Origin of the sequence: Dactylosporangium darangshiense, assembly GCF_039537565.1 — a bacterium.
GTDB classification, from domain to species: domain Bacteria; phylum Actinomycetota; class Actinomycetes; order Mycobacteriales; family Micromonosporaceae; genus Dactylosporangium; species Dactylosporangium darangshiense.
On record NZ_BAABAT010000009.1, the window covers coordinates 113038 to 168838 of the forward strand.

The 55801-nt window shown below is 73.6% G+C and carries 53 protein-coding genes and 2 pseudogenes (2 of these 55 running past the window's edge); 29 read left to right on the top strand and 26 right to left on the bottom strand.

Annotated elements, in window-relative coordinates; genetic code table 11:
* From ABD901_RS18960 to ABD901_RS18975, 4 genes and pseudogenes are all read right to left on the bottom strand, one after another.
* Positions 1-398 carry the beginning of a tetratricopeptide repeat protein gene (locus ABD901_RS18960; protein WP_345128334.1) on the bottom strand. Its footprint begins 1360 nt before the window's first position, so only the first 398 of its 1758 coding nucleotides appear in the window; it begins with the start codon at positions 396-398; its stop codon lies beyond the left edge, outside the window.
* A 193-nt stretch (positions 399-591) separates the two neighbouring features.
* A pseudogene (locus tag ABD901_RS59045) lies at positions 592-1059 on the bottom strand (AAA family ATPase); the annotation flags it as partial.
* Positions 951-2129: a CHAT domain-containing protein gene (locus ABD901_RS18970; RefSeq protein ID WP_345128336.1), complete on the bottom strand. Its 1179-nt coding sequence runs from the start codon at positions 2127-2129 to the stop codon at positions 951-953. The pseudogene ABD901_RS59045 and the gene ABD901_RS18970, both read right to left, overlap by 109 nt.
* Entirely contained in the window at positions 2130-5576 is a 3447-nt protein-coding gene (locus ABD901_RS18975; RefSeq protein ID WP_345128337.1) for a tetratricopeptide repeat protein, read from the bottom strand.
* 108 nt (positions 5577-5684) lie between these two features.
* On the opposite strand from ABD901_RS18975, the gene ABD901_RS18980 reads away from it, so the two are divergent.
* The 6 genes from ABD901_RS18980 (at position 5685) to ABD901_RS19005 (ending at position 9942) form a co-directional block, all read left to right on the top strand.
* Positions 5685-6887: a cytochrome P450 gene (locus tag ABD901_RS18980; RefSeq protein ID WP_345128338.1), complete on the top strand. Its 1203-nt coding sequence runs from the start codon at positions 5685-5687 to the stop codon at positions 6885-6887.
* Complete coding sequence (locus tag ABD901_RS18985; RefSeq protein ID WP_425556701.1) at positions 6881-7087, top strand: ferredoxin; 207 nt, start codon at positions 6881-6883, stop codon at positions 7085-7087. Before ABD901_RS18980 ends, ABD901_RS18985 begins: the two co-directional genes overlap by 7 nt.
* 120 nt (positions 7088-7207) lie before the next feature.
* The gene (locus tag ABD901_RS18990) at positions 7208-7525 is read left to right on the top strand and encodes a helix-turn-helix domain-containing protein (protein WP_345128339.1); all 318 of its coding nucleotides are present in this window, start codon (positions 7208-7210) and stop codon (positions 7523-7525) included.
* A gap of 38 nt (positions 7526-7563) precedes the next feature.
* Positions 7564-8223, top strand: coding sequence for a hypothetical protein (locus ABD901_RS18995; protein ID WP_345128340.1), 660 nt, complete (start codon positions 7564-7566; stop codon positions 8221-8223).
* A 121-nt stretch (positions 8224-8344) separates the two neighbouring features.
* Entirely contained in the window at positions 8345-8854 is a 510-nt protein-coding gene (locus ABD901_RS19000) for a SigE family RNA polymerase sigma factor (protein ID WP_345128341.1), read from the top strand.
* The gene (locus tag ABD901_RS19005) at positions 8851-9942 is read left to right on the top strand and encodes a hypothetical protein (RefSeq protein WP_345128342.1); all 1092 of its coding nucleotides are present in this window, start codon (positions 8851-8853) and stop codon (positions 9940-9942) included. Before ABD901_RS19000 ends, ABD901_RS19005 begins: the two co-directional genes overlap by 4 nt.
* An 18-nt stretch (positions 9943-9960) precedes the next feature.
* Here the strand turns inward: ABD901_RS19005 and ABD901_RS19010 are convergent, their stop codons facing one another.
* Complete coding sequence (locus ABD901_RS19010; RefSeq protein WP_345128343.1) at positions 9961-10320, bottom strand: hypothetical protein; 360 nt, start codon at positions 10318-10320, stop codon at positions 9961-9963.
* A gap of 78 nt (positions 10321-10398) precedes the next feature.
* Between ABD901_RS19010 and ABD901_RS19015 the strand changes: the two genes are divergently transcribed.
* Positions 10399-12126: an MFS transporter gene (locus ABD901_RS19015; RefSeq protein ID WP_345128344.1), complete on the top strand. Its 1728-nt coding sequence runs from the start codon at positions 10399-10401 to the stop codon at positions 12124-12126.
* A 16-nt stretch (positions 12127-12142) separates the two neighbouring features.
* On the opposite strand, the gene ABD901_RS19020 is transcribed toward ABD901_RS19015, so the two are convergent.
* Both ABD901_RS19020 and ABD901_RS19025 read right to left on the bottom strand, forming a co-directional pair.
* A complete protein-coding gene (locus tag ABD901_RS19020) occupies positions 12143-15076 on the bottom strand; it encodes a phosphatidylglycerol lysyltransferase domain-containing protein (protein ID WP_345128345.1) in 2934 nt (977 codons plus the stop codon).
* A complete protein-coding gene (locus ABD901_RS19025) occupies positions 15073-15909 on the bottom strand; it encodes a hypothetical protein (protein ID WP_345128347.1) in 837 nt (278 codons plus the stop codon). Before ABD901_RS19025 ends, ABD901_RS19020 begins: the two co-directional genes overlap by 4 nt.
* A 147-nt stretch (positions 15910-16056) precedes the next feature.
* Between ABD901_RS19025 and ABD901_RS19030 the strand changes: the two genes are divergently transcribed.
* A complete protein-coding gene (locus ABD901_RS19030; RefSeq protein WP_345128586.1) occupies positions 16057-18282 on the top strand; it encodes a glycoside hydrolase domain-containing protein in 2226 nt (741 codons plus the stop codon).
* Entirely contained in the window at positions 18279-19592 is a 1314-nt protein-coding gene (locus tag ABD901_RS19035) for a glycosyltransferase (RefSeq protein WP_345128349.1), read from the top strand. Before ABD901_RS19030 ends, ABD901_RS19035 begins: the two co-directional genes overlap by 4 nt.
* Here the strand turns inward: ABD901_RS19035 and ABD901_RS19040 are convergent.
* Genes ABD901_RS19040 through ABD901_RS19055 form a run of 4 tightly spaced genes read right to left on the bottom strand, consistent with a single transcriptional unit; the run spans position 19582 to position 23968 of the window.
* Positions 19582-20724: an oxalate decarboxylase family bicupin gene (locus tag ABD901_RS19040; protein ID WP_345128352.1), complete on the bottom strand. Its 1143-nt coding sequence runs from the start codon at positions 20722-20724 to the stop codon at positions 19582-19584. The two genes, ABD901_RS19035 and ABD901_RS19040, sit on opposite strands and share 11 nt — an antisense overlap.
* A complete protein-coding gene (locus ABD901_RS19045) occupies positions 20721-20945 on the bottom strand; it encodes a hypothetical protein (RefSeq protein WP_345128353.1) in 225 nt (74 codons plus the stop codon). Before ABD901_RS19045 ends, ABD901_RS19040 begins: the two co-directional genes overlap by 4 nt.
* A gap of 7 nt (positions 20946-20952) precedes the next feature.
* Complete coding sequence (locus tag ABD901_RS19050) at positions 20953-22233, bottom strand: Nramp family divalent metal transporter (RefSeq protein ID WP_345128355.1); 1281 nt, start codon at positions 22231-22233, stop codon at positions 20953-20955.
* A gap of 58 nt (positions 22234-22291) precedes the next feature.
* Positions 22292-23968 (bottom strand): alpha-keto acid decarboxylase family protein, encoded by a 1677-nt coding sequence (locus ABD901_RS19055; RefSeq protein WP_345128356.1) that lies wholly within the window; start codon positions 23966-23968, stop codon positions 22292-22294.
* Between the two features lie 112 nt (positions 23969-24080).
* On the opposite strand from ABD901_RS19055, the gene ABD901_RS19060 reads away from it, so the two are divergent.
* Positions 24081-24878: an AIM24 family protein gene (locus ABD901_RS19060; RefSeq protein ID WP_345128358.1), complete on the top strand. Its 798-nt coding sequence runs from the start codon at positions 24081-24083 to the stop codon at positions 24876-24878.
* A gap of 7 nt (positions 24879-24885) precedes the next feature.
* A complete protein-coding gene (locus ABD901_RS19065; RefSeq protein WP_345128359.1) occupies positions 24886-25770 on the top strand; it encodes an AIM24 family protein in 885 nt (294 codons plus the stop codon).
* Between the two features lie 8 nt (positions 25771-25778).
* Here the strand turns inward: ABD901_RS19065 and ABD901_RS19070 are convergent, their stop codons facing one another.
* A complete protein-coding gene (locus ABD901_RS19070; RefSeq protein WP_345128360.1) occupies positions 25779-26105 on the bottom strand; it encodes a hypothetical protein in 327 nt (108 codons plus the stop codon).
* Positions 26102-27442 (bottom strand): DNA polymerase IV, encoded by a 1341-nt coding sequence (locus tag ABD901_RS19075; RefSeq protein ID WP_345128362.1) that lies wholly within the window; start codon positions 27440-27442, stop codon positions 26102-26104. The genes ABD901_RS19070 and ABD901_RS19075 overlap by 4 nt, the downstream gene beginning before the upstream one ends.
* Before the next feature lie 52 nt (positions 27443-27494).
* On the opposite strand from ABD901_RS19075, the gene ABD901_RS19080 reads away from it, so the two are divergent.
* Positions 27495-28445: a zinc-binding dehydrogenase gene (locus tag ABD901_RS19080; protein ID WP_345128363.1), complete on the top strand. Its 951-nt coding sequence runs from the start codon at positions 27495-27497 to the stop codon at positions 28443-28445.
* Between the two features lie 75 nt (positions 28446-28520).
* Here the strand turns inward: ABD901_RS19080 and ABD901_RS19085 are convergent, their stop codons facing one another.
* Positions 28521-30695: a winged helix-turn-helix domain-containing protein gene (locus ABD901_RS19085; RefSeq protein WP_345128365.1), complete on the bottom strand. Its 2175-nt coding sequence runs from the start codon at positions 30693-30695 to the stop codon at positions 28521-28523.
* Between the two features lie 429 nt (positions 30696-31124).
* Here ABD901_RS19085 and ABD901_RS19090 point away from each other — a divergent pair, with 429 nt between their 5' ends.
* From ABD901_RS19090 to ABD901_RS19115, 6 genes are all read left to right on the top strand, one after another.
* The gene (locus tag ABD901_RS19090; protein ID WP_345128366.1) at positions 31125-32621 is read left to right on the top strand and encodes a GAF domain-containing protein; all 1497 of its coding nucleotides are present in this window, start codon (positions 31125-31127) and stop codon (positions 32619-32621) included.
* A gap of 218 nt (positions 32622-32839) precedes the next feature.
* A complete protein-coding gene (locus tag ABD901_RS19095; RefSeq protein ID WP_345128367.1) occupies positions 32840-34063 on the top strand; it encodes an ABC transporter substrate-binding protein in 1224 nt (407 codons plus the stop codon).
* A gap of 27 nt (positions 34064-34090) precedes the next feature.
* Complete coding sequence (locus ABD901_RS19100) at positions 34091-34966, top strand: branched-chain amino acid ABC transporter permease (protein ID WP_345128368.1); 876 nt, start codon at positions 34091-34093, stop codon at positions 34964-34966.
* Positions 34963-35916, top strand: a complete 954-nt coding sequence (locus tag ABD901_RS19105; RefSeq protein ID WP_345128370.1) for a branched-chain amino acid ABC transporter permease — start codon at positions 34963-34965, stop codon at positions 35914-35916. Before ABD901_RS19100 ends, ABD901_RS19105 begins: the two co-directional genes overlap by 4 nt.
* Positions 35909-36715: an ABC transporter ATP-binding protein gene (locus tag ABD901_RS19110; RefSeq protein WP_345128371.1), complete on the top strand. Its 807-nt coding sequence runs from the start codon at positions 35909-35911 to the stop codon at positions 36713-36715. The genes ABD901_RS19105 and ABD901_RS19110 overlap by 8 nt, the downstream gene beginning before the upstream one ends.
* Positions 36702-37421 (top strand): ABC transporter ATP-binding protein, encoded by a 720-nt coding sequence (locus tag ABD901_RS19115; protein WP_345128373.1) that lies wholly within the window; start codon positions 36702-36704, stop codon positions 37419-37421. Before ABD901_RS19110 ends, ABD901_RS19115 begins: the two co-directional genes overlap by 14 nt.
* Before the next feature lie 181 nt (positions 37422-37602).
* Here the strand turns inward: ABD901_RS19115 and ABD901_RS19120 are convergent, their stop codons facing one another.
* On the bottom strand, positions 37603-37971 hold the full coding sequence (locus ABD901_RS19120; protein WP_345128374.1) for an integrase: 369 nt from the start codon (positions 37969-37971) through the stop codon (positions 37603-37605).
* Positions 37968-38852 carry an SDR family oxidoreductase gene (locus tag ABD901_RS19125; protein WP_345128376.1) on the bottom strand — a complete coding sequence of 295 codons (885 nt, stop codon included), beginning with the start codon at positions 38850-38852 and terminating at the stop codon, positions 37968-37970. Before ABD901_RS19125 ends, ABD901_RS19120 begins: the two co-directional genes overlap by 4 nt.
* Positions 38853-38945: 93 nt before the next feature.
* Between ABD901_RS19125 and ABD901_RS19130 the strand changes: the two genes are divergently transcribed.
* The gene (locus tag ABD901_RS19130) at positions 38946-39524 is read left to right on the top strand and encodes a TetR/AcrR family transcriptional regulator (protein WP_345128378.1); all 579 of its coding nucleotides are present in this window, start codon (positions 38946-38948) and stop codon (positions 39522-39524) included.
* Between the two features lie 6 nt (positions 39525-39530).
* Positions 39531-39938 (top strand): barstar family protein, encoded by a 408-nt coding sequence (locus tag ABD901_RS19135; protein ID WP_345128380.1) that lies wholly within the window; start codon positions 39531-39533, stop codon positions 39936-39938.
* A gap of 37 nt (positions 39939-39975) precedes the next feature.
* On the opposite strand, the gene ABD901_RS19140 is transcribed toward ABD901_RS19135, so the two are convergent.
* Positions 39976-40644, bottom strand: a complete 669-nt coding sequence (locus ABD901_RS19140; protein ID WP_345128381.1) for an HAD family hydrolase — start codon at positions 40642-40644, stop codon at positions 39976-39978.
* Here ABD901_RS19140 and ABD901_RS19145 point away from each other — a divergent pair.
* The 4 genes from ABD901_RS19145 (at position 40558) to ABD901_RS19160 (ending at position 43565) form a co-directional block, all read left to right on the top strand.
* Positions 40558-41160, top strand: a complete 603-nt coding sequence (locus ABD901_RS19145; RefSeq protein WP_345128383.1) for a VOC family protein — start codon at positions 40558-40560, stop codon at positions 41158-41160. The two genes, ABD901_RS19140 and ABD901_RS19145, sit on opposite strands and share 87 nt — an antisense overlap.
* A gap of 95 nt (positions 41161-41255) precedes the next feature.
* Entirely contained in the window at positions 41256-42053 is a 798-nt protein-coding gene (locus ABD901_RS19150; protein WP_345128385.1) for an alpha/beta hydrolase fold domain-containing protein, read from the top strand.
* Between the two features lie 74 nt (positions 42054-42127).
* Positions 42128-42691 carry a helix-turn-helix domain-containing protein gene (locus tag ABD901_RS19155; protein WP_345128386.1) on the top strand — a complete coding sequence of 188 codons (564 nt, stop codon included), beginning with the start codon at positions 42128-42130 and terminating at the stop codon, positions 42689-42691.
* The gene (locus tag ABD901_RS19160) at positions 42678-43565 is read left to right on the top strand and encodes an SRPBCC family protein (RefSeq protein ID WP_345128387.1); all 888 of its coding nucleotides are present in this window, start codon (positions 42678-42680) and stop codon (positions 43563-43565) included. Before ABD901_RS19155 ends, ABD901_RS19160 begins: the two co-directional genes overlap by 14 nt.
* A gap of 48 nt (positions 43566-43613) precedes the next feature.
* Here ABD901_RS19160 and ABD901_RS19165 read toward each other — a convergent pair whose 3' ends face one another.
* The 6 genes and pseudogenes from ABD901_RS19165 to ABD901_RS19190 form a co-directional block, all read right to left on the bottom strand.
* Entirely contained in the window at positions 43614-44378 is a 765-nt protein-coding gene (locus ABD901_RS19165; protein ID WP_345128389.1) for a hypothetical protein, read from the bottom strand.
* Entirely contained in the window at positions 44363-44911 is a 549-nt protein-coding gene (locus ABD901_RS19170; protein ID WP_345128391.1) for an RNA polymerase sigma factor, read from the bottom strand. Before ABD901_RS19170 ends, ABD901_RS19165 begins: the two co-directional genes overlap by 16 nt.
* A gap of 67 nt (positions 44912-44978) precedes the next feature.
* The gene (locus tag ABD901_RS19175) at positions 44979-45974 is read right to left on the bottom strand and encodes an acyl-CoA dehydrogenase family protein (RefSeq protein ID WP_345128587.1); all 996 of its coding nucleotides are present in this window, start codon (positions 45972-45974) and stop codon (positions 44979-44981) included.
* A pseudogene (locus ABD901_RS19180) lies at positions 45969-47081 on the bottom strand (acyl-CoA dehydrogenase family protein); the annotation flags it as partial. The gene ABD901_RS19175 and the pseudogene ABD901_RS19180, both read right to left, overlap by 6 nt.
* On the bottom strand, positions 47071-47919 hold the full coding sequence (locus ABD901_RS19185; RefSeq protein ID WP_345128393.1) for an SDR family oxidoreductase: 849 nt from the start codon (positions 47917-47919) through the stop codon (positions 47071-47073). The gene ABD901_RS19185 and the pseudogene ABD901_RS19180, both read right to left, overlap by 11 nt.
* Positions 47916-48770, bottom strand: coding sequence for an LLM class F420-dependent oxidoreductase (locus ABD901_RS19190; protein WP_345128395.1), 855 nt, complete (start codon positions 48768-48770; stop codon positions 47916-47918). Before ABD901_RS19190 ends, ABD901_RS19185 begins: the two co-directional genes overlap by 4 nt.
* Positions 48771-48812: 42 nt before the next feature.
* On the opposite strand from ABD901_RS19190, the gene ABD901_RS19195 reads away from it, so the two are divergent.
* Positions 48813-49562, top strand: a complete 750-nt coding sequence (locus tag ABD901_RS19195) for an SDR family NAD(P)-dependent oxidoreductase (RefSeq protein WP_345128397.1) — start codon at positions 48813-48815, stop codon at positions 49560-49562.
* Here ABD901_RS19195 and ABD901_RS19200 read toward each other — a convergent pair.
* Positions 49550-50317 carry an SDR family oxidoreductase gene (locus tag ABD901_RS19200; RefSeq protein WP_345128398.1) on the bottom strand — a complete coding sequence of 256 codons (768 nt, stop codon included), beginning with the start codon at positions 50315-50317 and terminating at the stop codon, positions 49550-49552. The two genes, ABD901_RS19195 and ABD901_RS19200, sit on opposite strands and share 13 nt — an antisense overlap.
* On the bottom strand, positions 50292-51443 hold the full coding sequence (locus ABD901_RS19205; RefSeq protein WP_345128399.1) for an acetyl-CoA C-acetyltransferase: 1152 nt from the start codon (positions 51441-51443) through the stop codon (positions 50292-50294). Before ABD901_RS19205 ends, ABD901_RS19200 begins: the two co-directional genes overlap by 26 nt.
* Positions 51444-51488: 45 nt before the next feature.
* Here ABD901_RS19205 and ABD901_RS19210 point away from each other — a divergent pair, with 45 nt between their 5' ends.
* Genes ABD901_RS19210 through ABD901_RS19225 form a run of 4 tightly spaced genes read left to right on the top strand, consistent with a single transcriptional unit; the run spans position 51489 to position 55729 of the window.
* A complete protein-coding gene (locus tag ABD901_RS19210; RefSeq protein ID WP_345128401.1) occupies positions 51489-52994 on the top strand; it encodes a FadD3 family acyl-CoA ligase in 1506 nt (501 codons plus the stop codon).
* Positions 52991-53671 carry an SDR family NAD(P)-dependent oxidoreductase gene (locus ABD901_RS19215; RefSeq protein ID WP_345128402.1) on the top strand — a complete coding sequence of 227 codons (681 nt, stop codon included), beginning with the start codon at positions 52991-52993 and terminating at the stop codon, positions 53669-53671. Before ABD901_RS19210 ends, ABD901_RS19215 begins: the two co-directional genes overlap by 4 nt.
* 13 nt (positions 53672-53684) lie before the next feature.
* Complete coding sequence (locus tag ABD901_RS19220; RefSeq protein WP_345128403.1) at positions 53685-54875, top strand: acetyl-CoA C-acetyltransferase; 1191 nt, start codon at positions 53685-53687, stop codon at positions 54873-54875.
* Entirely contained in the window at positions 54872-55729 is an 858-nt protein-coding gene (locus tag ABD901_RS19225) for an SDR family NAD(P)-dependent oxidoreductase (RefSeq protein WP_345128404.1), read from the top strand. The genes ABD901_RS19220 and ABD901_RS19225 overlap by 4 nt, the downstream gene beginning before the upstream one ends.
* Before the next feature lie 38 nt (positions 55730-55767).
* Here ABD901_RS19225 and ABD901_RS19230 read toward each other — a convergent pair whose 3' ends face one another.
* Positions 55768-55801: the 3' end of a hypothetical protein gene (locus ABD901_RS19230; protein ID WP_345128405.1), read on the bottom strand. Its footprint extends 1028 nt past the window's final position; 34 of the gene's 1062 nt are visible here — the last part of the coding sequence; its start codon lies off the right edge, out of view; the stop codon is at positions 55768-55770.

Genomic DNA, 55801 nt, shown 5'->3' on the forward strand with positions numbered 1-55801 from the left:
ACGGGTTCGCGGTACACGCTGATCGCGATGAGCATGTCGGTCGCGCCCGGGATAGTGGCCAGGTGCCGCAGGTGGTCGCCGAGCAGGACGTCGTCGGCGGCCAGGGTGACGGTGTGGGCCAGGGCGGCGTCGAGGGTGCGCCGCTGCGCAAGCCAGGTCGTGGCGGCGTCCGGGCCGAGGCGGGTCGTGACGGCCCTGGTGAGCCGGTCGGTGATGTCGTCGAACCGGCCGTGGCCCTGTCCGAGCAGCGCGTCGAGGTATTCCAGGGACCGAGGGTGCCCGCCGACGACGCGCCACACCCGGTCGGCCCGCGCGCCGGTGTCGGCGTGGCGGTCGACGTGCGGCAGCGACCACAGCAGCTTCGCCGTCTCCGCCGCCGACAGGGGCCCGACCGGCACGGCCAGCAGCCGCGCCGCGGCGCCGTCGGGCAGGTCCAGCGGGTGCCGGGTGGTGATCAGCAGGCGGCTGCGGGCCCCGGGTGGCGGCCCAGGCGGCGAGCAGGCCCGCCAGGCCCGGGTCCGTGATCTCGTTGGTGTCAGGGTCGAGGTTGTCCTCGAAGTTGTCCAGCACGAGCAGGACCGGCACCTCGTGGAGGACGTCGTCGTGCAGCAGGGAGAACCGGTCGGCCCACGGCACCTCGACGCGCGTCGCGACCTGCACCGCGACCGCCGCCGGACCCGTCGCCACTGCTCGTCGCAGCAACTCGCGTCGGGCTACGGCCGCCACCTCGGCCAGGACCGCGTCGGTAGTGATCGGACCGTACAGTGACGCGACCCGCCAGGTCGGGTCGGCGTCCACGGTGCGGCGCAGCACCTCGGCCGCCAGGGTGGTCTTGCCGACGCCGCCGATGCCGTGCAGGACCAGGCCCGAGTACTCGTCGGCGGCCAGCGCCTCCGGCAGTTGCCGCTGGAGGGCGCGGCGGCCGACGAACTGCCCGACCGGGCGGGCCGCTACCCGGCCCACTCGGCGGCGTGCGGCGACGGGAGCGGCACCTTCGGCCGCCGGTGGTCGATGACCGGGACGGCGGGCGCGTTGGCGAGCAGGGTGACCACGCCCCACTCGTCCATGCCCGCCAGGGCCTGCGCCGCCCGGTCCCTGCCGGCCAGGAGCGCCTGCTGCACGAATCGGCGGGCGTCGCCGACCGCGCGCACCACGTCCGGGTCCCGGCTGCCGGCCAGTTCGGCGTAGACCTTGGCGAACAGCATGGTCGCGTACCGGTCGGTGACGCTGGTCTGGGTGCCGATCACGGCGCACACCCCGCGCGCCGCCAGCTGGGCCGCGAACGAGGATCCCTGCTGCTCGCCGTCAACATCGGTGTAGCAGGCGGCCAGGGCGAGGACCGGCGGCATCTTCCCGGGCGGGATCGCCTCGGCCATCAGCTCCTCCGCGCTGACCTCGCGGGCCGCGCCGTCCTCGTCCTCGAGCACCAGCGCGCCGGGGCTGCCGTGTGCCGAGATGTGCAGGACGTGCGCCCCGCCCGGCATGTCCAGGGCGGCGCGGATCGCCTGGGTCGTGGCGAACGGCACGACCTCCACCCGGGCCTCGTACCGGCGCGCCTGCCGCACCGCCGCGAGCACCGCCCGGAGCTCGTGCTCGTAGTCCAGCAGCGGCCCGCCGCCGACGTCGGGCGAGGCGATCGCGACCACGATCCGCAGCGGGCCGGCCAGGAGCGCCGGCGCCGTAGCCCTGCTGCACCGGTACACGACCACGTGCGGATGCAGCGCCAGGGGCTGCGCGGAGACCGGGTCGCGCAGTGCCTCCCACGGCAGCGCCGCCAGCCCGGGCGCGTCGACGCCGATGCGCAGGGCGAGGAAGTCCCGCGTCGCGCGCTGCAGCAGCCTGCGCAACGCCTCGGCAACCGGCGCGGGCAGGAACGACTCGGCGAGCAGCTCGCCCGCGCGCCGCAACGACACCAGCCCCGGCGCGCCGCCCGCCTCCGGTTCGACGTCCCGCACCACCGCGACGCCGCCGCGCCGGATGCGCTCCAGCCGCACGTCCTGCAGCGCGTTGCTCAGCCCGGGCCGCACCCCGCCGTGCGGCGCCGACACGTCGACGTCCGCGCCCGTGAGCCGGACCGTCGCGTCCGAGACGGTCAGGGTCACGTCGAGCGGGGTTCCTCGCGGCGTCACCTAAGCCTCCTCCTTGACCAGGCTGTCCAGCACCTCGATGAGATTGTCGCGGCCGTCCTGCCCGAGGAGCCGGGCGGCGATCCCGGCGAACGTATCCTCGCCGACGACGGGGCGGAGGCGGACGAGTCGCTGGAACGATCTGGCGGCGTCGGATTTGCCGATGGCGACGCGAATGACGGCCGCCTGGATGTGGAACTCTACGGCCTCGTAGGGCCGATCGGTCTCGGCGTACATGTTGCCGAGCTGACTTAGGCTGGTGGCGATGCCGGCCCGGTTGCCGAGCTGCTGCTCGATGGCGAGGGACTGCCGGTAGCGGCGTTCCGCCTCTGTGTGGTCGCCTCGCGCGCGTGCCAGCAACCCGAGCTGGTGGTAGGTGGCGACCACACCGGCCAGGTGGCCGAGCCGTTCGAGCAGGGTGACTGCGTGGAGGTAGCGGCGTTCGGCCTCGTCGAGGTCGCCTTGGTCGTGCGCCAGCATGCCGAGCTGGTGCGTGGTGATGGCGACACCGGCCAGGTCGCCGAGAGGCTCCGTCAGGTCGAGTGCCTGCCGGTACCGGCGTTCGGCCTCGTCGAAGTCGCCGTGATGGTGAGCCAGACTGCCGAGTTGGCCGTAGGTGTCGGCCAGCCGGGCCTGTTTGCTGAGGCGTTCGAAGATGTCGAGGGCCTGGTAATACTGGCGCCCGGCCTCGTCGAGGTCGCCCTTGGCCTCGGCCAGCACACCGAGTTGATGGTGGACGCTGCCGACACGCTCCAGGTCGTTGGCCTGTTCGAAGACGGTGAGTGCCAGGCGATAGCGGCGTTCCGCTTCGGTGTAGTCGCCGCGGTGGTATGCCAGGATGGCGATCTGGTAGTAGCTGACGGCGGCGCCGACCTGATCGCCGCGCGGCTCTCGTACGGCGACGGACTGCCGGTAGCGGCGTTCGGCCTCCGTGTAGTCGCCGCGATGGTGGGCCAGCGTGCCGAGTTGGTGGAGGTAGCCCGGGTAGTTGCCCGCTTCGGGGGGCAGCCAGCGCAGGGTGTCGTGGATGAGCGCGGTCGCCCGGTCCCAGGCCCCGGTGTTCTCCAGCTGGGTGCAGAGCGTTGCCGTGACCTTGTCGGCGGCGTCGAGGTCGCCGGCGGCGAGCAGGTGGAATCGGGCCTCGGTCAGGTCGTGCAGATCTTCGCCGAGGTCCAGCCAGTGCCTGGCGGCGGCGCGGTGGGCGCGCAGGAGCGAGTCCGTAGCGGTGCCCGAGTAGCGGTGGAGTTCGGTGGCCGTCCACCGGTGCATGAACACAAGGTCGCCCACCGGGTCTTGGTGGACGAGGCTGCTGCGCACGAGGGTGACCAACACGTCGGCGTCGAGGTGCAGCGCGCCGACCGGCACGGGTTCGCGGTACACGCTGATCGCCATCAGCAGCTCGACCGCCCCGGGAACGGTCGCGAGGTGCCGCAGGTGGTCGGCAAGGAGCACGTCGTCGGCGGCGAGGGTGACGGTGTCGGCGAGGGCGGCGTCGAGCGTGCGCTCCTGGGCCAGCCACGCCGCCGAGTCCTCCGGCCCGAGGCGCGTGGCGACGGCCTTGGTCAGGCGGTCGGTGATGTCGTCGAACCGGGCCTGCCCCTGCCCGAGCAGCGCGTCGAGGTACTCGAGGGATCGTGGATGCCCGCCGACGGCCCGCCACACGCGCTCCGTGACGGCGGCGGACGTGGCGTGGCGGTCGACGTGCGGCAGTGACCACAGCAGCTTCCCGGTCTCGGCCGCGGACAACGGCCCTACCGGGACGGCCAGCAGTTGAGCGGAGTCGGGCTGCGCGAACGGATGGCGCGAGGTGACCAGCACCCGGCTGCGGGCGGGCGCCGAGACCCATGCGGCGAGCAGCCCGGCCAGGCCGGGATCGGTGAGCACGTGGGTGTCCGGCGCGAGGTTGTCCTCGAAGTTGTCGAGGACGAGCAGGATCGGGATCTCGTGCAGGACGTGGTCGTGCAGCAGGGCCAGCCGGTCGGCCCACGGCACGTCGATGCGGGCCGCCGTCTGCGCCGCGACGGTTGCCGGGCCGGCGACGGTCTGGCGCAGCAGCAGCTCGCGCCGGGCGACGGCGGCCACCTCCGCCAGGACCGCGTCCGCGGTGAGCGGGCCGTACAGCGACGCCACCCGCCACGAAGGATCGGCCTCGACGGTGCGCCGCAGCACCTCGGCGGCGAGCGTGGTCTTGCCCACGCCGCCGATGCCATGGAGCACGAGACCGGCCTGTTCGTCGCCGGCGAGGAGGGCGGGCAGGCGGCGCTGCAGGGTTCGCCGGCCGACGAACTGACCGACCGGCCGGGCGGCGACCCGTCCCCATTCGGCGGCGCGCGGCGCGGGCACCGGCTGCAGCGGCAGCCGCAGGTCGATGACCGGGATCGAGGGCGCGTTGGCGAGCAGTGTGACCACGCCCCACTCGTCCATCGCGGCCAGCACCCGGTCGCCGCCGGCCAGCAGCGTCTGCTGCACGAGCCGGCGGGCCTCGCTGACCGCGCGGACCACGTCGGGGTCGCCGCTGCAGGCGAGCTCGGCGTAGACCTGCGCGAGCAGCATGGTGGCGTAGCGGTCGGTGACGCTGGTCTGGGTACCGATGACGGCACATACGCCGCGCGCGGCCAGTTGCGCGGCGAAGGACGTGCCCTGCTGCTCGCCGTCGACGTCGGTGTAGCAGGCGGCGAGAGCCAGGACCGGGGGCATCTTGCCGGGCGGGATCGCCTCGGCGATCAGCTCCTCGGCGGTGACCTCGCGTGCGGTGCCGTCCTCGTTCTCGAGCAGCAGCGCGCCGGGCTTGCCGTGTGCGGAGATGTGCAGCACGTGGGCGCCGCCCGGCAGGTCCAGGGCGGCCCGGATCGCGCGGGTCGTGGCGAACGGCACCACCTCGACGCGCGCGTCGTACCGCCGCGCCTGGCGCACGGCGGCCAGCACCGCCCGCAGCTCGTGTTCGTAGTCCAGCAGCGGCCCGCCGCCGGTGTCGGGCGAGGCGATCGCCACCACGATCCGCAGCGGCCCCGCCAGCCGCGCCGGGGTCGTGAGAGCGCTTCGGCGGTACACGATGACGTGCGGATGCAGCGCCAGCGGCAGTCCATCCACGGGATCGGGCAGCGCCTCCCACGGCAGCGCCGCCAGGCCGGGCGCGTCGACGCCGATGCGCAGGGCGACGAAGTCTCGCGTCGCGCGCTCCAGCAGGCCGCGCAGCGCCTCGGCAACCGGCGCGGGCAGGAACGACTCGGCGAGCAGCTCACCCGCCCGGCGCAGCGACACCAGGCCGGGTGCGCCGCCCGGCTCGGCCTCGACCTCGCGTACCACCGCCACGCCGCCGCGGCGGGTGCGTTCGAGCCGCACGTCCTGCAGGGCGCTGCGCAGGCCGTGGCGCACGCCGCCGTGCGGGGCCGACACGTCAACGTCCGCGCCCGTCAGGCGGACGACCGAGTCCGAGACGGTTAGAGCCACGTCGAGCGGGGTACCTCGCGGCGTCATGTCCTGTTCTGACGGACACGTGCGGTTGGTGTTAGCCTGAGGCATCGATAGCAACGGATGGAACGACGGGGAGTGCTCATCATGACTCGGCCGCAGTTGCCCTTCGACCGGCCCAATGTGCTCGACATCGCGCCGCTCTACGACGTGCTGCGGCGCGAGGCGCCCCTCACCAAGGTCACCACGCCCGCGGGGGATCCGGCCTGGCTGGTGACCGCCTATGCGGAGGCGAAGCAGGTCTTCGGCGACCGACGGTTCGGGCGGTCGCACCCGGCGCCGCAGGAGGCGGCGCGGGTCTCGCACGCGGCGCTGCTCGACGGGCCGTCCGGCAACTACGAGACCGAGGAGCGCGAGCACACCCGGATGCGGCGGCTGCTCGCGCCGGCGTTCTCGGCGCCCCGGATGCGGCGGCTCGCCGGGCGGATCGAGGAGCTCACCGAGCGGTGCCTCGACGACATGCAGGCCGCCCGCGACGCGCGGCCCGGCGAGGCCGTCAACCTGCACGAGCTGCTCGCCTTTCCGCTGCCGGTGCTGGTGATCTGCGAGCTGCTCGGGGTGCCGTACGAGGATCGTGCGCACTTCCGGCAGCTGTCGGGGCGGATCGGGATGATCGACGGGGGTGAGGACGCGCGGGCGGCGATGGCCGAGTTCCGGGCGTATACCGGCGGGCTCGCCGAGGCCAAGCGGCGCGAACCCGGGCCGGACGTCATCTCCGACCTCGTCGCCGCGCAGGCCGAGGACCCGACGTTCACCGAGGACGAGGTCGCGCGGCTCGCCGCGGGGCTGATCTTCGCCGGGCACGAGACCACCTCGACCCGCATCGACCTGGGCGTGTTGCTGCTGCTCGCCGACCCGGGCCGGCGGGACCGGTTCGCCGCGGACCCCGAGGGGGAGGTCGGGCCGACCGTCGAGGAGATCCTGCGCATCACCGCGCCCGGCGGATTGGGGCTGCTGCGGTACGCCCACGACGACGTCGAAGTCGGCGGCGTCACGATCGCCCGCGGCGACGCGGTCATCATCTCCAGCAACGCCGCCAACCGGGACGCGTCCGTGTTCGCGGAGCCGGGCGAGTTCGACCCGGACCGGCGGCCCAACGCCCACATCGCCTTCGGGCACGGCGCCCACGTCTGCATCGGCGCCAACCTCGCCCGCACCGAGCTGCGCACCGTCTTCCCGGCCCTGCTGCGCCGGTTCCCGGGGCTGCGGCTGGCGATCGGCGTCGACGACATCGAGGTGCGCAACAACCGGCTCACGGGCAGCGTCGACGAGGTACCGGTGACATGGTGACGATGAAGGTCCGCGCCGACACCGCCGTCTGCCTCGCCGCGGGCCAGTGCGCGCTGATGCTGCCCGCGGTGTTCGACCAGCGTGACGACGACGGCATCGTCGTGGTGCTCGACGAGGAACCCCCGGCCGAGCTGCACGACGCGGTGCGCGCGGCCGTCCTCGGATGCCCGTCGGGGGCGCTACGCGTCGACGAGGGCTGAGGCGCACCGCTCGCGGAGGCCGAGCACCATCGCCGGGTCGCGCGGGCCGCCGTCCTTCTCGGTCCGGTCGGCGAAGTACCTGCCCGTGCGGCCCCGCAGCGACGGGTCGGTGGCGAGACGTTGACCACGCGGGCGGCCGGCGCGGCGCGCAGCGGGTCGAGCAGCAGCTCGGTCAGCAGGTACGGGCCGATCACGTTGGTGGCGAAGGTCAGCTCGACGCCGCCGGGGCCGGTGCGGCGGTCGGTGAACCACGCGCCGGCGTTGTTGGGGCGCATGCAGAAGGCGGCGACCCTGCTGCGGACCGAGCGGCGCAGCATCGAGTCGATCGCCCGGTACGTCGGCTACGAGTCGCCGGTCGCGTTCGCGAAGACGTTCAAGCGCGTGACCGGGCGCCCGCCGGGCGCCTATCGCCGGCGCGCGGAGGCGGCCGCGGGCTGACCCGCCGCGCCTCGGGACGTCGGCGGGTCGGTGCCGACGTGCGACCGCTCATGGGGTACAAGGTCGGTGTGGCATTGAACCATGGCGAGGCGCTCGTCGAGCGAGTGATCGAGTCGGTCCAGGCGCGGCCGGGGCGGCTCGTGCTGGACTACAACAAGTGGGCCGGCCCCTGGGTCGAGGGCGAGCCCGCGCCGGTCACCGGCGTGGATGTGTTCCCGAGCGGCCGCCCCGTGCCGGCCAGCCTGCGGCGATGGCTCGCCTACGACGGCTCCCTGCTGCGCCGCCACGGATGGCTCGACGACGACGACCGGCTCACGCCGCGCCCCCTCGCGCAGATCGCGCGGGAGGAGTTCGGCGAGCTCGGCGGCATGTACGACGTGGCCGCGCTCGCCGAGCGCTTCGCCGAGTGCTTCCTGCTGCCGGGCGGCAGCGACTCCCGCCGCGTGCTGGCCACCGGCACTCCGGACGCCGAGGGGGAGTACGCGGTCTTCGCCCTCGACGTGGACGACCTGCCGTGCATCGAGCTCATGTACCCCGGCTTCGACGTGTACCTCGCCGACACCGCCGAGGTGCTCGGCGTCGAGCGCGGGCCGGGCTACTCGTCGCTGGCCGCCGACCGCGTCTACGGTCCCCGGATGCGCGAGCACGCCCGTCACGTCTTCGGCGGCGGGTACTCCGAGGACATCGCCCAGTGGTGATCCGAGCAAGACCAGTGTTGATCCGAACGAGACCAGTGTTGATCCGAACGAGACCAGTGGTGATCCGAACAAAATCGGGAATCGTGTAACCCGATCCGGTGGGCGCGGCGTTTAGGCAGGCATGTCCACAGACGGACACGACTTCGAGTCGTTCTACCGGGCCCGGACGCCGGCGCTGCTGCGCACCGCGTACCTGCTCACCGGTGACCGGCACCTGGCCGAGGACCTGGTGCAGGACGCGCTGGCCCGCACCCATCGGGCCTGGCGGCGGCTTGCCGACGGCGGGAACCCGGAGGCGTACGCGCGGCGGGTGATGTACCACCTGCAGGTCAGCCGCTGGCGTCGCCGCCGGGTCGCCGAGTCCCTGCCGGGCGAGCTGCCCGAGCGGCGCGACGGGCGCGACCCGGCCGGCGAGGCCGCCGAGCGGCTGGCGCTGCGCCAGGCGCTGCTAACGCTGCCGGCGCGGCAGCGGGCGGCCCTGGTGCTGCGCTATTTCGAGGACCACAGCGAGGCGGAGGCCGCCGACCTGCTCGGCTGCCGGGTCGGCACCCTCAAGAGCCACCTCGCCCGCGGGCTCGCGGCGTTGCGCCGTGCTCTGCCCGATCCGGCCACGGAGGGGATGCCGCGATGAGCCACGACCTGCACCGGCGGCTGGGCCGCCTCGCCGCCGACATGGACGGCACCGACCTGATGGGGCTGCGCGCCCGGGTCGAGCGGCGCTCCCGCCAGCTGCGCAACCGCCGCGCGATCGCCGCGGCCGCCGCCGCCCTCGCCGGCCTGGCGGTGCTGCTGGCCGGCGGCGCGGTCCTGCTGCCGCGGCCCGACCGCGCCGCGCCGCCGCTGCCCGCCACGTCGGCCACGACCACGGCGCCGTCCACCGCCGCGCCGCCCTCGGCCGCGCCGTCGGGCACACCGTCGGCGACCGGCCACGCCCAGGCGCCCGGCACGCTCTACTACCTCACGCTGAGCCCGGGCCAGCCGATCCGGCTGGTCGCGTACACCGGCGGCACATCGCAGACGACCGGCTTCGGCACCGCCACGAGCAAGGACGTGTACGCCAGGCCGTCGCCCGACGGCACCCGACTGGTCGTCAACACCTCGCCCGACCACGACCGCATCGCGCCCGGCGACCTCGTCGTCGTCTCGCCCGGCGGCGCGCGGCACACCATCGCGCACGACGTGCGGTGGGACGGCGGGCTGACCGCGGTCTGGACGCCCGACGGCAAGGCCGTCATCGCCGACGGCGTGCGCTACGACGCGGCGACCGGCGCGCACGCACCGGCGTCGGGCTCGCTGCCTTACGTCGTATATTCGCCGGACGGCTCGGTGCGCGCCTACACGTCGGACACGCCGAGCGCGGTGCGCGTGGAGCAGGCCGGCAACGGGCCGCGGACGGTCTCGGTCACCGGCCTCGCCGAGTGCGAGCACGCCGGCTGCCCGACGTCGGTGCAGTCCGTCTCCGACGACGGGCGGTACCTGGCCCTGGGCGACGTCAACAGCGACCCGTCGCACGTGTTCCGCACGGCCGTCGTCTTCGACACCCTCGCCGGCCGGCGCGTCGAGCTCGGCCACCTCGAGCACGTGTGGTTCCGCGCGGGCGGCGCGCTGGTCGACTCCGGGGCGCAACTTACGCTGTATGACAACGACTGGAAGGTGCTGCGCACCTACCCGCGCCCGGCGGGCGAGGACGAGAAGACGCGGCTGTTCTATGCGCCGTAGACACCGGGATCGACGACGTCAGGCGGCGAGGCCGGTCGCCTTGTCCAGGCGCTGCAGCAGGTCGTGCGCGGCCAGCTCGACCGCCTTGTGGCGCCACTCGGACGCGCGGTACACGCAGGCGATCAGGCCGCTGCGGTGCAGGCGGCGCAGGTCGCCGTAGACGAAGGCGTAGCGGGCCTTGGTCTCGTCCGTGGCGCCGTCGGTAAGTGCCAGGTGCCACTGCGCGTACTCGTCCCAGGAGTGGCGCTGCAGGAACGCGTTCTCGGCGTCGGCCCGGGGCTGGACCTCGCCCCAGTCGCTGTCCAGCACGTACTGCCGGGCGTCGATGAGGCGGCGGGCCCGTTCCACCGCGGCGGGGTTGACCGTGTAGCTGGACATGGCCGATGGTTACCCAGCACGCGGCCGGACGAAGCGCGCCTTGGGTGAAACGCGGCAGCGCGGGTAGCCACCGTGGTCATGTCCGGTCGCAGCGGTCTTCCGAACCGGTGGTCGGTCCTGTCGAACACCACGCTCGGCATGCTCCTGGCCACGGTCAACGCGTCCATCCTCATCATCTCGCTACCCGCGGTGTTCACCGGCATCCGGCTCAACCCGCTCGCCCCGGGCAACGTGAGCTACCTGTTGTGGCTGCTCATGGGGTACCTGCTGGTCACGGCGGTGCTTGTGGTCAGCCTCGGGCGGCTCGGTGACATGTACGGGCGGGTGCGCATCTTCCGCGCCGGCTTCGTCGTGTTCGCGGTCACCTCGGTCGCGCTCGCGCTCGCACCGGGCGAGGGGAAGACCGCCGCGCTGTGGCTGATCGGCTGGCGGCTGGCGCAGGGCGTCGGCGGTGCGATGCTCATGGCCAACTCCACCGCGATCATCACCGACGCCTTCCCGCCCCGCCAGCGCGGCACCGCGCTCGGCGTCAACCAGGTCGCGGGCCTGGCCGGCACCTTCATCGGGCTCGTCCTCGGCGGGGTGCTCTCGGCGTGGCACTGGCAGGCGATCTTCTGGGTCAGCGTCGTGGTCGCCGTGATCGGCGCGGTGTGGGCGTATCGCAACCTGCGCTCCACCGCTCCGCCCCGCGGCGACGTGCGCATCGACTGGCTGGGCAACGTGACCCTGGCGCTCGGGCTGACGCTGGTGCTGGCCTCGCTCACGTACGGCATCCAGCCCTACGGCGGGCACACCGAGGGCTGGACCAATCCGATGGTGTTCCTGGGCCTGGCCGCCGGCGTCGCGCTGCTGGTCGCGTTCTGCTTCGTCGAGGCCCGGGTCGCGCAGCCGATGTTCCACCTCGGGCTGTTCCGCATCCAGGCGTTCTGGGCCGGCAACGCAGCGGCGCTGCTCAACGCGATCGCCCGCGGCGGGCTGCAGTTCATGCTCATCATCTGGCTGCAGGGCATCTGGCTGCCGCTGCACGGCTACGACTTCGCGCAGACCCCGCTGTGGGCCGGCATCTACCTGCTGCCGCTGACCGTCGGGTTCATCGCCGCCGGCCCGGTGTCGGGCCACCTGTCCGACCGGTACGGCGCCAAGCTCCTCGCCACCGGCGGCCTGCTGCTCATGGCCGCCTCGTTCATCGGCCTGCTGCTCATCCCGGTCGACTTCGGCTACCCGCAGTTCGCGCTCCTGCTGCTGCTCAACGGCATCGGCTCGGGCCTGTTCTCGGCGCCGAACACCACCGCGGTGATGAACGCCGTCCCGGCCGCGCAGCGCGGGGTCGCCTCCGGCATCCGGGCCACGTTCCAGAACGCCGGCATGGTGCTGTCCATCGGCATCTTCTTCTCGCTGCTCATCGCCGGGCTGTCCGACTCGCTGCCGGGCGCGCTGCACGCCGGGCTGGCCGCGCAGGGCGTGCCGGAGCCGGCGATAGCGGATGTCACCTCGGTACCCCCGGTCGGCCTCGTCTTCGCCGCGTTCCTCGGCTACAACCCGATCGGCGCGCTGCTGGCCGCGGCCGGCGTGCTCGGCACGCTGCCGGCGGCCACCGTCACGACCCTGACCGCCCGCACCTACCTGCCGCGGCTGCTCGCCGACCCGTTCCACGAGGGCCTCGTCGTCGTCTTCGTCCTGGCCGCCGCCCTGTCGGTGGCCGGCGCGGTGGTGTCACTGTTCCGCGGCGGCAGCTACATCCACGAGGAGGTCGTCGACGCGCACGTCCACGACGAGGACATGCGCGTCGACTCCGACTGCTGTTAGCCGGATGCCTGCGCGCTCAGCCGTGCCGCGCGGTGAGGCGGCCCACGACCGGGATCTCGGTGACGCCCTCCGCGCAGGCGATGGCCAGGGTCTGCTGAGGGGCGCTGGCCAGGTCGCCGAGCACGACGAAACGGGGGCGCCACAGCGGCTGGTACTTGTCGTTGTACCGCCACAGCGTCTCCATCTGCGTGCCGTCGCCGAGGCGGTGCAGCACCCGCCGCTGCAGGTCGCTGAGCCCGCCCCGCCCGCGCTCGCCGGCCAGCACCGCCCGCATGACGGCGAAGTTCAGCCCCAGGCCCCACTCGCCGCGCGCCTTGAGGTGCAGGATCGTCTCCACCACGACGAAGTCGGTCAGCCCGTTGGGCAGCTCCCGGTCGGTGGCCCGGCGCATGAGGTCCAGCGACCACCCGGCGATGTCGGCCGCCGGTATCCAGTGGCAGAAGCCGGCCGGGCGGCCGTCCGGGTCGTAGGCGACGGCGAGCAGCAGCCCGGCGTCGGCCGGGTCGAACAGCCGCGACAGGGTCATGGAGAAGCCGCGCTCGACGCCGCCCTGGCGGCTCTGCGCCGACAGCTCCCGCAGCTGCGCGGCCAGCGTCGGGTCCAGGCGGGCGGGGTCGTGGAAGCGGACCGTGTACCCGGACTTGCGGACCCGGTTGTAGGAGCCGCGCAGCGACTTCATCGACCGCCCGTCGAGGCTGAACGCGGCGCAGTCGACGATGGCCTCGTCGCCGAGGTACGCCGGGTGCATCCCGGCGGCCCGGTAGATCGGCAGCCACGCCTCGCTCGCACCGACCACGGTGACCGGCCACCCGTTGCGGTCCGCGAACGCCCCGAACTGCGCCCAGGCGTCGGCGTGCTGCTCCGGCGGCCCGATCGGGTCCGGCGAGACGAGGCAGACGCCCTCCCGGATGTCGTACGCCACCACGCAGTCGCCGGTGAAGAACCACGACTTGTCCTCGCGCAGTGCGAAGTACCCCAGCGTGTCGCCGCCGTGCTCGGCCACGATCCGCCGCGCCCGCTCCAGGTCCGCCCGGTGCTCGGCCGGGCTCGACGGCGCCCGCCGCCGCGGCCGCAGCAGCAGCCCGGCCACGACGCACAGCAGGCACAGCCCGGCGGCCAGCAGCGCGGGCGCCATGAGCCGCGACGCGTCCGGCAGCGGCGGCCGGTCCTCGCCGGCCAGCATCTCGGCGACCGCCTCGGCGGTGCTTTCGTCGGTCCCGCGCACCCCGGCCGTCGCGACCAGCACGGCGGAGACCACGATGACGAACACGGCCCCGGCCGCGAGCACGATCGCGGCCCTGCGGGCCTGGTGGCGGTCCGGGTGGGTCGGGAACGCGGCGCGCTGCGAGGCGAGCCAGCCCGCCACGACGAGCGCCAGCAGGGCCTCCTCGACGTCGAGGCCCTTGAGCAGGTGCAGCAGCGCCGACCCGGCCAGCAGCACGACCGCCACCGCCCACGCCAGTCGCCGCCCCCGTCGCAGACCCCAGGCCACGAGCAGCAGCGCCGTGCTCACGAACACGACGTTGGTCGCCGCCGCCTGCGCCGCGGCGACCGGCAGGACGTCCAGCAGCGCCCCGAACCGCCGGGGCAGCGGTGGGGTCACCGCGGACAGCACGCCGACGACGGCGACCCCGGCGACGAGCAGCGCGGCCAGGTTGCGCACCCGAGCCGCCCGGGAGCGGGCCGCGAGGGCCTCCTCGCCGATCGGCCACCCGGCCGCGCCGGGCAGCTGGGCGACCACCGTGGGCTCGGGCGGCAGGGTGACGGCGCGGCGCATGACGAGCCGCTCGAGCCACGTGGCCTCGCCGGCCGTTGACTCGGCGACGACGAGCCGGACCCGCAGGTCGTGCTCGACGTCGACCTCGACCCAGCAGCGGCGCAGGGTGGCGAGGAAGACGGGCGGCAGGAACCACCGGCCCGCGCGCATCTCGACCTGGCGGGTCCCGCTGCCGCTGTTGGCGTAGAAGCCGCCGCCGACCGCGGCGAGCTCCGGCTGGTGCGTGTGCCCGGTGATGAGCCCGGCGATGGTGTCGGGGCCGTCGCCGCACAGCGCCGCGGCGGCCGCCTTGGGCGTGGCGTTGAGCTTCGCGCCGCGTGGCCCGAAGCGGCTGCCGGCCATGGTGCGGTACAGCATCCGCGCCGCCAGCCCGGCCAGCGCCAGCAGCAGGACCGCCTGCGCGACGACGCCGACGGCGGTCAGCGCCGCCCACCGCTCGAGGCGGACCGCGGCGACGGAGCGCGACATGAGCCGGACCGAGGCCGGCGCGTGCAGCAGGACCGTCAGGGCGATCGGCACCGCCAGCCACCACAGCCGGCGGCCGAGCTCGCGGTACACCAGCCGCGACGCGAAGAACCGCCCGATCGCGTTGGGGTCGGCGAGCGACCCGATGTCGGCCAGCAGCGGCGTGCGCCGCACCTCGGGCAGCACCTCCTGCACGATGTGCTGCCCGAGCGGCGAGTCCAGTGGGTTGCGCGGGTCGGCGAAGCGGTTGGCCGGGTCGAAGTCGTGCCCGTGCTCGCACCGCACCGTCCGCCGGCCGGCCGGGGCGTCGAAGACCAGGTCGGCGGAGAGCGCGCACCGGGCGCCGAGCCGCTCGGCGAGCGCCGTCGCGGAGTCGTCGTCCCAGGCGATCGGCGCGTCGTGGTTGCCGACCACTACCACGACGTGCCGGCCGGGCCCGTCGGCGAACTCCCGGACGGCGCCCGCGAGGGCGGGGTGGGCGTCGAGGGCGTCGCGGACGCTCTCCTCGGGTTCGCCCCACAGCTCGAACGTGTCGCCGTTGAACACCAGCGCGCCGGGCCCGTCCCAGGCACGCAGCCGCGCGACGAGGTCATACTCCATGAGCCGGGTCGCGGGCGTCGGTTTGCCGGCCAGGTGCAGGTCGCTGCAGACGAGCAGGGCCGCGTCGGGTCCCAGCTGCTGGGTCAGCCGGTCGGGAACCTCGGTCATGGCGTGGCCTCCGCCCGTTGGGCCGGCGCGGACGCGAGGACCACGGCGGCGGCGAGAGCGGCGACCAGGGCGAGGACCGCCGGGAAGGCCCAGCCCGGGCGCACGGCGTCGCCGAACAGCACGACCCCGGCGGCGCCGGGCGCGAGCACCTCGACGATCCACAGCAGGGCGGTGCCGCGGGCGACGTCGCCGTGCGCGAGGGCCTGGGCGTAGAGGAGCATGCCCGCGATGCCGGAGACGGCAAGGGCCCACCACAGCGGGTCGGCGGCGATGGTCCCCAGGGCGTCCAGGGGCTGGCGCAGCGGCCGTTGCGGCAGGTGCAGGCCGCGGGCCGCGAGGGCCGTGCCGCCGAACGCGAGCCCGGCCAGCACGGCGCAGAGCGAGGCCTGCCGGGCCCGGCCGGCGAACCAGCCGGCGGCGGCGACGGCCAGGACGGCGCCGAGGATGCCGAGGCGGACGGGCATGGCGACCGGCTCGGCGGGCTGCGGTCCGGCGCTCATGGCCAGCGCGGCCAGGGCGGCGACCGTCACGACCACCGCCACGGCGTCGGCGCGGCGCAGCCGGACGCCCTGGACCAGCCGCGCCGCGACGGCGGTGACGGCGAGCGACCCGGCGAGGACGGCCTGCACCTGGAAGACGGGCAGTGCCCGCAGGGCCGCGAGCGAGAGCAGCCAGGCGAGCAGGTCGAGGGCGACGCCCGCGAGGTAGGCGGGGCGGCCCAGGATGCCCAGCACGCGCTCGCCGCCCGCGGCTCCCTCGGACTGCAGCAGCGAGCTGATGCCGTAGCCGAGCGCGGCGGCGACGGCCAGCCCGAGCGCGATGAGATGGCCCACGGCGGCGCCTCCGACCTAGCGATCATCGACCGGCGATACCCGCAGCGTGGCGCCCGACACGCCGGACCTGGATTTCATCTGGCGGAAACCACGAAACCGGCGGGAAACGGGTAGAGTCCCGCCATCTTTGACAACGTTGATCCCTTCATCGGCACCGGCGCCACCGACCTGCCCCGGCCGCGTGGACTGGCCGCGACCTGGTGGTGGCCCAAGCCCCAGGTCGGCAACACGCACCCCGGTGCGGCCTCGCCCTTCGGCATGGTCTCGGCGTGCGCGTACTCGGGGGCTTACCCGACCGGCTACGGGCGGTACAGCAAGAACACCGAGGGCCGGCCGCTGAAGATGTTCGACCGGCTGCAGGCCTCGGGCTTTACCCACTTCCAGCAGTCCGGCACCGGCGCGATCCGCAAGTACTACAACTACATCCGGGTCACGCCGATGGTCCAGCAGCTCGACGCCCTCGGGCAGGCCTGGCCGCTGCGCGACGAGGTCGCCGAGCCCGGCTACTACGCGGCGACCCTGGACACCGGGGTGCGCTGCGAGATCACGGTCGGCGAGAAGGTCGCCGTGCACCGGTACACCTTCCCGGAGCACACCAACGCCCGCGTCGTGATCGACCTGTCCTGCGGCGGCCTCGGCATCGAGCTGGGCCGCACGGTGCCGCTGCGCGCACACGCCGAGAGTCTCGGCAACGGGCACTGCCAGGGCACGGTGGTCATGGAGGGCGTGCCGCTGTCGGTGCACGCCGACCTGGACAGCCCCGGTTGGCGGCAGATGCTGTGGTACGACCGGCGCCTGATCGACGGCGGCACGAGGCTGGACTTCGACAGCATCCGGCACACCACCCTGCGGCCGTTCGGGATGCTGTACATGGGCCCGACCGCCGCCGGGCAGACCGTCGAGATCCGCCTCGGCTTCTCCCTGCGCGGCTGCGAGCAGGCCCGGCGCAACCTGGAGCGGGAGTGCACCCCCGCCGGGCACGACGGGCCGGCGTTCGACCTGGTGCGCGAGGCGACCCGCAAGCGCTGGGTCGACCATCTCGGCCGGGTGCAGGTCGAGGGCGGCTCGCCGGCCCGGCGCACGGTCTTCGCCACCGCGCTGTACCACTCCATGATCAAGCCCTGCTTCGCCGACGACGAGAGCCCGTTCTGGCCCAACTCCGGGCCGTTCGCGTTCGACGTGTGCACGATGTGGGACATCTACAAGACCCAGCTGCCGCTGCTCACCGCGATCGCGCCGCGCCGGGCCCGGGACCTGCTGGAGTCGCTCATCCGGGTCTGCGAGGAGGAGGGCAACTTCCCGATCGGCTACCGGATGGCCCGCGGCGCCGACCGGTTCTTCCGCCAGGCCAGCGCCCTGGCGCACACCGTGATCGCCGACGCGCACGCCCTGGGCCTGCCGGACCTGGACTGGAACTGGGCGCTGGTGCACATGGTCGACGACCTGCGCCGGATGTACGGCGAGGACTTCTTCGAGCACGGCGTGGTCCACCCGATCAGCCACACCCTCGACCTCGCCTATGCGCACTACTGCACCGCGCAGGTCGCCCGGGCGCTCAACGACGTCCACCTCGCCGACGACCTCGAGCGGCGCAGCGCCGGCTGGCGCAACGCGTTCGACCCGCAGACCGGGCTGCTGCGCGACTCGGAGTTCTACGAGGGCGGCAAGTGGAACTACTCGTTCCGGCTGCTGCACGACATGGCCGCACGCATCGCGCTCGGCGGCGGCGACGAGGCGTTCGTGGCCAACCTCGACAAGTTCTTCGGCTTCGACGCGCCGCCGGTGTTCCAGCCGGGCCGGCGCCCGCAGGGCCCGGAGATGCGCGCCGGCTACGCCCTGAACCGCTTCGAGGGCCTCAACAACGAGCCCGACATGGAGGCGCCCTGGGCCTACCACTACGCGGGGCGGCCCGACCGCACCGCCGAGGTGGTCAGCTCGGCGCTGACCTGGATGTTCGGCACCGGCGCGGGAGGGCTGCCGGGCAACGACGACTCGGGCGGGCTGAGCTCCTGGTACATCTGGGCGTCGCTCGGCCTGTTCCCGGTCGCCGGCCAGAACCTGTTCCTGGTCAACGCGCCCGCCTTCGCCCGCGGTGCGGTGAAGATCAACGACCGGGAGTTCGTGGTGGAGACCAGTGGGCACATCGAGACGCCGATCGGCGCCGATGGCCTGGACCACGACCCGCCGCCGCAGTACGTGCAGTCGGTGACGCTCAACGGCCGGGAGCTCGACGCGACCCACATCGGCGGCGGCGACATCCACCGCGGCGGCCACCTGCACGTGAAGCTGGGCCCGCAGCCGTCGAGCTGGGGCCGTAGAATCCGACCTCCGTCCGCCTCCGCACCGCCGGTGACCTCGATGGAGCCGCAATGACGCACCCCAGCCGCCGCCTCGTCATCGTGGTCCGCGCGGACCCGGTGATCTGCGGGCACTCCGGCGAGGCGCGCAACCTCGCCGAGGTGGCGCTGACCCGGGGCTTCGACGACGTGCGGCTGCTGACCTGGCCGATACCGGCGCTGCAGGCGGCCGGGCTGCCGCTCAAGCCGCTGGACCGGCTGCTGCCGTACTCACCGGGCATCACGGTGGAGCGCCCGGAGCCGGTCGGCGACTACCGGGTGCCCGACGGGCGGCACCTTGCCGGGCTGACCGGGCGCCTCGTCGAGCTGCTCATGGAGCCGGTGCCGACGGTGTGCCTGTCGATGTACCTCGTGCCGCACGCCACCGTCGTGGCCGACGCCGTCGCCGCCGTGCGCGCGGCCGGGTTCACGCCCGACGTGCTCACCGTGGCCAAGGCGGTCGGCTCCGACGTCACCAACGTGATCCGCTCCTGCCTGCGGGAGGGCCGCCACGGCGCGGCGGTCGCGCTGTTCACCACGTTCCTGTCCAACGACCGGCTGGTGGCGGTGTCGGAGTACACCCGCGACGAGATCATCGCCTCGGCCGCCGAGGTCGACGCGGCCTGCGGCACCCGCTTCGCCGAGCAGTGCCGGCGGCGGGTGACGATCTCCTACCCGCCGATCGACGTGTCCGCATACCTCGACCTCGACCCGGCGGCCGTTGACGCCGAGCTGACCCGGCGCGGGCTGCGCCGCGACGAGTACGTGCTGTACCTGTCGCGGGTCTCGCGGGCCAAGGGCATCTACGACCTCATCGAGGCCTACGGCCGGATGCGCTGCCGCGAGCGGGTCAAGCTCGTCATCGCCGGCACCGGCCCGGCGCTGGACCAGGCCCGCGCGATGGCGGCCGGCGACGACCGGATCGTGTTCCTCACCGACGTCGACGACGCCGAGAAGCCGCTGCTCATGCACGGCTGCGCGGCCTACGCGCTGCCGACCCGGCCCGAGCCCGACTTCGTCGAGACGTTCGGCATCGCCCTGACGGAGAAGATGCTGGCCGGCGGCGGCCCGGTCATCACCACCCTGACCGGCGGCACCGGCGAGGCGGTCGACTCCGCCGCCGTCATCGTCGAGCCCGGCGACGTGGCCGGCATCGCCGCCGCGGTCGACCGGGCGGTGCTCGAGATGCCCACCGCCGAGCGGCAGGACCTCGAGCGCCGCGCTCGCGCGCACGCGATGGCCTTCGAGCGCACCGCGGTCTTCGACGCGCTGTTCCCGGCCGCGCACGTCGGCGAGCCGCCGCACGGTGGGCGCGGCGGCCCGTCCATCGACGACCTCAGATGGTGATGCGCTCCTTCGTCTTCGGGATGGCCTCCACCACGCCGCGCGGCAGGTTCAGCGTGTCCGCGGCGACCTGCGGCGGCGTGTTGGCCATCCACTGGCTCAGCGAGATGTCCTCGAACTTCGGGTTGCGGAACATCTCCAGGAACACCAGCGGCTCGGTGCCGGTGTTCTCGATGTAGTGGCCGTAGGCGAACGGCACGTAGCCGACGTCGCCGGCCTGGTAGTTGAAGGTGCGGTTGAGCCCGGAGCTGGCGAAGACGCCCATCCGGCCGCTGCCCTTGAGGTAGTACTGCCACTCGTCGTCGGTCGTGTGCCAGTGCAGCTCCCGCAGGCCGCCGGGGTCGATCTCGACCAGGGCGGCGCTGATCGTGTCCGATGCGGCGAAGTTCGTCGAGTCGGCCACCCGCGCCCGGCCGCCCTCGAACTCCTCGGGCTTCTGGGCGTGCAGCTTGTGCTTGAAGGTGCGCGGCACGTCGCCGGTCGGGCTCGTCACGTGGTCGCGGTCCAGCGGCGGGGGGACCTGGCCGGAGAAGATGTACTTCTCCCGCTCCGGCAGCCGGTCGAGCTGCTCGGCGTTCCAGCCGAAGTTCTTCGCGATGACGCTGCGGGGCGTGTGCGCGAAGAAGTCGCTGATCATGAACGTGGAGTTCTCCGAGAACTGGCCGTCGTCGAACACGAGCAGGAACTCGACGCCTTCGTCGAGGGCCTGGATGTGGTGCGGCACGCCCTTGGGGAAGAACCACAGGTCGCCCTGCTCGACGTCCTCGAGGAAGTTGCGGCCCTCCTGGTCGACGGCGCCGATGCGGCAGCTGCCCTGCAGCACATACGCCCACTCCGACTGCTTGTGCCAGTGCAGCTCCCGGTAGGCGCCCGGGTTGAGCTTCATGTCCACGCCGGCGAGCTCGGTGGCGATCGGCAGCTCCCGTTGCGTCACCTCGCGCGTCCAGCCGCCGTCCTCGATGCGCGTGTGCGCCATCGACATCGAGAACTTCAGGTTGGGCAGGGTGCCGCTGTCGGTCGCCGGCGGCGTGAGCACGTCCGGGTTCTGCCGATCCAGCTCGACGTTGCGCGGGCCGGTGTCGGTGCCGCCCTTGTGCCCGCGCACGGGCTCCGGCAGCCGTTCGGGGTTGGTCATGTCCACTCCATCCGGTTGGGGTCCTTTGTGGATGCGGTGCGTACCTGTGCGAGCCGCCGCAGCAGGTGCGCGCCGCCGAAGAGGGCCACGGCGGCCGGTATCGCGGCGGTGGTGAACGCCAGCGCCAGCACCGTGACGGGCGCGGCGCCCAGGGCGAACGCCAGCAGGCAGGCGGCGGCGCAGGCGAGCAGCTTCACGCGGATCCGCGCGACGGAAGGCATCTTGGGCTCACCACATCAGCAGCACGGGCAGGAACAGCCCGACGGCGGCGACGACGAGCCCGGCGCCGGCCGCGACCCGCGTGGTGGCCGCGGCGTTGACCAGGCCGCCCATCACCGCCCGGTCGCGGCAGAAGTACACCAGCAGGAACAGCGCCACCGGCACGCCCAGCGACAGCACCACCTGGCTCACCACCAGCAGCGTGGTCAGCGGCGCGCCGGCCAGCAGCGCGACCAGCGCCGGCAGCATGGTGACCAGCCGCCGCACCCGGGTCGGGATCTGCCGGTTGAGGAAGCCCTGCATGATGAAGTCGCCGGCGAGGGTGCCGATGCCGGAGGAGGAGACGCCGGAGGCGAGCAGCGCGACGGCGAACGCGAGCGCCGCGGCCCCGCCGACCCGCTCGGCGATCTGCCCGTGCGCGTCGATGATGTCGCCGGTCCAGCCGCCGGCGGTGAGTGCGCCGAGGCCGGCGCCGAGGGCGATCATCGACAGGTTCACCACGGCGGCGCCGCCCAGCGCGATGCCGCAGTCCAGCCGCAGCGCGCGGCGCACCAGCCGGGCCGGCAGCCGCCGGGAGCGCTCGCCGGTCTCCGGGCGGGTCAGCGCGGAGTGCAGGTAGATGGCGTGCGGCATGACGGTCGCGCCGACGATGCCCATGGCCAGCAGCGCGCTCTGCGCGCCGTCCAGGCGCGGCACGAGGCCGCCGGCCAGGCCCGCCGCCGACTGGTGCCCGACCGCGACGACGTCGTAGATGATGCCGGCGCCGACGAGGAGCAGCGCCGCGACGGTCAGCAGCTCGAAGCGGCGCCGGCCGCGGCGGCGAAGCTCCAGCAGTACCATCGAGACGACCGCCGTCAGCAGGGCCGCCGCGGCGACGGGCATGCCGAACAGCAGCTTCAACCCGATCGCCGCGCCGACGAACTCGGCCAGGTCGGTGGCCAGCACCACCAGCTCGGCCTGCGCCCACAGCAGCCGGCTCGCCCACCGGGGCAGCCGCTCCCGGCACAGCTCCGGCAGGCTCCGCCCGGTCGCCACACCCAGCTTCGCCGCCTGGAACTGCACCAGCATGGCGACGAGGCTGGCCGCGACGACCACCCAGACCAGCAGGTAGCCGCTGGTGGCGCCGGCGGTGAGGTTGGTGGCGACGTTGCCGGGGTCGACGTAGGCGATGGCTGCAACGGCGGCGGGCCCGAGCATCGGCGTCAGCCGAGCCGCCCGGGCCCTCGACCGCGGTGCCGGGTCGCCGGCGGGCTCGCCCCGCTCGATCGCCACCCGGTTCGTGGACGTCATGTGCTCAACGGTGGGCCGCGAAGCCCGCTACGGCCTCACCTGCGAGCGCGAAACAGCCCTACACCGGCGCGTGGTGGTAGTCGGCCGCGGCGAACGCCTTGCCGATGCGCACGACGGACTCGGGCGCGTCGAGGCGGTCCATGACGGCCTCGACGAAGACGAGCCGGTCGCGGTTGGCCGCGGCGGCGTCGAGCGCGGCGGCGAGCTCGCCCTCGGTGCGCACCTTCACCGAGATCGCCCGGTCGGCCGGGTCGAACGCCTCGACCAGCTTGTCGTAGCGCCACGGCGCGATGCCGTTGTAGGCGGCCTCGGGGCCGAGGATGCACCGCTCCACCGTGTACCCGTCGTTGTTGATCAGCACGATGACCGGGTTGAGCCCGAGCCGCAGCACGGTGGCGAGTTCCTGCGCGGTGAGCTGGAACGAGCCGTCGCCGATGAGCAGCACGTGGCGGCGGTCCGGCGCGGCGAGCATGCTGCCCAGCAGCGCCGGCAGCGTGTAGCCGATCGAGCCCCACAGCGGCTGGCCGATGAACGAGCAGTCGCGCGGCAGCGGTATGGCGGCGCCGCCGAAGTACGACGTGCCCTGCTCGGCGATGACCACGTCGCCGGGCTCCAGGAACGTGCCGAGCAGCGGCCAGAACCGCTCCTGCACCAGGCGTTCGGCCGGGTCGGCCCGGACGCCGTACCCGCTGTCGTGGCCCATCAGCGACTGCGTGACGGCCGCCGTGGGCCGGATCGCGCCGGCGAGGGCCTCGAGCGCGTCGCGCATCGCGACGTGGCTGTGGCAGGTGCCGGCGACGGTGGCCGCCGCCGGGTGCAGCTCGATCACCCGTTGCGGGTCGATGTGCTGGGTGAACCCGCCGGTGGTCGAGTCGGTGAACTCGCAGCCGACCGTGATGAGGCACTCGGCGTCCTCGATCGCGGTGCGCGCGTACGGGTCGCTCAGCGCGCCCGCGTAGCCGCCGACGAACAGCTCGTGCGACTCCGGGAACACGCCCTTGGCGCTGCTGAGGCAGGCCACCGGGGCGCCGAGCGCCTCGGCCAGGCCGATCACCGGCGAGCTGAGCCGGTAGCGGTCCACCTCGTGGCCGACCAGCACCGCCACCGAGCCGGACGCGCCCAGCAGGTCGCGGGCCTGGTGCACGAACTTGGCGAGCTTAACCGGGTCGCTGGTCGGCTCGGGCAGTTCGAGGGGCTGCGCCGGCGCATCGATCGGCTGGCCGGCGACGTCGGCGGGCAGCATGATGTACACCGGCCGCTTGAGCAGCCAGCACAGGCTCAGCGCGCGGTCGATCTCGGGCGCCGCGTTGTCCCGGGACAGCAGCGCCTGCGCGACCGTGTACTCCGATGCGCACTTCGCGGCGTGGCTGAAGTCCCCGTCGCCCGTGCTGTGGTGCACGGTCTGCCGGTCGCGGACCACGAACGTGGCCGGGGTGCCGACGATCGACACCAGCGGCACCGACTCGGCGTACGCGCCGCCGATGCCGTTGAGGGCGCTGAGCTCGCCGACGCTGAACGTGGTCACCAGGGCGCCGATGCCGTTGAGGCGCGCGTAGCCGTCCGCGGCGTACGCGGCGTTGAGCTCGTTGCAGTTGCCGACCCACTCGATGCCGTCCGTGGCCTCGATCTGGTCGAGGAACTCCAGCTGGTAGTCGCCGGGCACGCCGAAGACGTGCCGGACCCCGATCTCCCGCAGGCGCTGCAGGAGGTAGTCACCGACGGTGCACTCGGCCATCTCGCTGTTCCTTCCGGTGGCTGACACACGACCGGGTGGCGCTACCCGGTCGCGCTGTCCGGTCGGCTACAGCGCGGGTGACCTTTGAGGTTGATCTGTTACGTTCCGCCGCGTGGAGCGGATCGAGTGTCAGTGGTGCCGGGTGCAGAACGCGCCCGGCGCGACCTCCTGCATGACGTGCGGAGCGCCGCTGGACGTCAGGAACCTGGTCAGCGACTCCGGCTGGCGGGAGGCACCGCGGCTTCGGGACATGACCGAGTTCCGGTTCTCCAACTCCGTCGCGCAGGTCGAGGGCGAGCTGGTGCCGGTCATCGACATGGCCCTGGCGCCCGGCGACGCCGTCTACTTCGAGCACCACGTGCTGCTGTGGAAGGACGAGGCGACGCCGGTCACCGCGATGCCGACGCAGGGCGGGATGCGGCGGGTCTTCGGCGGGATGCCGTTCGTGCTGACCCTTGCGCACGGCCCGGGCCGGGTGGCGTTCTCCCGCGACTCGCCGGGCGAGCTCGTCGTGCTGCCGCTGCACCCGGGCATGGAGCTCGACGTGCGCGGGCACGCGTTCCTGCTGGCGACGCACACGATCGGCTACGACTTCATCCGCATCCAGGGTCTGGCCAACGTGCTGCACGGCGGCAACGGGATGTACCTCGACCGGTTCGTGACGCAGTCCGCGCCGGGCCTGCTCGTGCTGCACGGCTACGGCAACGTCTTCGAGCGCTACCTGCGCCCGGGCGAGAAGATCATGGTCGAGCCGGGCGGGTTCCTCTACAAGGACGCGTCGGTGAACATGCAGGCCGTGCAGATGCCGGTCAAGACCGGGCTGATGCGCCGGGGCATGTACCTGGCCGAGATGACCGGGCCCGGGCGGGTCGGCATCCAGTCGATGTACGTCCACCACCACTCGGAATGAGGCTGCGATGAGCGAGGGTCTTGTCGTCTGCCGCTACTGCCGCATGCCGCACCCGCCGGACGGCCCGTCCTGCCCCAGCTGCGGCGCCGCGCTGGACGTGCGGCAGGTCGTCACCCGGTCCGGCTGGATCGAGCAGCCGCCGATCCAGGACATGGCGCGCATCCAGTTCGGCCAGTCGCGGGTGCAGATCGAGGGCAAGTACGTCCCCGTCGCCGACTTCAGCCTCGCCGGGCAGGAGTGGATCTACTTCGCCCACCACGCGCTGCTGTGGACGGACCCGTCGGTGCGGCTGAGCAACACGTCGCTGTCCGGCGGCTGGAACCGGATGCTCGCCGGCCTGCCGCTGATCATGCTGGAGGCGCGCGGCCCCGGCCACGTCGCGCTGTCCGGCGACCGGGCCGGCGAGCTGATCGCGCTGCCGCTGATGCCGGGCCGGCACGTGTGGACCCGCGAGCACCGCTTCCTGACCGCCACCGGCAACGTCACCTACACGTGGGAGCAGAGCGGGATCTGGTACACCACGGGCTCCGGCGACGACCGCGAGACGCACTACCCGCTGGGCCAGTTCGGCGACCTGTTCACCGCGCAGCAGGGCCCCGGGCTGCTGTTGCTGCACTCGCCGGGCAACACGTTCCTGCGCGACCTGGCGCCGGGGGAGACCATCCTCGTGCAGCCCGGTGCGCTGCTCTACCGCGACGTGTCGGTCCAGATGCACCTGCACATCGAGTACCCGCGCGGCGGCCAGCGCTTCTCGTGGAGCGGCTCGTTCAGCCAGCGCAACGTCTGGCTGCGCCTCATCGGACCGGGCCGGGTCGCGGTCTCCTCGGTGTTCCACCACACCAGCTCGCAGGCCATCACCCGCCACTCCGGCGCCACCGAGCGGCGCTGGTAGGCGCCGCCTCAGCGCACCGCGACGACGAGCGCCACCCCTGCGAACCACACGGCCCAGCCCGCGATCAGGCCGATGCCGACGCCGAGGTCGGCACGGGCGACCTGCCACACCCCGGTGGCCATGCTCACCAGGCACGAAACCCCGACCAGCGCGAACATGACGGCGAGCTCGCCCAGCTCGATCACCGTGATGTCCAGGTCGTCCATCGTGAGGTAGACCAGCGCCCACCAGGCGAAGGCCGGCACGTAGCTGAGCAGCGCGATCGCCGCACCGCCCACGAGCCGCCAGGGCCGCACGCCCCGCGGTCGTTCGGGGGCGAACAGGTCGACGCTCATCCGGTCCCCCAGTCGGGTGGGTCGGCCGGGTGGAGGCACGGGTCGTCGGCGGCGAAGGTGCGCACCGGGCCCGGTCCGGTGTCGGGGCCTTCGAAGCGTATCGTCACCCGGCCGAGGCCGCTGCCCCAGACCCAGCCGGCGCCGTGCTCGTCGTGGCGCACGTCCGCGCCGGTGCGCCAGCCCGGGCGTTCCTCGACCGGCTCGGGCTCGGGTGTGTCCGGTTCCTCGGGCGCCTCCGCGGCCGGCGCCACCGCGGGTTCGAGCAGGGACAGCAGGTCGTCCTGCGCGAACTCGCTCAGGCCGGAGACGCCGACGCCGAGCAGGCGCAGGCCGCCGGTGACGTCGACCTCGGCCAGCAGCCGGCGGGCGGCCTGGGTGATGACCCGCGCGTCGTCCGTGGGCTGTGTGCGGGTCGTGGAGCGGGTGATGGTGGTGAAGTCGGGGTACCGCAGCTTCACGGTGACGGTCCGCCCGGACAGCCCGGCGGCGCGCAGCCGCCCGCCGACCTGGGTGGCCAGCAGGTCCAGCTCGGCGCCGAGGCGGGCCCGGTCGGCGATGTCGGCGGCGAAGGTCTCCTCCGCCGACACGGACTTGGTCTCCCGCTCGCCCACGACGGGCCGGTCGTCGTCGGCGCGGGCCAGGCGGTACAGCGCCGCGCCGTGCGCCTGCCCGAAGCGCTCCAGCAGGTCGGCAAGGGCGACGCCGGCGAGGTCGCCGATGGTGTGCACCCCGGCGCGGCGCAGCCGTTCCGCGGTCGCCGGCCCGACGCCGGACAGCCGCGTCACCGGCAGCGGGCCGAGCATCTCGCGCTCGGCGCCCGGCGCCACCACCGTGAGCCCGTCGGGCTTGTGCAGGTCGGAGCCGATCTTCGCGATGAGCTTCGACGTGCCGGCGCCGACCGAGCCGGTCACGCCACCGGTCGCGGCGGCGATGCGGGCCTTGAGCGCGGTCGCGATCGCGGTGACGGCGTCGACGCCGAGGTCGGCGTGCCCGGCCGCGGCGAGGTCCACGTAGGCCTCGTCGATCGACACCGCCTCCACGAGCGGCGAGACGTCGGCGAGGAGGTCCATGACGACCCGGCTCGTGCGCTTGTACGCCGCGAAGCGCGGCGCCAGGAACGCGGTGCCGGGCGGGCAGCGGCGGCGGGCCTCGGCGACCGGCATCGCGGAGCGCGCGCCGAACGCCCGGGCCTCGTAGGAGGCGGTGGCCACCACCCCGCGCCCGCCGATGCCGCCGACGACGACCGGCCGGCCGCGCAGCGACGGCTTGTCGCGCTGCTCGACGCTGGCGAACATCGCGTCGAGGTCCACGTGCAGGATGCTCGCGGTGTCCCGCACGCCACACCTCCCTTGACCCTCTCATAGATGGTAAGGATCTAGCTTCCACGGCATGCGAGCCCTGCGACAGCATTCGTGGAACGGCCCCGAGGACCTTCGCCTGGTCGACGTCGACCCGCCGACCCCCGGCCCGGATGAGATCCTCGTCCGGGTCGCCGCGGCGGGCGTCAACTTCGCCGACGTCATGCAGACCTACGGCACCTACGGCGGCGGGCCGTGCCCGCCGTACCTGGCCGGCTTCGAGGCCGCCGGCGAGGTCGTCGACGGCCCCGCGGCGGGCACAACCGTGGTCGGCACCGGGTGCGGCGCGTTCGCGGAGTACATGACGATGCAGGCGGACGCGGCCGCGCCGGTGCCCGCCGGCTGGACCGGCGAGCAGGCCCTCGGCCTGGTGCTCAACTGGGCGACCGCGCTCGCGGCGCTGCGCACCCTGGGCCGGCTCGCGCCCGCCGAGACCGTGCTGGTCCACGCCGCCGCCGGCGGGGTCGGCCAGGCCGCCGTGCGCCTCGCCCGCCACTACGGCGCGACCGTGCTCGGGATCGCCTCGCCCGCCAAGCACGCGGCCGTCCGCGCGGCCGGCGCCGACGACGTCCTCGACCCGTCCGCCGACCTCGCCGCCGAGGTGCGGCGGCGCACCGCAGGGCGCGGCGCCGACCTGGTCCTCGAGTCCGTCGGCGGGCCGGCGTTCGCGGCGAGCCTGGCCGCGGCGCGGCGCATCACCGGGCGGGTCGTGGTGCTCGGGGAGGCCGCCGGCGAGGCGGCGGTGACGAACCGGCGCCTCGTCTTCGACGACCAGGTCCAGGTGATGGGGCTGCACATCGGGGTGCTGGCCCGGGCCGAGCCGGAGCTGTACGCCGGGCTGCTGGACGAGCTGCGCGCGCTCGTCGACGCCGGGGTCTACCCGCCCGGGCGCCCGACGGTCTACGACCTCGCCGACGGCCCGCGCGCGCTGGCCGACCTGCGGGACCGGCTCACCGTCGGCAAGCTGGCCCTGCGCCCGTAGCGTTCACGCGAGGCCTCACGCCAGGCCTCACGCGAGACCTCACGCCAGGCCTCACGCCAGGCCTCACGCGAGGCCTCATACGAGGCCGAGCTCGCGGGCGCGGCGGATCGCGTCGCGGCGGCGGTGGACGCCGAGCTTGCGATAGATCGCGGCCACGTGCGTCTTGACGGTGTTCGGTGACAGGTGCATCGCGGCGGCGATCTCGGTCAGGGTGAGGAACCCGACGAGCATGTGCAGCACACCGGCCTCGGCCTCGGTCAGCTCGACGGGCCCCTCGACCGTCGTCGCCGGCGCGGGCGGGTCGGCCAGTGCGGCGGAGCGCCGCCGCGCCGTCGTCTCGGTGCCTTCGTCCTGCATGCGCAGCACGATGAACGGGTGGCGCAGGTGCTCCTCGGCGGCCATGGCGCTGGCGCGGTGCACGAGCCGGTCGGCCTCCTCGGCGCGGCCGGCGCGGCGGGCGGCGCGGGCCAGCAGCAGCCGCGCCTCGACGGCGTGTGTCAGGCAGCCCTGGCCCTCCAGGAACGGTGCCAGCAGCCGCTCGACGGCGGACGCGGCGCGCCGGTCGGCGGGATCGGACAGCGCCAGGCTCGCCTCGGCGAGCGCGGCGACCACGGGCGGGAACTCGCCGCAGTCGGCCTCGAGGTGCCGGGTGGCGTCGTGCACGAGGCCGCGGGCCAGCAGCAGCTCGATGCGGGTGGCCCGGGGTGCCCAGACGGGTACCACCAGGCGCTCCGTCTCGTCCGCGATGATCTGCTCCACCGAGGCCAGCGCGACGCTGGACCGGCCCGCCTGCTGGATGGCCCGCAGCCGCTGGTAGGCCTCGCCGGCCTGCAGCTGCGGGTCCGGCGGCCAGTTCTGGATGAGCAGCTCGTCGAGGTGGTCGTGCGCCAGGTCCGGCTCGCCGCGGTCCACGGCGACGGCGGCGAGGGTGAGCAACGCCCAGCCCTCCTCGGGCGAGTCAGCCACGCCCCGGCCGTGCAGGGCGGCGCGCAGGCCGGCGGCGGCGCGGGCCGCCGCGCGCAGCCGTCCCTGCAGGTAGTCGGCGACGGCTTCCATTCGCGCCGCGGCCATGGCCACCGGGCCGCCGGGGCGCGTGTCGGGCACGGTGTCGAGGTGGCGGCGGGCCCGGACCGGGTCGCCGGCCCGCAGCGCCGGCCAGGCGCGGTCCAGGCCGGTGCCCTCGAGCACCGCGTCGGGTTCCCGGCGGCGGCGGCGCCGGCCGACGGGCATCGGATCGGACAGGCCCGGCCCGAGCGCCGCGGCGGCGTGGCGGCGGCCCTCCTCCCACTCGCTGTGCTCGGCGTACCACCAGGCGGCGCTGCGGTGCAGGGCGCGCAGCCGCTGCGGGTTGGTGGTGCCGAGCCGGTGGCGCAGGGCCGCGCCCCACAGCCGCGGGTAGCGGTACCACCCGGAGGCGTCGTCCAGGGCGACCAGGAACCGGTCGTGCTCGGCGAGGCCGCTGAGCATCTCGTCGCTGGCCGGGCGCCCGGTCATGGCGGCGAGCAGCTCGGCGTTGACGGACGTGAGGATGCTCGCGGCCAGGATCGCGTCGCGCACCTCCCGCGGGAAGGCGGCGAGGACCTCCTGCTCGAGGTACGCGGCGAGGTCCGCCCCGGTGCGCAGGATCTCGTCGAGCTGCTGCTGGGTGTCGTACGAGCCGTACTGCAGCATCTCGACGGCGATTGCCGCGCCGGCCGCCCACCCGTCGGTGACGGCGTAGAGCCGTCGCGCCGTCGCCGGGCCCATCTCCACGCCTCGCAGCGCACACAGTTGCGCGGTCTCGGCGCTGGTCAGCCGCAGGTCGTGCGCGGCGACGGCCGGCACGGCCCGCTCCGGCCCGTGCCGGCCCGCGAGGACCACGTACAGCTGCGGGCCGGCCGGCAACAGCCGCCGCAGTGCCGCCGGGTCGGCGAATGCGTCGATGCCGTCGACCACCACGATGCCCGGCCGGGCGCCGCGCAGGTCCTCGACCAGGTCCGGCATCTCGTCGAGGCCGACCGTCTCGGTCACGCCCCGCCGGCGGCTCACGCGGGCGCCGGCGCCGAGCGGCTCGACGAGCACGGCCGCGGCCCGGGCCGGCAGCTGCCCCAGCCAGTCCAGCAGCAGTGTGCTCTTGCCCGCCCCGGCCGGCCCGTAGACCGACAGCAGCGGCGCCTCGGCGCGGACGGCGGCGTTGAGTGCGGCGACGAGCCGGGGCCGGTGGAGCACTGCCCGGGTCGTGTCCGCCCGCGGGCCTGTCCCGCCGGTCATGACGGCACGGTTGCGCAGTCGTCTTCCGTTTGAGCGTCTTCCGATTGAGCGCAGTGCGGCATGGTTCGGCGGTCCATCGCCTCGCTCCCATCCTGGCCCAGGCCCGACCCGTCGGAGTCTGCCCAACGCGACGGTGTAGCTACACGGGGTCATGCCGACGATGCAACAACGCGTGGAGATGTGTCTACCGATTGCGATGATTGCTGGAATTCTTGCCGGATCGGCAGCTGGCGCTCACCTGTCCGGTCATCGATGTTCACCGGATCAATGGATGCATACCGGATCGGCACCGGCGGTGGCGGCCCGCCCGGCACCATTGCGGCCGTGTCGTGGCCGCTTTCCCGCCGAACGCAGCCACGTGGCCGATACCAGGGCAAACGACCGGCGGGATACACCAGGGGAGGGGGAGCGGATCGATCTGGAGGATTCGTGATCGACGTGCTGGGTGCCGCCACGGCGGTGCACGACGCCGCCCGGCTGCACGCCGTGGCGGCCACCGGGCTCGGCGCGGCCCCTCATCCGTGGTTCGATCACGTGGTCGGCCAGGCCCGGCGCGTGCTGGGCGTGCCGATCGTCCTGCTCGTGCTCGTGGAGCGGTCCCGGCAGATCGTGCCCGGCTCGGTCGGGCTGCCGGAGCCGTGGCAGCAGCGGAGGGAGATCCCGCTGACGCACTCCATCTGCCAGTACGTCGTCGGTGCCCGCGCGCCGCTGGCCATCGCCGACACCAGCCGCGACCCGGTCCTGCACACCAGCGACGCGATCCGCGACCTCGGCGTCGCCGCGTACGCCGGCGCGCCCGTCTACGGCCGCGGCGGCCACGTGCTCGGCGCTCTGTGCGCCATCGACGCCCGGCCGCGCGCCTGGACCACCGGCGAGCTCGCCGGCCTGCACCGCATCGCCGACCGCTGCGCCCGCAAGCTGCGCGCCCTGAGCGTCGCCGCGCCCGCCACGCCGGCCGGCGCCGACGGCTCGCGCGACCCCGGCACCATGCCGCGCCGGTTCGAGGCGGGCCTGGCGAGCCGGTTCCGCCCGGTCGGCCCGGTTCGCCGGCTCGCGCTGCCCGCGGCGCAGGCGGCCGGGCCCGTGCTGTGGACACCGCGTGAGCTGCCGGCCGACCTGACGCTGGACCGCCGCCCGCCGCTGCGTAACGCCGCGGCGGAGGTCGTGCTGGCCGGCCGCTGGAGCGGCGAGCCGGTGGCCGTGCTCATCCGCACCGTCGAAGACCCGCCGGCGGTGGAGCGCTTCCGGCACCGCATCGCGGTCGCGCGGGCCTTCCGGCGCACGCCGCCGCTGGTCCCCGCCGACGAGTACCGCTGGCACGACGACCGGGTCCTCGTCGTGAGCCGCGCGATCGGCGAGCCGCTACAGCGTGACCGCGACGACGCCCCGCCGCCGGGCGTGTGGGCCGAGGTCATGCGCACCGCCGCGCTGCTGTCCTCGTGGCTCCCGTCCCCGGCCGACGCCCGGGCCTGGTCGGTCGACTACGAGGCCTGGATCGCCCGGCACGAGCGGCGTGGCCGGCTGACGGCGCTGGACGCGCGGCAGCTGCGCGCGGCGCTGCGCCATTGCGGTGACGACCGCACGTTCGCGCACGGCAACCTCACCCCGCAGGACGTCGTGCGCCTGCCCTCGGACCGCCTCGCGCTGACCGACTTCGCCGACGCCGGCGTGTACCTGGCCGGCTTCGACCTCGCATCGCTGGCGCTCGCCACGCCGGACACGCAGGTGCGCTTCGACATGACCGGCCGGGTCCGCGACGCGGACATCGTCGAGCCGTTCGCCGTCAACCTGCTGCTGCGCGTCGCCGACGAGTCCGACCGGCCGCCGGCCGTGATCACGTCCCAGGGACTGGCCCGCCGCCACGCCGCGCTGGTCGGCGCCCGGCGCCACGCACGCACGCTGTTGGGCCATCTCTCGGCCCACTGACCCGGCCGAACCAGCGATGCCGAGCCCTCAGGTGTTACTGGAGGCGCTGCTCAACGTGCCGCGTGGTTGACGGTTCTGTTACGTCCGCGTATCGCCGGCATCCTTGACACCTTCCGCGGGCCTCGCCAAGATGTATAAACCAAGCGCTTGTTAGGTTTTGAATCGAGTGATCAATCCGCCCGAGGCTGACGATTCGTATAATTCCGACAGGGGTACACATGGGCGTTTTAGCGACGAGGTCTCGTCGTATCGTCGGCTGCCTGGCGCTCACGGCGCTCGCGGTGGCCGGGTGCAGCAACAAAGCGGGTGACGACAAGCCCAACAACGGCACCGCCACCGGCGCTCCGATCATCATCGGCATGGACGAGGACAGCACCGGGCCCGGCGCGTCCTACAGCACGATCGCCGGCAAGACGATCCGGCTCGCCGTCCAGGACATCAACAACAAGGGCGGCGTGCTCGGCCGGCCGTTGCAGCTCGTCGTCGAGAACGACGAGTCCGACCCGACCAAGGTGCCGGCCGTGCTGCAGAAGCTTGCCGGCCAGGGCGCGAAGGTGCTGCTCCTGCAGAGCGGCAGCGCCGCCGTCGCTCAGGCCAAGCCCACGCTCACGCAGCTCGGCCTGCCCGCCATCGCCCCCACCGGCGTCACCGCCACGCTCGTGGCGCCGCCGGACAACGAGCTCATCTACATGCTGGCCAACACCACGACGGACTGGGCCCAGGTGTACTGCGGCGCCTTCAAGGCCGCCGGCATCACCAAGCTCGGCGTGCTCACCGACGACACCACGACCATTGCCGGGCTCGACAAAGCCCTGTTCGCCGGCATGAGCTGCGTGCAGTTCGTGGCGACGGAGAAGGGCGCGTCCAACGCCAGTGACCTGTCCGCCCAGGTGGCGAGGCTCAAGAACGCCAAGCCGGATGCCGTACTCGTGACCAGCGTCGGCGGCGCGTTCGAGGTGCTCGCCCAGAACACCCTCGCCAGCCAGATGGCCGGCACCAAGCGGTTCTCGCTCGCCTCCATCGGCAACCAGCCCGCGTCGTGGAAGCTCGCCGCGCCCAACGCGCTCAACGGGCTCATCTTCATGGGCTCGATCAACACGGACAACCCGCGCACCCAGGCGCTGGTGAAGCTGTTGCAGGACAAGAACGGCAAGGACTACGACATCACCGCGTACGACGCGCAGGCGTGGGACTCGGTGCAACTGCTCAAGCAGGCCATCGAGAAGGCCGGCGGGGTCGACGACTCGAAGAAGCTCAACGAGGCCATCCAGAGCATCAAGGCCTACCCGGCCACCTTCGGTCAGTCGAACTTCACGCTGAGCTTCGGCGCCGACAAGCACCTGGGAGCTGACGGTGCGTGCGGCCTGTCCCTCGTCGAATTCGGCTCGGACAACAAGCCGAAAGGTCCCTGGGCGACCTACCAGCCCCCGTGTAACAAGTAATAACCCACCAGGCAAGGAGGCGGTGTCGTGGGCCAGTTGCAGCTCTGGTTGTCCGCGCTGGAGATGGGATGCTTCTTCGGCCTGCTCGCGCTGGCCTACTATCTGGTGCTCGTCGGCGCCGGGTTCTTCAACTTCGCGATCGGCACGTACGCCATGGTCGGCGGCCTGTGCACCTCATACCTCGTGCTCTACGAGGACATGAACGTGTGGGCCGCCGCCGCGGTGGCCGTGCTCGCCTCGGCGGCACTGGCCGCGGTGACGGAGCTGGCGGTGGTCCGGCAGGTCCAGCGCCGCTCCGGCCGCGGCGAGCTACCGGCGCTGGTGGCCGTGGCCGCAGTGCTCTTCGCCATCCAGCAGCTCGGCGGGTACCTCTTCGGCTACACCACCCTGCCGGGCCAGAATCTGGTGACGTTCGACCCCGTGTCGATCGGCGACACGGTGGCGCAGCCCAGCACGGTGCTGCTCCTGGGCTTCACCGTGGTGGCGTTCGCGGCGGCGGCGGTCTGGATCCGGTACACCCGCACCGGCCGCCTGCTGCGCGCCGTCGGCGACAGCACGCACGCCGCGGGCCTGCTCGGCCTGCCGGTCAACCGGGTCCGGCTGATCGCCTTCCTGCTCTCGGGCCTGCTGGCCGGCATCACCGGCCTGCTGTTCGCGCCGAAGGCCGGCGTCAGCTCGCTGTCCGGGCTGAGCTGGGCCCTGTCGGGGTTCCTGGCGATGGTCGTCGGCGGTACCGGTTCGGTGTGGGCGCCGCTGGCCGGCGGCGTCCTGCTGGGCCTGGTCGAGGTCTTCGTGCCGTACTACTTCGGCGGCCAGTCACACGTCTACGGCCTGCTGCTGGTCGCCCTGCTGTTCTTCGCGTTCAAACCGAGCGGCCTCTTCGTTCGAAGGATCCGAGCATGAAACAACGCGTCCCCGGCTCCCTCGGCCTCATCGGCGGCGTCGTCGTCGCGGCCCTGATCCTGCTGTGGGTCGGCGCCGACGGCTACCGCCAGACGCTGGTCACCACGACGGCGACCTACGCACTGGTGGCGCTCGGCATGTACGTGCCGTACCTCATGGCCGGCTCGCTGTCGATGGCCTACGGCGCCTACGCGGGCATCGGCGGGTACGCCGTCGGGCTGCTCTCGACCCGCACCGGCCTCCCGCTGGTGCTGGCGTGGATCGCCGGCCCGGTCGTCGCGGCCGCCGTCGCGGTGCTGCTGGGCCTGGCCACCCGGCGGTTGTCCGGGTTCTTCCTCGCCGCCGTCACCCTGTTGTTCGGCATGGCCTTCACCGCGCTGCTCGTCGACGCCGAGGGCCTCTCCGGCGGCTCCGGCGGCCTCGGCTCGCTGCGCAAGCTCAACTTCCTCGGCTGGGAGCCGTCGCACTACCAGGTCGTCATCGGCTCGGTCGTGGTCGTCTGCGCCATCGCCTTCCTGCTCGACCGGCTGCGGATGTCGCCGTGGGGCGTGGTCGTGCGCACCATGCGCGACGCGCCCCGCGCCGTGGAGGCCGCCGGCGTGCGGGTGCCGGTCATGAACCTCGTGGCACTGGCCATCGGCGCCGCGATCGCGGCCGTCGGCGGCGGGCTGTTCACCTACTCGGCCGGCAGCGTCACGCCCGACACGTTCACGCTCAACCTGGTGTTCCTGGCCATCTTCATGCCCCTCATCGGCGGCTCGGCCACCCCGTGGGGCGCGGTGCTCGGCGCGGTCATCGCCGTCGAGCTGACCCTCAACTTCCCGGTCATCGAGACCAGCGGCACGCTGATCCTTGCCCTCGGGGTGCTCGTCATCCTGCTGCTCGCGCCGCAGGGCGTGATCGGATACGCCGCCCGCCTGGCCCGCCTCGTGGGAGGACGACGTGGCTGAGACTCTTCTGGTCGGCGAGGGCCTGACCAAGCGCTACGGCGGCGTGACCGCCCTGCAGGACGTGTCGTTCACGCTCGCGGCCGGCGAGATCCTCGGCCTCGTCGGGCCGAACGGCGCCGGCAAGACGACCCTGGTCGACCTCATCTCCGGCGCGCAGCCGGCCACCGAGGGAGCGCTGACCCTGCGCGGCCAGCGCCTCGCCGGCCCGGCCGCGCGGCGCGCCAAGGCCGGCCTGGCCCGCACGTTCCAGTACCCGCAGCTGGCGCTGGAGCTCAGCGTCGCCGACAACCTGCTGCTCGGCCGGGCCGCCCGCCGGCACGGCACCGTGTGGCAGATGATCGCCGGCGCCTTCGCCGGCGCATTGCGGCCGCACTCGAGCGCCGACGCCGAGGCGGTGCAGGCCCTCGCCGACGAGCTCGGCATCGACGGCCTCGACCGCCCGGCCGGCGACCTGTCCCTGGGCGAGCAGCGCCTCGTCGAGGTCGGCCGCGCGCTCGGCCAGGACCCGCTGGTGCTGCTGCTCGACGAGCCGTTCGCCGGCTCCGACGCGGGCGGCGTGCACGGGATCGTCGAGGTGGTCCGCACGGTACAGCGCCGGGGCCACGCCGTCATCCTGGTCGACCACAACGTCGACCTCGTCGCCGGGCTCGTCGACCGGATCATGCTCCTGGACCGCGGCCGCGCCGTGTTCGACGGCGAGCCGCGGGCGTGCCTGGACAGCCCGCAGATGCAGCAGGTGTACTTCGGGGTCGCCGACCCCGCCGAGGCGGAGGAGGACGTGCCGCATGTCGTCTCATGAGCTGCGGCTGGAGGGCCTGACCGTCCGCTACGGCCACGCGGGCGCCGTCACCGGCCTCGACCTGACCGCACCCGGCGGCGTCGTCACCGCGCTCGTCGGCCCCAACGGCGCCGGCAAGAGCAGCGCCCTGCTGGCCGCCTACGGCTCCGTCACCTCGACCGGCCGCGTGTTCCTCGACGGCGAGGACGTCAGCCGCCTCAAGCCGGCCGCGCGGGCCAGGGCGGGCATCGCCGTGGTACCGCAGGGCCGCCAGCTCTTCCCCAAGCTCAACGTCGCCGACAACCTGCAGGTCATGGCGGAGCTGCTGCGCCTGCCGAAGTCCGCCGTGGACACCGCGATCGACCGCTTCCCGATCCTGCGCACCCGCCTGCGCAGCCTCGTCGGCGTGCTCTCCGGCGGCGAGCAGCAGATGCTCGTCGTCTCGCGCGCGCTCATGGGCTCGCCGCGGGTGCTCCTGCTCGACGAGATGATGACCGGCCTGGCCCCGCTCGTCGTGCAGGAGCTGCTGCGCACCGTGACCCAGCTGGCCCGCGACGGCGTCGCGGTCCTCATGGCCGAGCCCGCACTCGGCGCGGTGCGCAGCGGCGTGGACCGCGGCTACGTCCTGGTCCGCGGCGAGGTCGTGGCCACGTGCGAGGACGGCGGCAAGGCCCTGGACGCGGCGTACCAGTCGAAGATGGGCGTCCTGAAGACGGCTGTTTCATAGCTCGCTGTTTCATTGCTCGCTGCGCTCGCCCGGGGGAGCTTCGCTCCACCCGAACCCCCTCAAAATCACAACGGCGCTCCCGACGACGAGGAGCCGCCCCGGCTTCGGCGGGCGCTCGGCTGGCTGTGGCGCGAAGGTGGCGTTGCGCGATCGTGTCGTGTCCTTGAGCGGTCGGCGCTCCCTAGGTCCGGCGCTGCTCGCTGATCCAGAGCAGGTCGGTGATCGCGAAGCCGGGCAGTGTCACGCCGGCCCCCGACGTGACCTGGAACGTGCCGCCGCGGGCCGCCGGCACCCAGCCGGTTTGCAGGCCGTGCTCGATGAGTGCGCGGACGTCCGCAGCGGCCGGATACGGATACGGTTCCCCGGCCGGGTCCGGCTGCGGCCGCTCGACCACGTCCGCCTGCAGGGCCCGGCCGGTCTTGCCGCCGCACCAGACCCGGATGCGGATGCAGCGATGCCGGTAGCCGTCCGGACCGGGCGCCGCCCGCACGTCGGCCTTCCAGGTGTACTCCCGGTCGTCGACGTGGAGCGTCCGCAGCCTCGACTTCACCGTTCCATGATGTTCTCCAGGTCCTCGAGCAGGCTCGGGTGGGTCGGCTTCCAGCCGAGCCCCTCCTGCGTGCGGGCGCTGGACGAGGGCTGGTCGGTCGCGAAGATCGGGCCGAGCGGCCCGTAGGTCTCCTGCGGCACCGCCTCGACGGGCAGCCCGAGCCGCCGCCCGATGACCGCCGCGATGTCGCGCACCGCGTCGCCTTCGTCGGCCACGGCGTGCCAGACGCTCCCGGCCGGCGCGCCCTGCAGGGCCAGCCGGAACAGCACCGCCGCGTCGAGCGCGTGCACGGCCGGCCAGCGCTGGGTGCCGTCGCCCGGGTAGCCGGACACCCCGGTCCGGCGCGCGATCCCGGTCAGCAACCCGGCGAACCCGCCCTTGCCTTCGTTGTGGACCGTGCGCGGCAGCCGCACCGCCGTGCTCCGGACCCCACGCGCGGCCAGCCCGAGGACGCCCATGACCGTGCGGCCGCGCCCGCCGACCGGCCCGTCGGTCGGCACCGGGTCCGCCTCAGTGGAGACCCGCCCCGGGACCCAGGGCGTCCCGGAGACCGTGACGAGGGGCCGGTCGCTGCCGACGAGCGCTTCGCCCAGGGTCGCGACCGCGGCACTCTCCTCGGCGACCGCCCGCGCGAGGGCATCGGCGCTGCTGAAGTCGTTGGCGAAGGCCAGGTGGATCACCCCGTCGGCCCGGGCGGCCCCCTCTTTGAGGACGTCCAGATCGCCGAGCCCTCCCCGAAGCGCTTCGGCGCCGGCCGCTTCGAGCGCCAGCACCGACGCTTCGGAGCGCGCCAGCCCAAGGACGGTGTGCCCGTTGCCGAGCAGCTCGGCGACGACGGCGGACCCGATCAGCCCGGTTCCACCGGTGACGAAGACGTGCATGCTTCTCTCGCTTTACTTCCAGGGTGATGGGACTCTTGTCCCGTCACCCTACCAGGGTGATGAGACAAAAGTCCCGTCACCTATGATCGCTGTATGGCTCGATGGGAACCGGGGGCGCGCGAACGACTCGTCGTTGCCGCCGTCGACCTGTTCACCGAGCAGGGCTACGACGCCACGACGGTCGCCCAGATCGCCGAGCGCGCCGGCGTCACGAAAAGCACCTTCTTCCGCCACTTCCACGACAAGCGCGAGCTCCTGGTCGCCGGCCAGGACGCGTTGAGCCGCCTGCTGTCCGAGGGCATCGCCGATGCACCCCCGGAAGCCACCCCACTCGAGGCCGTCGCCGCCGGCCTGGAGCGCGCCTCGTCCGCGATGGGCCCCATGAACCGCCAGCTCGGCCCACGCCTGAAGGCGGCCGTGGCCGCGAGCACCGAACTCCAGGAGCGCGACGCCCTGAAGAGCGTCAGCCTCGCGGCCGCCATGGCAACCGCCCTGGTGTCCCGAGGCGTCCCCGCCCCGACGGCGGACCTGGCGGCCGAGATCGGCCTACTCGCCTTCAAGCGCGGCTACGCCGAGTGGTCCGAGACCGATGCGACCGCCGAGCTCGATCTCGCGCATTACGCGCTGGCGGCCCTGAACCGGCTACGCGCGGCAAGCGCGTCACTGGGCTGACGCATCATGCCGCCCCGCCCCGTGCTGGTGATCGACGGCGCCGCATTCTCCGACTTCGAGGGCTTCACCCGCGAGTTCTCGAAGCTCCTCACCGACTACACCTGGCACGGAAACCTGGACGCCTTCAACGACATTCTCCGAGGAGGCTTCGGCACGCCCGAGGGCGGCTGGACGCTGCGGTGGATCAACTCCGACCTGTCCCGCGACGCGCTCGGCTACACCGCGACGCTGGTGCGGCTCGAGAAGATGCTGCTGACCTCCCATCCGTCCAACCACCCGCACGTCCAGGCCCGGATCAGCAGCGCGCGGCAGAAAACAGGCCCGACACTCTTCGACGAGATCGTCGCCATCATCCACGACCACGGTGCGGGCGGCCGGGAGCCCGAGGACGGCATCGTCCTCGAGCTGGCCTGAGCCCGAGCGAGCACGACACCGCGCCGCAGCCCGAATGTCACGACGGCGAGTGCCGACGCCGTGCCTCGATGACGGGGAGGAGATCGTCCAACGAGGTGATGACGTCGCTTGCGGGGCTGCGCTGCGCGTCGCGGTCGAGGGTGACGCCCTGATATCCGAGGTCCTTGGCGGCGGCGACGAGTTGCGGGTCGTCGTCGATGAACAGGCATTCGCGCGGTTCGAGCCCGAGTGGGCGGCTGCCTTCGGCGTACATCCGCGGGTCCGGTTTGCGGCATCCGAGGATCTCGGAGATCGCGAACCCTCGGAAGTAGTGCCGGATGTCCAGCCCGGCGAACGTGGCCTCCAGGCCGGCCCAGTTGTCGGAGACGACTGACATGCGGACGCCCCACTGCTGCAGCCGGTCGAGGACGCGGCGAACGTCGGGGTACGGCTCGATGACCGGCTCGGCGGCCGGCGCCTCCAGTTGCCGCAGCAGCCTCTGCGACGGGTGGTCGATGCCGAGCACGCGGAGCATCGTCCGGTGGTACTCGGTGCGATTGGCCGTGACCGTCGATGCGTCCAGGAAGCGCTGCCCCGCCTCGATGGCCTCGGGGAACAGGTCTTGTGGCACGTGAGGGTGATGGGTGACGACGATGCCCTCGAAGTCGTACCGGGGATTCCACCGCCCACCGATCGGCCGCGTCAACACGCCTCCGGCGTCGAACATGACTCCCCGGATACCGTGTCCATCCGTCACCGAAAGCAGGCTACTCGTTTCGCCTGCGGTCTGGACCACCGAATGACGACCGGTTCCGCCGACACTAACTTACTGAGCATGCGCATGTTGCACCTCGGGCTTCGGGTGAGCGACCTGGAACGCTCGCTCGCCTTCTACACCGCGATCGGGTATGCCACTGTCGGCACTGTCCCCGATACGGCGTTCGGCAGTCTGACCATGCTGCAGCTGCCCGGCGATCCGTTCGTCAGTCTCGAGCTCGTGCACGATCCCGCGCGGCCGGTCCAGGACATCGGTGCCGTCAACCATCTCGTCGTGCAGGTCGACGACCTCGCCGGCACGATTGACGAGCTTGCAAGCAGGGGGATCGTCGCTGAGCCGCCGGCGGAGCTGGGGGCGGGGATGCGGACGTCGTGGCTCACCGATCCCGACGGCTACCGGATCGAGTTGGTGCAGTGGCCGCCCGGGCATCCGGCCGGCATGACCGCGGCCGACTTCGTCCAGTGAGCATGCGCGACCTCAACGCCACGTCGGCGCCGGACCTGCGGCGGTAGGCGGCGGAGCGGCACCCGCGGGGCGGGCGGCAACGGCATGATGTGACGGTGGCCGACTTTCATCCCGTTCCGGAACCGCGCTCGACGCTCACTCACGCCAACTGTGTGGTCTCGACCCCGCTCGGGTACCGGCCGCTGCACCTCGACCTGCACGTGCCGCCCGGCGACGGCCCGTTCCCGGTCCTGCTGTGGGTGCACGGCGGGGGCTGGATGACCGGCAGTCGCGTGTGGACGGTGGACCAGCGGTTCCACGAGCGCATGGTCGCCCGGGGGTACGCTGTCGCCGACGTCGACTACCGGCTGGCGCTGGAGGCCACGTACCCCGCGCAGCAGGCCGACGTCGACGCGGCCGTGCGCTGGTTGCGTCACCACGCCGAGGCGTTGCGGATCGACCCGGGGCGCTTCGCGGTGCTGGGGGAGTCGGCCGGCGGCCAGATCGCGGCGGTCGCCGCGCTCACCGGCACCGGCGACACCGCGATTCAGGCCGTCGTCCTGTGGTACGGCCCGGCGGACCTGTCCACGCTGGAGAACCAGGACGACCCGTTCATGTTCCCGGCGATCCTGCTCGGCGGGCCGCTGGCCGAGCGCACGGCCTTCGCGCGGCTCGCCAGTCCCATGCACAACATCCACCCGGACGCGCCGCCGTTCCTGCTCGTGCACGGGACCGAGGACGAGACCGTGCCGTTCGCGGAGGCGGTCGCCTTTGCCGAGGCGCTGCGGGCGCAGGGTGTGCGGTGCGACGTGCTGCCCGTCGAAGGCGCCGGTCACGTCTTCACCGGCGCCTCCGTCGAGGTCGGGACGCTCACCGAGGCGAGCGCGGACTTCCTCGACGACGTCCTCAAATAGCTACGGCAGCCCCGCCGCTCGGCAACAACGCCCCATTGACAAAAAAATGTTTTACGTAAAGACTGATTTTCGTCATGAGAGACGTCGTCTACCTCGACCAGATCGAGCAGGCTGAGGCCCTGCTCAAGCCGCAGCGGATCGAAGTGCTGCGGCAGCTCGCCGAGCCCCGGTCGTGCACCGAGGTCGCGGTCGAGCTCGACCAGACCCCGCAGCGGGTCTACTACCACGTGAAGCGCCTGCTGGAGGCCGGCCTGGTCCGTCAGGTGGCCGAGCGCCGGGTGCGCGGAATCCACGAGGGGATCTACCAAGCGGCCGGCCGGTCCTACTGGCTGTCACCCGCTCTGGTGGGCCGGATCGGCCTGCGCCAGGCCCGCGACCAACTCAGCCTGGGCTACCTGGTCGACCTGATGGAGGACGTGCAGGCGGACGTCGCCGCGCTCGACCTCACCCGGCCCGACCTGCCCTCGATCGCCATGTCCGGGGACATCCGGGTGCGCCCGGAGCATCGCAAGGCGTTCCTCGACGAGTTGCAGCAGATGCTGCAGGACCTGTTCACCCGCTACGGCGGTGCCGAGGGCGACGCGTTCCGCCTCGCCGTCGCCTGCTATCCGAAGGGAGATCCCGATGATCGAGCCTGACCTGCGCCTGCGCGCGGTCGTTCCGGCCCCGCTGAAGGTCACGTACGAGGCGCTGACCGATCCGGCCGCGTTACGTGTGTGGCTGGCCGAGCACGCCGAGGTCGACCTGCCCGGCAGGTACGAGTTCTGGGGCCGCTTCACGCCGGACGGCGCCGAGCCGCACCAGCGCGTGCTGCACGTGGACGAGCGCACCATCCGGTTCGCCTGGACCGTCGACGGCGTGGAGACCACGTCGCAGTTCGAGGTGGCCGAGGACGAGGACGGCACGCTGGTCACGCTGAGCCAGACCGACCTGCCCAGCTTCGAGGAGATCCTGGCCGACACCGCCGGTCCCCGCGGAGCGCTGCAGACGTTCTGGACGCTGGCGATCGCCAACCTGGCCGACTATCTGGCCGGTCGTGAGCCGACGCCCAAGTGTGACTTCACGTCGGCCGAGCTGCGCGCCTCGGTGGTGATCGACGCGACGCCGGACGAGGTGTTCGACTCGATGACCCAGGCGGAGCAGTACCGCAAGTGGTCCGGCGCCAACGTCGACATCGAGCCCTATGTGGGCGGCCGTTTCGCGATGGGCGGCTTCGACCTGGATCCCGGGGGAATCAAGTTCGTCGAGTTCGAGCCGGGTCGCAAGGCGACACTGCGGTTCGCCGACGGCGTCACCTCCAGTTGGGAGCTCGAGGGGTCGGACGGCAAGACCCGGCTCACCTCGACGCAGAGCGGGTTCGACCCCACCAACCCGCCATACCCGGGCTGGGCAGGCTGGCTGAGCGGCCTCGCCGCGCTGCGGCGCTACCACGAACTGCCGCAGTGGCGCCCGATCTGGCGCGAGATCGAGATCGCCGGCGTCCCCGCCGGCATGTTCGCGGCCGACGAATGAGATGAGCGCCCCGGAACGCGTTCCGGGGCGCTCATCAACAGAATCCGGCTACGGGAGCTCGGAGGGGCGGCGGCTCGTGGTCGTGGTGGCGGTGTGGACGATCACCGTGAGGTGGTCGAAATCGCCGCCCTCGGGGCCGGGCCACCAGGCCGCCCACCAGCCGGCCTTGACGCTGGCCTGCACGACGCGGCCGTTGTCCAGGCGCACCTCGACCCCGGTGACGCCGGGGCCGACGAGGCCGATGATGTTGGACCACTCGTGGCCGCGGTTGCCCATCGAGCTCATCGTCTCCAGGCTGACCTGGCCGGGCGGCGGCGCCGGGAGCGGGCCGTCGTCGATGAGGCCCATCGAGGCGAGGTTGTGGCCGCCCGCGCTCAGGCACTCCACGATCTTGCCGGACTTGCGCATGATGAGCAGGGTTGCGATGCCGCGCTGCTCGGCGAGGACGACGTCGTCGGGGCGCACCGTCGCGGAACGGCCGCCGACCTCGTTGTCCGCGCACTCGCGGGCCTGTGGGAGGACCTGGTCGCCGGTGCGGGCCGTCGGCACCGCGGTCCAGGCGGCCATGGCCTTCTGTGCGGTGCCGGGCAGCACCGCGGGCACGATCACGGCCGCCGCGGCCCCCGTGGCCACGGTGGCGGCGCCGACCACGAGCCAGCGCGCGGCCCGGTGCCGGGCCGGCCGCCCCTCCGACGTGGCCATGGTGCGCTCGATGAAGGCCCGCGAGCGGGTCCACTCGGCGTCGGTGGGTTCGCGGCCGCGCGACGGGTCGAGAACGGCCAGCGATTCGAGGTCCTTCATGCCTGCGTCCATGACCGCTCCTTCAGGGCTTCCGTTCGAGTGATGGCGGGGGTCGGTGCCGCGGGGCCGTCCAGGGCGGCTCGCAGGCGTTGGCGGGCACGGGTCAGGCGCATGGCGTACGTGGTGCGGCGGCAGCCGAGTACCGTCGCCGCCTGTTCCGTCGTCAGGCCGTCGAAGGCGACCAGGGCGAGGACCTCGCGGTCGGCCGCGGTCAGGGAACGCCAGGCGCGGTCCAGGTCGATGCGGGTCGCCGCCGCGGCCGTGTTGTCCTCGGTGTCGAGCGGCTCGCGGGCCGCCAGGCGGACGTCCAGGGCGCGGCGGCGCAACCAGCCGCGCGCGCCGTTCGCCATGGTGTTCCGTGCCACGGCGAACAGCCATGGGCGGGCGTCCGACGGCATGTCGGCGAAGCGGCGCCAGGCCGTCAGGTACACCGTGGAGACGATGTCCTCGGCCTCACCCTCCGGGACCCGGCGCTCCACGAAGCGTAAGAGGTCGGCGTAGGTGTCGCGGTGCAAGGCGCGAAAGCGCTCCTCGCGCCCGCTCATGTACGAACTTCCTTGGGTTCCATACCCCCTACCTGTCCGGCACGGCAGGGGGTGTCACACCCGAACCCTACGCGAAGGCCCTGGCCAGCAGGAGGCGGCGCAGGGACGCCGGGTCGCCGGCCAGCAGGTGGTTGGCGGCGGCGCGTTTGAGGTACCGATGGGCGGAATGTTCCCAGGTGAACCCGATGCCGCCGAGCAGCTGGATCGCCTCGCGGGTCAGCGTGAACGCCGCCTCCGTGGCCGACAGCTTCGCCAGGGGTGCCGCCAGCGCGAACTCCTCGGTGCCGGCCACCCGCAGGGCGTGACGGGCCGTGGACGTGGCCTGTTCGAGGAGCACGTACAGGTCGGCGACGCGGTGACGGAGGGCCTGGAAGGTGGACAACGGGACGCCGAACTGGTGGCGGGTCTGGAGGTGCTCGACCGCGATGCGCAGCGCAGCGCGGGCCACGCCGACGGACTCGGCGGCCAGAGCCGCGTGCAGCACGTCCAGGGCGTGCTGGGCGCCGGCCGGGGCGACCAGGCGGGCGGGTGCCGCGGTGAAAACGACGGTGGCCTGGCCGCGGGTCGAGTCCAGGGTCGGGACGGGGTGGGCCACCGCGGCGTCGGTGGCGTAGAGGGAGCCGGCGGCCTCGACGATGAAGACGCCGGCGGCATCGCCGTCCAGGACGTGCTCGACGCGGCCGTCCAGCACACCGGTGCGCTCGTCGAAGGTGACGCCGCCGCCCAGCGCGAGGGCCGCGATCGTCGTGCCCTCCGCCAGCGACGGCAGCAGGGCCGCGGCGGCGGGCAGTGCGGGGTCCAGGGACAGGGCGGCGGCGGTGGTGGACAGCAGCGGGGCGGCCAGCAGGGCGGCGCCGGCCTCCTCCAGGGCGATGCCGGCCTCGACGAACGTCGCGCCGAAGCCGCCGTGCTCCTCGGCGATGGGCAGGGCGGTCAGGCCGAGCTCGCCGGTCAGGCGCTCCCAGCTGTACCCGGGCGAGGCCAGGAAGGCCCGCACCGAGTCGCGCAGCGCCGCCTGCTCCGGGGTGAACTCTCCCGCGAAGTCCACTGTGGACGCTCCCATCCGGCGCGAGGCGATGATGTTGCGCTGGATCTCGTTCGAGCCGCCGTAGATGGTGTCGGCGCGGGTGAACAGGAACAGGTGCTGGGCGTCGGTGAGCTCGTACGGCGCGCCGCGCAGCACCGTTGCCGACGGGCCGTCGACGGCCAGGGCCAGCTCGCCCAGCGACTGGTGCCAGGTTGCCCACAGCAGCTTCGCCACCGAGGCGGCGGTCGGGTCGGGTTCCGTGGCCGACAGGGTGCGCAGCGCGTGGTGGCGCAGGCCCTGCAGGCCCGCCCAGGCGGCGACGACGCGGTCGGCGACCAGCGGATCGCAGAGTGCGGCCCGTGCGACCACCGCGTCGAGCTCGCGGGCAAAGCCGACCTGCTGGCCGAGCGTCGCCACGCCGCGCTCGAAGGCGAGGGTGCTGGTGGCGACCCGCCAGCCGTCGCCGGGGGAGCCGACGACGTTGGCCTCGTCGGTGACCGCGGCGTCGAAGAAGACCTCGTTGAACTCCGACGTGCCGGTCAGCTGCACGATCGGGCGGACCCGCACGCCGTCCTGGCGCATGGGGACCAGCAGGTAGGACAGGTCGGCCTTGCGCTCGCCGGGGCCGGTGCGGGCCAGCACGAAGCACCAGTCGGCGATGTGTGCCAGGGACGTCCACACCTTCTGGCCGGTGACGCGCCACTCGCCGTCGGTCAGTTCGGCCCGGGTGCGCACGCCGGCGAGGTCGGAGCCGGCCTCCGGCTCGGAGTACCCCTGACACCACAGCTCCTCGCCCCGCGCGATCGGCGGCAGGAACCGCGCCTGCTGCTCCTCGGTGCCGTGCGCAATGAGCGTGGGTGCGAGCAGGTACTCGCCGATGTGGCTCAGCCGGCCCGGGCCGCCAGCCCGCGCGTACTCCTCGAAGAACACGACCTGCTCGGCGATGCTGGCGCCGCGGCCGTACGGCTCGGGCCAGCCCAGGCCGATCCAGCCGGCCGCGCCGAGCTCGCGCTCCCAGCGGGCGCGCAGGTCCAGGTGCTCGTGCTCGCGGCCGGGCCCGCCGGTGCCGACGAGCGGTGCGAAGTCGCCGGTGAGGTGCTCGGCCAGCCAGGCGCGCACCTCGGCGCGAAAGTCACGCCCCATACACGGCCGCCGGCTGTGGCGCGCGGGCGAGCAGGTCGCGCACGACGGGGCCGAGCTCGGCGGGGTCCCACCGGCGGCCGGCGTCGGCGGCGGGGCCGGGCTGCCAGCCGTCGGCGACGCTGATGCTGCCGCCGGAGACCTCGAACACGCGGCCGGTGACGAAGCCGGCCTCGGCGGAGGCGAGCCAGACGACGAGCGGCGAGACGTTCTCGGGGGCCATGGTGTCGAAGCCTCGCTCGGGGGCGCGCATGGCGTCGGCGAAGACCTCCTCGGTCATCGCGGTGCGCGCGCTGGGCGCGATCGCGTTGACGGTGACGCCGTAGCGGAGGAGCTCGGCGGCGGCGACCTGGGTGAGCGCGGCGACGCCGGCCTTGGCCGCGCTGTAGTTGGCCTGCCCGACGCTGCCGAGCAGGCCGGCGCCGGAGGTGGTGTTCACGACCCGGGCGTCGACCGGCGCGCCGGCCTTGGCCTGCGCCCGCCAGTGCGCGGCGGCGTGCCGCAGCGGTGCCGCGCAGCCCTTGAGGTTCACCCGGATGACCGCGTCCCACTCGGCCTCGGTGAGGTTGGTGAGCATCCGGTCGCGGGCCAGGCCGGCGTTGTTGACGAGCGCGTCGAGGCGGCCGGTCGACGAGACCGCGCGCTCGATCAGCGCGGCGGCGAAGTCCCAGTCGGCGATGTCGCCGGCCATGACGTCCGCCGCGGGGCACTGCGCGGCGACGGCCTCGAGGCGCTCGGCCGACAAGTCGTTGAGGAGCACGTGGTGCCCCGTCGCGGCGAACGCGAGGGCGTGCGCGCGGCCGAGCCCCTGCCCGGCACCGGTGACGATGACCGTTCTCATACCCCGAGGACCTCCCGCTGGTAGCGCCGCACCTTGTCCCGCACCCCGACCGGGTCGTCCGGGTCGGCGCGGATGACGACCCGCGCGACGCCGAGCGAGCGCAGGATCTCCAGTTCGCCGCGCCCGCCGGGGGCGCGCATCGTGATCTCCACCTCGGCCGGGTCGCGGCCGATCGCGCGGCACTCGGCGTGCAACCGATCGCGCAGGGCGGCGAAGTCGGCGCCGCGCACGCCGAGGGGATACCAGCCGTCGCCGTAGCGAGCGGCGCGGCGCACGGAGGCCGCGCTGTGCCCGCCGACGACGATGGGGACCGTGCCCCGCACCGGGCGCGGGCGGCTGTGGACCGGGCCGAAGGACACGAAGCGGCCCTGGTACCGCGCCGGCGCAGCCGTCCACAGGGCGCGCATCGCCTCGAGGTACTCGTCGGCGCGCGCGCCCCGCTCGGCGAACGGCACGCCGAGCGCGTCGTACTCCTCCTTGAGCCAGCCGACCCCGATCCCGGCCATGAGCCGCCCGCCGCTGAGCGCGTCGAGGGTGGCGAGGCGCTTGGCGAGGTCGACCGGGTTGTGCTCGGGCAGGATGAGCATCGCCGTGCCGAGCCGCAGCGTGCTGGTGTGCGCCGCGGCGAACGTCAGCCAGTGCAGCGGGTCCGGGATGTCGTCGTCCGGGCCGAGGCTCATGCGGCCGCTGCGGTCGTACGGGTAGGCACTGGCGTAGTCGTCCGGCACGATCACGTGCTCGACGGCCCAGACCGACTCGCAGCCGAGGTCCTCCAGCAGCCGCACGAACCGGGCGACGGTGGCGGGATCGGCGCGGCCGGCGCTCGGCATGACCCCGAGTTTCAGTTCCACGGGCGGTACTCTACCAAACGCTTGCTTGGTAATGTGCGGGTCATGCAGCGAGATTTCGCCTACCGCCGCGGGGTCGCGGTCGTCACCGGTGCCACGGGCGGGATCGGCGCCGCCGTCGCGCGCATGCTCACCGCCCGCGGCAGCGCCGTCGTGCTCGCCTACCGCTCCGCCGGCGCGGTGGCCGATGCCCTGGCCGCCGAGCTGCCCCGCGCGAGCGCGGTGCGAGCGGACCTGACCGATCCCGCCGCGTGCGCCGCGCTCATCGAGGCGGCCGGCGAGGTGCACACGCTCGTGCACGCCGCCGGACCCCACGTGCCGATGATGCACCTGAGCCGGGTCGAGCCGGACCGCTTCGCCGAGCAGGTCGCCCAGGACGTGCTCGCCTGCTTCAACGTGGTCCGCGCGGCCCTGCCGGCGCTGCGGGCCGCCCGCGGGAGCCTGGTAGCGGTGACGACCGCGGCGACGCGGCGGTTCCCGGTCCGGGACGGTTTGTCGGCGGTACCCAAGGGCGCGGTCGAGGCGCTCGTGCGGGGCGTCGCCGCGGAGGAGGGCCGCTACGGCGTCCGCGCCAACTGCGTCGGCCCGGGCATGCTCACCGACGGCATGGCCACCCGGCTCATGGCCTCCGGCGACCTCGACGAGCGTGCCCTGGAGGCGGCCCGGGCCAACATCCCGCTGCGCTCGTTCGGGTCCGCACAGGACGTGGCCGAGGCGGTGTGCTTCCTGGCCAGCGACCGCGCCCGGTTCATCTCCGGGCAGAAGCTCGACGTCGACGGCGGCTACGGCGTCTGAGGCCGGGCCGTGTCGGAGTACCGCGGCACCTGGCCGCCGCCGTCGACGACCAGCGACGCGCCGGTCACGTAGCCGGCCAGGGGAGAGGCGAGCAGCAGCACGGCGTCGGCGATGTCCTGCGGCGTGGCCATGCGTCCCAGCGGTACCGTCGCGGCCACCGCGGCCAATGCGGACTCGTCGCCGTAGTGTGCCGCGTTGTCCTCCGTGCGCACCGCGCCCGCGGTGACGGTGTTGACCCGCACCTTCGGCGCCCACTCCAGTGCCAGGGCGCGGGTGAGGACCTCGAGGCCGCCCTTCGCCGCCGCGTACGCCGCGGTGCCGGGCGCCGGGCGCAGCGCCGACACGCTGCCGATGTTCACGATGAGCCCGCCGCCGTCCTGGCCCTGCATGACGGCGTTGGCGGCCTGGGCGACGAAGAACGGCGCGAGCAGGTTGAGCCGCACGATCGCGGTGACGAGGCCGGGTGAGGCGGTCGCGGCCGGTGTGGGCGGGCCGCCGCCGGCGTTGTTCACCACCAGGTCGAGCCGGCCGTAGGCGTCGACGGCGGCGGCGACCAGCGCGGCCGCCTCCTGCGGCTCGCGCACGTCGGCCCGCAGGAACGCGACGCCGTCCGGCAGCGCATCGGGCTCGCGGCGGCCGCAGGTCAGCACGCGGTAGCCCGCGCCGGCCAGACGCTCGGCGACCGCGCGCCCGATGCCGCGCGTGCCGCCGGTGACGATCGCCGCCGGCTCAGAGCCGCTCGATGACGGTGACATTGGCCGTACCACCGCCCTCGCACATCGTCTGCAGCCCGTACCGCCCGCCGCGCGCCTCCAGCTCGTGCAGCAGCGTCGTCATCAGCCGGGCGCCGGTCGCGCCGAGCGGGTGGCCGAGCGCGACCGCGCCGCCGTTGACGTTCACCCGCGCCGGGTCGGCGCCGGTCTCGTGCAGCCAGGAGAGCACCACGGGTACGAACGCCTCATTGATCTCGACGAGGTCGATGTCGCCGATCGTCAGCCCGGCCCGGCGCAACGCGTGCGCGGTCGCCGGGATCGGCCCGGTGAGCATGTACACCGGGTCGTCGGCGAGCACCGAGAGGTGGTGGACGCGGGCGCGGGGCCGCAGCCCGTGCTCGCGCACCGCCCGCTCGGAGGCGACCAGCAGCGCGGCCGCCCCGTCGGAGATCTGGCTCGCGAGGGCGGCGGTGACCACCCCGTCCGGGGTGAGCGTCGGCAGGGTCGCCATCTTCTCCAGGCTGGTGTCGCGGCGGGGGCCCTCGTCGCGCTCGACGCCGGCGATCGGCTCGATCTCGCGCGCGAACCGCCCGCCGTCGATCGCGGCGAGCGCGCGGCGGTGGCTGTCCAGGGCGTACCGCTCCATCTCCTCGCGGGTCAGCGACCACTTGCGCGCGATGAGCTCGGCCGAGCGGAACTGGCTGATCTCCTGCTCGCCGTAGCGCTCCCGCCAGCCGGCCGAGCCGCGGAACGGGTCGTCGAAGCCGTACTGCCGCCCGGCCAGCATCGCCGCCGAGATCGGGATCGCGCTCATGTTCTGCACGCCGCCGGCCACGACGAGGTCGGCCGTGCCCGACATGACCGCCTGCGCCGCGAAATGCACCGCCTGCTGCGAGGAGCCGCACTGCCGGTCGACGGTCACGCCCGGCACGTGCTCGGGCAGGCCCGCGGCGAGCCAACTGGTGCGGGCGATGTTGCCGGCCTGCGGGCCGAGCGCGTCGACGCAGCCGAAGATCACGTCGTCGACCGCGGCCGGGTCGATCCCGCTGCGGCCGACCAGCGTGCGCAGCACGTGCGCGCCGAGATCGGCCGGGTGGACGCCGGACAGGCCGCCACCGCGGCGCCCCACCGGCGTGCGGACCGCTTCCACCAGGTATGCCTCCGTCATGCTCAGACCTTACCAAACGAGCGCTTGGTTGGTAAGGTGCCTGTCATGGAACCGTTGGACGCCCGCACCCTGCCAGACCTGGTCCGGGCCGGCGCCGCGCACCACCGCGACCGCGAGGCGATCGTCGACGGCGCCGTCCGGCTGACCTACGCCCAGCTCGGCGCGGAGGTCGACCGCTTCGCCGAGGCCCTCGCCGCCCGGGGCATCGCCAAGGGCGACCGGGTCGCCCTGTGGGCACCCAACGGCTGGCGCTGGATCGTCGCCGCCCTCGGCATCGTCTCAGCCGGCGGGGTGCTCGTGCCGCTGAACACGCGCTTCAAGGGGCCCGAGGCGGCGTACATCCTCGCCCGCAGCGGCGCCCGCCTGCTCCTGGTCGACGACGGCTTCCTCGGCAACCGCTACATCGACTCGCTCGCCGCCGCCGCGGCCGAGACCCCACTGCCGGACCTGGCCGAGACCGTCGACCTCGCCGGCTGGGACGCGTTCGTCGCCGTTGGCCGGCCCGTCGACGCCGTCGTGCACCCCGACGACCTCTCCGACCTGTTCTTCACCAGCGGCACGACCGGCCACCCCAAAGGCGCGATGCTCACCCATCGGCAGAGCACCGAGCTCTACGTCGCCTGGAGCGAGCTGGCGGGGCTGCGCGAGGGGGACCGGTACCTGCTGGTCAACCCCTGCTTCAACACCTTCGGCTACAAGGCCGGCGTGATCGCCTGCCTGCTGCGCGGGGCCACCATCGTGCCGCAGGCCGTCTTCGACGTGCCGACCACGCTCGAGATCGTGCAGCGCGAGCGGATCACCGTGCTGCCGGGGCCGCCGACGCTGTACACCTCGATGCTCGACCACCCCGGCCGGGCCGGCTACGACCTGTCCAGCCTGCGGGTCGCGGTCACCGGCGCCACCATCGTGCCGGTCGTCATGATCGAGCGGCTGCGCGCCGAGCTCGCCCTGCAGACCGTGCTCACCGCATACGGGCTCACCGAGTCGTGCGGTACCGCCACCATGTGCCGCCCCGACGACGACCCGCACACCGTCGCCACCACCTGCGGCGCCGCGGTCCCCGGCGTCGAGGTGCGCATCGACGAGACCACCGGCGAGGTCCTGATCCGCGGCTACAACGTCATGCGGGGGTACTTCGACGACCCCCGCGCCACCGCCGACGCCATCGACGCCGAGGGCTGGCTGCACACCGGCGACGTCGGCACGCTGGACGAGCGCGGCTACCTGCGCATCACCGACCGGCTCAAGGACATGTTCATCGTCGGCGGCTTCAACGCCTACCCGGCCGAGATCGAGCAGGTCCTCGCCCGCCACCCCGCGGTCGCCGAGGTCGCCGTCATCGGCGTGCCCGACGAGCGGCTCGGCGAGGTCGCCCGCGCGTTCGTCGTCGCGCGGCCCGGCCCGCCGCCCGACCCCGGCGACCTGGCCGCCTTCTGCCGCGAGCGGCTCGCCAACTACAAGCAGCCGCGCTCGTTCGTGCTCGTGCCGGCCCTGCCCCGCAACGCCAGCGGCAAGGTGCTCAAGACGACGCTGCGGGCGGGTGCGCGATGAGCCTCGGCTTCACACCCGGCGACACCGTCGTCGTCACCGGCGGCGCCAGCGGCATCGGGGCCGCCACCGCCGCCCGCGCGGCCGCGGAGGGCCTGCGCGTCGTCGTATGGGACCTCGCGCCGACGCCCGGGGGAGCCGTCGTCGACGTGCGCGACGCGGCCGCCGTCGCCGCCGCGCTCGCCGACGCCGGGCCGGTGCGCTACCTCGTCAACAACGCCGGCCCGGCCAGCGGCGGCCCGTCGCTGGCGTTCGCCGACGGGCTCGCGTTCACCGCCGGCAGCGTCGAGACCGTCACCTCCGCCTGGCTGGCGACCGGGCCGCCGGACGGGGCCGCCGTCGTCAACGTCGCCTCCGTCGCCGGAAACCTCGTCGGCACCGACTCGCCGTGGTACAGCGCGGGCAAGGCGGCGATCGCCGGATACACCCGGCATCTGGCGACCCGGGCGGCACCCCGGGTGCGCGCGAACGCCGTCGCACCAGGCTTCATCGACACGCCACGCATGGCCGGCTTCGCCGACTCGCCGCTGGGCCGCTCGCTCATCCAGCGCAACCCGATGGGTCGCGCCGGGCGGCCCGAGGACGTCGCCGCCGCCGTGCTGTTCCTGCTCTCGCCGGGCGCCGCGTACGTCAACGGCGTCCTGCTGCCCGTCGACGGCGGCTGGACCGTCGCGCAGTGAAAGGGGATCCACATTGGACGCCGTGATCGTCTCTGCCGTCCGTTCGCCGATCGGCCGCGCCTACAAGGGCTCCCTGACCGGTGTGCGTGCCGACGACCTCGCCGCGCAGGTCGTGGCCAAGGCCCTCGCCAAGGTGCCCGCCCTCGACCCGGCAACGCTCGACGACGTGCTGCTCGGGTGCGCGCAGCCGGCCGGCGAACAGGGGTACAACCTCGGCCGGCAGGTCGCCCTGCACCTCGGCCTCGACATGGTGCCCGGCACCACCGTCAACCGCTACTGCGCCTCCTCGCTGCAGGCGATCCGGATGGCCTTCCACGCCATCCGGGCGGGGGAGGGCCACGCGTTCGTCGCCGCCGGGGCCGAGGTCGTCTCGCACTACCCGGCCGGCAAGTCCGACGGCATGCCCGGCACCCGCAACCCCCGCTGGCCCGAGCGCGGATCGCGCGTGCCCTGGACCGATCCGCGCGAGGCCGGCGAGCTGCCCGACGTGTACATCGCGATGGGCGACACCGCCGAGCACGTCGCCGCCCTGTGCGGCATCAGCCGCCACGAGCAGGACGAGTTCGCGGTGCGCAGCCAGAACAACGCCGAGAAGGCGCAGGCCGACGGCTTCTGGGACCTCGACATCACCCCGGTCACCCTGCCCGACGGCACCGAGCTGCGCCGCGACGACGGCCCGCGCGCCGGCGTGACGCTGGACAAGGTCGCCGCCCTCAAGCCGGTGTTCCGCCCCGACGGTACCGTGACCGCCGGCAACTGCTGCCCGCTCAACGACGGCGCCGCCGCCCTGATCGTGCTCAGCGCCGCCCGAGCCCGCGAGCTCGGGCTGACGCCCCTGGCCCGCATCGTCGCCACCGGCGTCTCCGCGCTCAGCCCCGAGATCATGGGCCTCGGCCCGGTCGAGGCGAGCCGCCGCGCCCTCGCGCACGCCGGCATGAGCATCGGCGACATCGACCTCATCGAGATCAACGAGGCGTTCGCGGCGCAGGTCATCCCGTCGTACCGCCAGCTGGGCGCCGACCCGGAGCGCGTCAACGTCCACGGCGGCGCGATCGCCCTGGGCCACCCGTTCGGCATGACCGGCGCGCGGATCGCCACCACGCTGCTCAACGGCCTCGTGCACCGCGACGCGCAGTTCGGCCTCGAGACCATGTGCACCGCGGGCGGCCAGGGCATGGCGATGATCGTGGAGCGCCTGTCGTGACCGGGTTCCTCGACGGCAAGGCGGTCGTGGTCACCGGCGCCGGCCGCGGCCTCGGCGCCGCCTACGCCCGCCTGGCCGCCGCCGAGGGCGCCGCGGTCGTCGTCAACGACGTCGACGAGTCCCTGGCCGCCGCGGTCGCGGCGGAGATCCGCGCCGCCGGCGGCCGGGCCGAGGCGGTGCCCGGCTCGGTCGCCGACTGGTCGGAAGCCGGCGCGATCGTCGACGCCTGTGTCTCGGCGTTCGGCGCCATCGACGGCCTGGTCAACAACGCCGGCATCTTCCGCCTGGCCGCCCCGGCGGAGCAGGAGCCGGACGAGTTCCGGGCCGTCGTCGAGGTGAACGTGCTCGGCACCGCGTACTGCGGCCTGCACGCCATCCGCGCCATGCTCCCGCGCGGCCGCGGCTCGATCGTCAACGTCACCTCGGGCTCGCACGCCGGCTCGGCCGCGATGGGCGCCTACGGGGCGAGCAAGGGCGCGGTGGCGTCGCTGACGTACTGCTGGGCCGCCGACCTCGCCGGCACCGGCGTGCGCGTCAACGCCGTCTCCCCGAACGCGCACACCCGCATGGCCGACGCCTACGAGACCTACCTGGGCGCGTCCGCGCAGGGCCAGAACGTCCACAAGGACCCGGCGCAGAACGCCCCGGCGGTCGTGTACCTGCTCTCCGACGCCGCCGCCCTGCACGGCCAGGTCGTGCGCATCGACGGCGACGAGCTGTCGATGATCGCCCACCCGACGGTCCAGGGCGACGGCGCCCTCAATCCGGCCTGGACGGTCGGCTCGGTCGCCGCCGCCTTCGAGGCCGGCTCGGTCGGACCGCTCAGCCCGGTCGGCCTGCACCGCGCGTTATAACTGGGGGCGCAGGTCCACGAGCGCACTCCAGCCGCACACTACGACATGGGCGGGAGCCGGTCAGGAAACGCG

Coding starts and splice junctions, on each gene's coding strand:
- ABD901_RS18980 (WP_345128338.1), top strand. CDS start 5,685: ATGACTCGGCCGCAGTTGCCCTTCGACCGGCCCAATGTGCTCGACATC.
- ABD901_RS18985 (WP_425556701.1), top strand. CDS start 6,881: ATGGTGACGATGAAGGTCCGCGCCGACACCGCCGTCTGCCTCGCCGCG.
- ABD901_RS19000 (WP_345128341.1), top strand. CDS start 8,345: ATGTCCACAGACGGACACGACTTCGAGTCGTTCTACCGGGCCCGGACG.
- ABD901_RS19005 (WP_345128342.1), top strand. CDS start 8,851: ATGAGCCACGACCTGCACCGGCGGCTGGGCCGCCTCGCCGCCGACATG.
- ABD901_RS19010 (WP_345128343.1), bottom strand. CDS start 10,320: ATGTCCAGCTACACGGTCAACCCCGCCGCGGTGGAACGGGCCCGCCGC.
- ABD901_RS19015 (WP_345128344.1), top strand. CDS start 10,399: ATGTCCGGTCGCAGCGGTCTTCCGAACCGGTGGTCGGTCCTGTCGAAC.
- ABD901_RS19020 (WP_345128345.1), bottom strand. CDS start 15,076: ATGACCGAGGTTCCCGACCGGCTGACCCAGCAGCTGGGACCCGACGCG.
- ABD901_RS19035 (WP_345128349.1), top strand. CDS start 18,279: ATGACGCACCCCAGCCGCCGCCTCGTCATCGTGGTCCGCGCGGACCCG.
- ABD901_RS19040 (WP_345128352.1), bottom strand. CDS start 20,724: ATGACCAACCCCGAACGGCTGCCGGAGCCCGTGCGCGGGCACAAGGGC.
- ABD901_RS19045 (WP_345128353.1), bottom strand. CDS start 20,945: ATGCCTTCCGTCGCGCGGATCCGCGTGAAGCTGCTCGCCTGCGCCGCC.
- ABD901_RS19050 (WP_345128355.1), bottom strand. CDS start 22,233: ATGACGTCCACGAACCGGGTGGCGATCGAGCGGGGCGAGCCCGCCGGC.
- ABD901_RS19055 (WP_345128356.1), bottom strand. CDS start 23,968: ATGGCCGAGTGCACCGTCGGTGACTACCTCCTGCAGCGCCTGCGGGAG.
- ABD901_RS19065 (WP_345128359.1), top strand. CDS start 24,886: ATGAGCGAGGGTCTTGTCGTCTGCCGCTACTGCCGCATGCCGCACCCG.
- ABD901_RS19070 (WP_345128360.1), bottom strand. CDS start 26,105: ATGAGCGTCGACCTGTTCGCCCCCGAACGACCGCGGGGCGTGCGGCCC.
- ABD901_RS19080 (WP_345128363.1), top strand. CDS start 27,495: ATGCGAGCCCTGCGACAGCATTCGTGGAACGGCCCCGAGGACCTTCGC.
- ABD901_RS19085 (WP_345128365.1), bottom strand. CDS start 30,695: ATGACCGGCGGGACAGGCCCGCGGGCGGACACGACCCGGGCAGTGCTC.
- ABD901_RS19095 (WP_345128367.1), top strand. CDS start 32,840: ATGGGCGTTTTAGCGACGAGGTCTCGTCGTATCGTCGGCTGCCTGGCG.
- ABD901_RS19105 (WP_345128370.1), top strand. CDS start 34,963: ATGAAACAACGCGTCCCCGGCTCCCTCGGCCTCATCGGCGGCGTCGTC.
- ABD901_RS19115 (WP_345128373.1), top strand. CDS start 36,702: ATGTCGTCTCATGAGCTGCGGCTGGAGGGCCTGACCGTCCGCTACGGC.
- ABD901_RS19125 (WP_345128376.1), bottom strand. CDS start 38,852: ATGCACGTCTTCGTCACCGGTGGAACCGGGCTGATCGGGTCCGCCGTC.
- ABD901_RS19130 (WP_345128378.1), top strand. CDS start 38,946: ATGGCTCGATGGGAACCGGGGGCGCGCGAACGACTCGTCGTTGCCGCC.
- ABD901_RS19135 (WP_345128380.1), top strand. CDS start 39,531: ATGCCGCCCCGCCCCGTGCTGGTGATCGACGGCGCCGCATTCTCCGAC.
- ABD901_RS19145 (WP_345128383.1), top strand. CDS start 40,558: ATGGGTGACGACGATGCCCTCGAAGTCGTACCGGGGATTCCACCGCCC.
- ABD901_RS19140 (WP_345128381.1), bottom strand. CDS start 40,644: ATGTTCGACGCCGGAGGCGTGTTGACGCGGCCGATCGGTGGGCGGTGG.
- ABD901_RS19155 (WP_345128386.1), top strand. CDS start 42,128: ATGAGAGACGTCGTCTACCTCGACCAGATCGAGCAGGCTGAGGCCCTG.
- ABD901_RS19160 (WP_345128387.1), top strand. CDS start 42,678: ATGATCGAGCCTGACCTGCGCCTGCGCGCGGTCGTTCCGGCCCCGCTG.
- ABD901_RS19165 (WP_345128389.1), bottom strand. CDS start 44,378: ATGGACGCAGGCATGAAGGACCTCGAATCGCTGGCCGTTCTCGACCCG.
- ABD901_RS19170 (WP_345128391.1), bottom strand. CDS start 44,911: ATGAGCGGGCGCGAGGAGCGCTTTCGCGCCTTGCACCGCGACACCTAC.
- ABD901_RS19175 (WP_345128587.1), bottom strand. CDS start 45,974: ATGGGAGCGTCCACAGTGGACTTCGCGGGAGAGTTCACCCCGGAGCAG.
- ABD901_RS19185 (WP_345128393.1), bottom strand. CDS start 47,919: ATGAGAACGGTCATCGTCACCGGTGCCGGGCAGGGGCTCGGCCGCGCG.
- ABD901_RS19195 (WP_345128397.1), top strand. CDS start 48,813: ATGCAGCGAGATTTCGCCTACCGCCGCGGGGTCGCGGTCGTCACCGGT.
- ABD901_RS19200 (WP_345128398.1), bottom strand. CDS start 50,317: ATGTCACCGTCATCGAGCGGCTCTGAGCCGGCGGCGATCGTCACCGGC.
- ABD901_RS19205 (WP_345128399.1), bottom strand. CDS start 51,443: ATGACGGAGGCATACCTGGTGGAAGCGGTCCGCACGCCGGTGGGGCGC.
- ABD901_RS19210 (WP_345128401.1), top strand. CDS start 51,489: ATGGAACCGTTGGACGCCCGCACCCTGCCAGACCTGGTCCGGGCCGGC.
- ABD901_RS19215 (WP_345128402.1), top strand. CDS start 52,991: ATGAGCCTCGGCTTCACACCCGGCGACACCGTCGTCGTCACCGGCGGC.